We start from the raw sequence: 57,377 nt of genomic DNA on the forward strand, positions 1-57,377 counted from the left end.
CGACGAGCTGAGGGCAAACAACATTCAGTGAGCAAAAGCGACGCAAGCAAGCCAAGACCAGCAGAATTTATTCTGCGCCAGTCTTGGTTGGCGCAGAGTACCGGGCGACATGGACGTCGCCCGGTACTCGGTAGGTAAAAAGCAGTGCTCGCTCGTTTTTATCGACGCTTTCACAAAACAGGACGTTTTTGTGAAAGCAGTTGCTAAAGAATCGGCTAAACTTCACAGCGAGAGTTAAAACTTTGCCCTAAGATTCGGTTTTTAAAAGGTAAACAGGGTGAATTTATATTCCAAGCAGGTATCATTAGGGGTTGCTGTTAGATGTATGCCCGCCGTAAAGTGGTGCAATTTCAGCCAGAGGTGGCAGACGCAGGCTTATTTGACGTCGCCCCAAACAACCTCAAATAGGCTGTAGGCCACGTAGAATTGGCGTTTGGGGCTCGCCAGCTCACCTATGCAGTACTTGAGTAACGCCTTCCCTAACCGGCTCGATCCGCTCGTAGCCAAACACCTGGATTAGGTCGATGCTGCCGCCGTCTGGGATAAAGACTGGGGTTACTTCACAAAATGACAAGGAAAAGTTCCAACGCGTGACAGGGTAGACAAGTTGTCGCCGAACCAAACGTAAATTTTTTTATCAGAATCCTGCCTTTTTAACCGCAGGATTCAGCAGGAAGCCGCGAAGACGTTTCATGAATCAACCTTCGAATACAGCCAGCTTTTCAGCCAAAGCACAAAAGTGGTTTAACACGCCGCAGAATATTGTGCTGGTACGCAACACTCTTGTAGTGCTCCTGCTACTGTGGGCGTGCTTTACGCTGGCGCGCCTGTTCTGGGTACTTATGCCCTCCGCAACCCTGCCCGAGGTTCCCACCGCCACACCCTATAACGCCGTACTAGAAGGCAAGCCCTCCGCCAAATTAAACGTCGATGTAGAGCCATTATTAGCGGCGGAGCTGTTCGGTCCACTGGATGCAAACGCCCCAGAGCCAGAGCAGCTGCCACAGCAGCAACAGCTTACAGTGGCCGGCGAAACCAGCCTTAATTTAACCCTGCGTGGCGTAATTAAAAGTAGCGTGCCGGAAAACTCCGAAGCCATCATCGCCAATGGCCGCGAAGAACACGTCTACCGCGTGGGCGACAAACTCCCAGTGGGCAACCGCGTGCGGTTGGTGCAAGTAGAGGCCGACCGTGTCATCTTAGAGAACAATGGCCGCAACGAAGCGCTCAGCCTGTTCGACGAAAACGCCGCCAGCGTTGGCAGTTCAAACACCTACTCTGGCCGCTCTGGCGCCAACAGCGCGCCCATTCGCTCCAGCGCCGCGCCGCGCATCGAAAACAGCATTGATGAAGATGACGACGACGCGCCCAACCGCAGCGATAGCCGCACCCTGCAGCAAATGCCTAAATCCTTGGCCGATGTTATTAAATTCAGTGTTGCCCGCGATGGCGGCGACATCATCGGCTACAAAATTCGCCCCGGCCGCAACCGGGATGCTTTTAACTCACTTGGGTTAAAAGCCAATGACATCGTAACCGACATCAACGGCATCGCCTTGACCAGCTCTGGCAGCGTAACGCAGGTTTACCGCGAAATGCGTACCGCCACCAGCGCCAGTGTAACCTTGTTACGCGAGGGTCAATCCATGCAAATGAATGTCGATCTAGCATCGAACCAGTGAGGAAAATCGTGCGCGCACTACTCCTAGCCGCCCTGATACTCGGCACGTCCCCAGTCTTCGCCCAAAATGACCGCGAGACACTGACACTCAACTTTAACGATGCCGATGTGGTGGAAGTTATTCGCTACGTGGGGGCTCAAACGGGCAAAACCATCGTTATTGACCCGCGGGTAAAAGGCCAAGTGCAGGTTTTTACCAACGGTGAAGTCACCCGCGATGAAGCCTACTCCCTGCTGCTTTCCATCCTAGAGATTCACGGCTTTACCGCCTACGAAAGTAACGGCGTGGTGCGCGTGGTGCCAAACAAAGATGTGCGCTCCTCACCCATCCCAGTGACCAAATCCAGCAGTGCCGCCGCCGGCGACCAATACGTTACCGAGGTCATCGCCCTGCGCAACGTATCCGCGGCCAAAGTTTTGCCCGTATTGCGTCCCTTAGTAGCACAGCATGCCCACATGGCCGCCTACGATCCCAGCAACTCCATCGTTATTTCGGACACCGCCGCCAACATCGCCCGGGTTAAGCAGGTGATTGCGCAGATCGACGGCGCCGCCATGGATCACACCGAGGTGATTGAGCTGCAACACGCGCCGGTAGACGACGCTGTAAAAATGCTCGAAACCCTAATGGGCAGCGAAGGTGGCAGCGGCGCCGGTAGCCTTAAAATGGTACCCGATGCCCGCACCAACTCTATTTTGGTCAGCGGCGATGAGCTGCAGCGCTCGCGCATTCGCGGCTTGGTAGATCGGCTAGACCGTCCCCAAGCACAAACTGGCAACGTTCGCGTAATCTACTTGGAATACGCTAACGCGACCGAGGTCGCGCAAACGCTCTCCAAGCTGGTGCAAAATATTGAAAAGAACGGCGAAAAAGCCGGCCAGCGTAAAGCCTCGGTGGAAGCCGATGAAGCCACCAACGCATTGTTGATCACCGCCGAGGGCGACACCTTAGATTCTCTGCTGCAAGTAGTTGAGCGGCTAGACATCCGTCGCGCCCAGGTATTGGTAGAAGCCGTTATTGCCGAAATGACCGACACCGATGGCAAAGAATTGGGTATTGAGTGGTTGTTCGCCGACCAAGATGGCGGCTTTGGCGCCAACAACAACGGCACCATAGGCGCAGCGGCAAATTCCATCTTTAGTGACGACAGCGACGTGCTGGCGGATCTCGCCGGCGACCTTAGCAGCGTAACCGGCACCCTGCTGGGTGTAGCCGATTTCGATACTGACAAAGGCTTTGTTGGCCTGGTAACCGCGTTACAACAACGCGATAACGCCAATATCCTATCAACGCCCAGTATCTTAACCACCGATAACCACGAAGCCGAAATCCTCGTGGGCCAAGAGATTCCTGTGGCCACCGGTTCCTACAATAACACCGAGGGTGTGGTTTCCGCCGCCTTTAACACCTACGAGCGCCAACCAGTGGGTGTGACACTGCGCGTAACGCCGAGCATCAACGAAGGCGACCGTATCATTTTGGATATCGAGCAGGAAGTATCCAGCTTGAGTGGTCAGAACAACAACGGTGAGTACATCACCAACGAGCGCTCACTGAATACCCAGGTGCTGGCAAATGACGGCCAGGTGGTGATTTTGGGCGGTTTGATGCGCGATGATGTACAAACCTCCATGACTAAAATCCCGCTACTGGGCAGCATCCCCTTGTTGGGCCGTCTGTTCCGTTCCACCGATGACTCCGTCACCAAAACCAACTTGATGGTTTTCATCCGCGCCTCGGTTATCCGCGATGACGAAACCCTCACCGGCACCACCGCCGAGAAATACAAATTCCTGCGCGAGAAACAATTAGAGCGCCGCAACGCCAAGGGCGTTACTATCAACCGCAAACTGCTGCCGGTGGTACCACAGTGGCCCATCGCCAAATCCGATGATCTATCCGGTTACAGCGAGTACCTGCGCAACCTAGAAGAAAAACGCGCTAAGAAAAACGGCAAAAAAACCGATGAGGTAATGGAAGAAATCCGCGCTATCAATAACGAGGCCGAAGCCAAAGCCGAGGCCCGAGAAGACGCGGCAACCTCCGGCGTGGAAGACTCCGGCGTTATTGACCTCACCGAAACCCAGCAGTAAGTCACCTAGGGGGTAAGCATGGCCGAAGATCCGCTAGCCAATGAATTCGCACAGTTCGAGTCCGCACCAATCCCGCAGGACATCGACCAAACCGTGCAAATTACGCCGCCCAGAGGCACCGTACTGCCGTTCAGTTACGCCAGCAACCATGGCGTAATCTTCAAAGATGGCCAGCTGATGTACCGCGGCCAACTGCGCCTGTCGCTGCTGCTGGAAATGCAACGCTTCATCAAAGAGCGCTTCACCACTCAACAGATCAGCGATGCCGACTTCCAAAAGCTGCTTAAAGACATGTACCACGGCGCCAGCGGCTCGGCCCAACAAGCCGCCGATGAGGTCGCCGATGACCTAGGCACTGACATCGACCTAGACTCCCTTGCCGAAGAACTGTCGGACGACAAAGAACTGCTTTCGGGCAACGACGACGCCCCGGTAATCCGCTTAATTAACGCGATCTTGTCCCAAGCCGTGCGCGAAAAAGCCTCGGATATCCACATCGAGCCCTACGAAGACCGCGTTGCCGTGCGCTTCAGGGTGGATGGCGTGCTTACCGAAATGCTCTCCCCCAAAGCCGTGCTAGCACCTTTGCTGGTGTCACGCTTAAAAGTAATGGCCAAGCTGGATATCGCCGAAAAACGTCTGCCCCAGGATGGCCGTATCACGGTCAAATTGGCCGGCCACGGCTTGGACATTCGTTTGTCCACCATTCCCTCAGCCCACGGCGAACGTGTGGTACTGCGATTGTTAGATACCACCGCCGGCCAGCTGTCGCTGTCGCAAATTCGTATGCCAGAGCAAGTCAATAGCGGCTTTGCGGGCGCCCTGGCCAAACCCCACGGCATTATTTTGGTTACCGGCCCCACCGGCTCGGGTAAAACCACAACACTTTACGCCGGCCTTAGCCACATTAACGACCGCAGTCGTAACATCCTAACCATTGAAGACCCTGTGGAATACCTGTTGCCCGGCATTGGCCAAACTCAGGTTAATAGCAAAATCGATATGAGCTTTGCGCGAGGCCTGCGCGCTATTTTGCGTCAGGACCCGGACGTCGTAATGATTGGTGAGATCCGCGACCAAGAAACCGCCGCCATTGCCGTGCAAGCCAGTTTAACCGGCCACTTGGTGTTATCTACCCTGCACACCAACACCGCCATTGGTGCGGTAACACGTTTGCAAGACATGGGCATTGAGCCCTTCCTGTTATCGTCCTCGCTCACCGCGGTGATGTCCCAGCGCTTGGTGCGCTTACTGTGCGATAACTGCAAAAACCCCGACACCCCATTACCCTCAGAGTGCGAGCACCTGAATTTGCAGTCCACCACCACCATCTACCGCCCTGGCGGCTGTGAAGACTGCCATCACCAGGGCTACCGTGGCCGAAGCGCCATTTACGAGTGGGTGGATATCGACAACAACATGCGCCAACTCATCCACGAAGACGTGGGCGAGCAAACCTTGGAAGAGGCCGCGCGTAAACAATCTCCATCGATCAGCCAGCACGGCCGCGACCGCGTCCTAGCCGGCGAAACCAGCATCGAAGAAGTCATGCGGGTGACCACAGCGGTATAAAGCATGGCAGCGTTCAGTTACACAGCGATCAACTCGTCCGGTAAAACCATCAAGGGCGTTATCGAAGGCGATAGCGAACGGCAGGTGCGCGCGCAATTGCGCGGCCAGCAGTTAAAACCCTTAAGCGTTAGCACCTCGGCGCGGGAAGCAAAGGCCAAAATAGGCCCCAAAGCAGCCAAGGGCAAAGCCGACGGCGGCGCAGGATTTGGTGGTTTATTCACCCCCAAACTCAACACCAAAGAACGCGCCCTGGTGACCCGGCAATTGGCCTCGTTGCTGCAATCCGGCCTGCCCTTGGATGAATCCCTAAACACCGCCGCCAAGCAGGCGTTGCGGCCAGCGGTGCAATCCATTTTGCTGAGCATTCGCAGCCGAGTGCTAGAAGGCCACTCACTGGCCCAGGCGTTTTCCGAGCACCCCAAAAGCTTCGACACCATGTACCGCTCTATGGTGCGCGCCGGAGAATCCTCCGGTTATTTAGGCCAGGTACTAGAGCAGTTGGCGGAGTACATTGAGCGCAACCAATACACCGCCAACAAGCTCAAAATGGCGATGATTTACCCCATGGTATTGCTGACCGTCAGCGTCAGCGTGGTGGGGATTCTGATGGTGTTCGTGGTGCCCGATCTCGTGGAAGTGTTCCAACAAAACGAACGCACCCTACCTCTGCTTACCCGTGGCCTAATTGCCGTGAGTGATTTACTCAGCAATTGGGGCTGGCTCATCTTGCTGGTGATTGCCGCCAGTGTAGTGGGCTTCCAATATTTACTGCGCCACCCCAACCGTCGCCGAGGTTGGCACCGCTTTTTGTTGCGCGTGCCCATGGTAAAAGACGTCATATTACTGGCTGACAGCTCCCGTTTTGCCGGCACCCTTAGCCTGCTGGTTGAATCCGGCGTGCCCCTGCTGCAAGCCCTGCGCATTGCCACCCAGGTGCTGGGCAACAACGAGCTGCAAAACGCCTGTTCCGATGTCACCCGCGTGGTGCAAGAGGGCGGCGCGCTCAATAAAGCACTGCGCCAGGCCGGCTGGTTTCCGCCGCTGCTGGTGCAAATGACCGCCAGTGGTGAAGCCAACGGCACCCTGGATAAACAGCTCAAGCACTGCGCCACCAACCAAGAGCGCGAGCTAGAAATGAAACTCACCACCACCATGGGCATTTTTGAACCCGCCATTGTGGTATTAATGGGTGGTTCTATTGCACTAATTATGATGGCGATTCTGCTACCGATCTTTGAAATGAACCAAATGGTTTAATTGCGGCCAATAGCGCATTATCGTCCCACACAATATTGTCACCTTAGATAGATTTGGAATTCACTATGAAACTGCAAGCTCGCCAAACCGGCTTCTCACTGATTGAAATCATGGTGGTGCTCGTCATCATGGGTCTGCTGGTGGGGATCGTTGCCCCCAACGTCATCGGCAACCTGAAAAAAGCCAACACCCAGCGCGTGTTCGCCGATTTCAAAAATATCGAATCCGCACTGCAAATGTACCGTCTGGATAATTATGTGTACCCCAACAGCGAGCAGGGTTTAGTATCCCTGGTAGAGAAGCCCAGCCTAGACCCAGTACCCCGCAAATACCGCGATGGCGGCTACGTATCCAAGACTCCAATAGACCCATGGGGCCGCGAATACCTTTACCTAAGCCCCGGTGAAAGCCACGAATACGACATATTCACCTACGGCGCTGATGGCGTACCCGGCGGTGAAGGCGAAAACGCCGACATCAACAACTGGACCAACCCAGAAGAGCTGTAAACCATGCCCAGCCAGCACCTGCCATCACATCAGCGACAGCGGGGCTTTAGCCTGCTGGAACTTATGGTGGTGCTGTTTATGATTGGCATGCTGATTGGCTTGGTATCGGTGATTAACATTCGCTTTGATGCTGCCAGTGAACTGCAAGACTACGCCGAAGACTTGTACGAACAACTGCGCTTTGGCGCCGATGAAGCGCTCTTTGGCGGTGAGCACATCGGCCTAGTGCCCCAGGTGGACATCGGCGAAGACGACAAAGAGCACTGGCAACTGGCCTGGCACCGCTTCCGCGATGCCGAGTGGCAAAGCCTGGATACCCTGCCACCCATTAAAACGCCAGAATTCGTTGAGATAACCATTGAAATCGACAACGAACCAGTGGATTTATATCGCTGGTTAGAGTTTGAAAAACCCGTGCCGGTGCTCACGTTTTACGGCGGTGGCGAAGCCCTGGCAGGCACCATTATTTTATCCCTGGATGAACAATCCGCCCGGGAAGTAGACGACTTCGAAAGCCGCTACGTGCACATGGACATCAGCGAAATTGGCCGCGTGCGCTGGCGCGAACGAGCAGACCAGGCCGAGCTGCTGGCCGAGGGGCGCTAAATGCACAGGGCCAAACATCAACGCGGCTTTACCCTAATTGAGGTAATGGTGGCACTGGGCATTATCGCCTTTGCCCTGCCGGCGCTGATTGCCATGATGAGCACCCAAGCCAACAACGTGATTCACATTCGCGAGCAAACCATCGCCGATTGGGTGGCCGTGAATCAGCTCAACGCCCAGCGCTTAAATTACCGCCTTACCGGCCGCGTGCTGAACGGGCGAGAAACCGGCACCCAAGAAATGGCCGGCTTTGAATGGCATTTTTTAGTGGACAGTAAAGTAACCGATGTCGACGAACTGCGTCGCATCACCGTTAAGGTGTCGCGCAACCAAGAGCAGGTCGACGACAACCCAACCGCCGAGTTATCGGGGTTTGTGTATGAACCAAAACCGCAGACTCAGCAGCAACAGCAGTAGCCAGGGCGGGTTTACCCTGCTCGAGGTACTGGTGGCCTTTGCCATCGGTATGCTGCTGGTATTTTTGGCCTACCAAACGCTTTCGGTGGCCATTACTGGTACCGAAACCAGCCAGGAGAACATGGCCGAGGTAGACGACCTCAGCCGCTCCATGTACTTATTGGAAGCCGATTTTCGCAACCTGATCAACCGCGACACTCGGCTTTACAACGTGGTGGTGCCCGGTGGCTTTAGCACCGAGGCCGACGACGACTACAACTTAAAATTTATCCGCGCCGGGCGGCCCAACCCCGGTGGGTTAATACGCAGTGCGCTGCTGCAAGTGGGCTATCGCTGGGACCCAGACACCAAAACCCTGTTTCGGGATTCTTGGCCAGAGACCATCGACGCCCGTATTGAAGACGCGCAACAACTGCCATTAATGGAAGAGGTTGAGGATTTCTCAATGCGCTTTCTGCCCGCCGATGCCCCCAACGCCGACGGCCCCTGGCTGGAGCGCTGGCCGGATGAGGGCAAATCCGGCGTGCCGGCCGCGGTGGAGGTCAATATAGAGACCGCCCGTTTTGGCAAAATTACGCGGCTTATTGTGTTGGAGAACGGCTAGTGGGCAGGCTGAAGCACAGCAATATTCAGCGGCAAAGCGGGGCGGTGATGATCGCCGCGCTGATGATATTTGTGCTGGTGGTGAGCTTGTCCGTGGGCATGGGCGCACACCACCAACGCAGCCTTATGCGGGCCGAAAGCCGCTTCCACGGCAACCAAGCTCGGGAATACCTATTCGGCGCCGAGCAAATGGGTATGTTCGCCCTGGATCAAGACTACAAAAGCGACCAAGAAAACGGCGCCATGGTCGATAGCCTAGATGAGTTCTGGGCCCAGCCGCAAACCTTCCCGCTGGACGAAGGCGTGATGGAAGGCGAAATTATCGACGCCCAAAGCCGGTTGGACGTAAACCGCCTAGGCGTACTGGCCGATGCCGAAGACGAAGCCGGGCCCACCAGCCCGAAACGTTTCACCGCGGACCAACGGCGGTTTATTCGGCTACTGCAATTGCTCAACGAAGAGCAACCCATGGACGTTAGCGCGGCCATCGAAATACTCGAGGCCATCGTCGATTGGATCGACGCCGACGACCAAGAATTCGGCTTTGGCGGCGCCGAGTCACTGTACTACCAGCGGCAGGACCCACCGGTAACCCCGGCCAACCGGCTGCTCACCAGCGTCACCGAACTGCGCTGGGTAAAAGGTATGACACCCGAACTGTTCGCCGCCCTGCAGCCCTACATAACGGCGCTGCCCGCCGGCGCCGGGTTAAACATTAATACGGTGGATCGCACCTTGTTGCGCACCATTAATGTCAGCACCACACTGGCGCCCCTACCGGCGGTGGATGGCGAGGCATTAGAACTGGAACGCGGCGCCGTGGGCTACGGCGACGTGGCCGAATTCTTAGCCGGCAGTGTACCGTCGAGCTTGGCTTCCCAGGGGGATCTGTCCTCCGAAGGGTTAGTCGTCGCCAGCGATTTTTTCTTCCTAACCGCTAAGGTTCAGGTGGGCCGCCAGCGCCGCTCCATGCTCAGTATTTTGCAGCGGCAAAACGGCGTAGCCAAAGTAATTAGACACAACGATTTTGTGTTGTAGTGAATTTGTTTAGTAGCAAAGACAACAACACAGCCATTAAATAACGCACTTTATATCGAACAATAGCACTATGAACCGATTAGTAGTGATCTACGACAGCCATATTCCTGGCCAAAATCCCAGTGAGCCCGGCCTCACTTGGCGGCTGATGGAAGACGGCAATTGGATGGGCCAGGCCGAAGCAGGCACCTTAGAAAGCCTCAAAGAGGCCCAAGAGGCCAGCCACGCCGAGGTATGGTTGGCCGTGGCCAGCGACGAGATCGTCATGCAGCAGGCCCACTTTGATGCCAGCCAGCGCCGCCACCTAGCCAAGCTGATGCCCTATGAGCTAGAAGAACTCATCATTGGCAATGTCGACGATTTTCACTTTGCCTACGGCAGCCTCCACGCAGATAAAGTCGCCGTGGCCTACACCCCCATGGATTGGCTTTCTGCCTTACTGGAACAGTTCGATCTGGCCGACATCGAAGTGGCGGTGTGCACCCCATTACCGCTGCTGTTGCCCTGGGCCGAAGGCACCTGGAGTCTACGCTGGTTGGGCGGTGAAGCCCCGGTAGAAGTGCGCTACGCCCACGATCTGGCCTTCACCGTGCCCCTGGCCATATTGGCCGACAGCCTACTGTCCCTGGTGGGCAGCAGTGAAGAAGACGACATCCCCGATCAAATCAAATTGCTGGGGCAAAACTTCGAAGACCTGCAAACCCTGCAAGAGCAACTGCCCGAGCGCCTGCAAGAGCGCGCCACCAGTGCCCAGTGGGATCAATGGCTCAGCCTCTCGCTGGACCTACTGCCCGCTCTCAACCTACGCCAACAAGAGCTCAGCCGCACCCTGCCCATCGCACGCTGGTGGCAAACCTGGAAGCCCGCCGCCATCGTCGCCGGCGTCGCCCTGGGCATTTATTTGGTGAGCAACTGGGTAACCCTGGCGCAACTGAAAGGCGAGCAACGCGAATACCTGGCCGCCAGCGAGCAGGCCTACCGCTCGGTGGTGCCCCAGGGCTCCCTGGTAGAACCGGAGCGGCAATTGGCCTCGCAGCTATCGCGCTATAAAAGCAGCAGCAGCGATGACAGCGACGGCGCCGTGGCCTTATTAGCCACCGTTGGCCCTGTCTTGAACATCAACAAAGATCTCACCATCCGCAACCTGCACTACGTGGATGGTGACATGCGCCTTAACATTGAATCGCCGGATTTCCAACAAATCGACCAACTGCGATCCACCTTAGAAAACCAACGCCTGCAAGCCGAACTACTGGGCACCTCCAGTGTTGACGACGGCGTGCAGGCCCGCCTTCGCATAAGGAGCGCACCGTGAATTCCCTAAGCAACTATTGGAATACGCTGTCCCGCCGGGACCAAACCGCGCTGTTAATTTGCGTCGTTGCTGTGGCACTGGCGCTGATTTGGTGGGCCCTGGTGCAACCCTCCACCAAAGCCGTAGAGCAGCAAATTGTTTCTACCCGCGCCTCCGCCGAGAGCCTAAGCCGGGTGCGCAACATGGCCCAGGAGCTAAAACAGTACCGCATGACCGCCGACCCAAGCGACGCCGCCGAGGTCCAACTTAGTGAGTTGATCGACAGCAGCCTGCGCGCCGGTGGCATGAACATGAGCAGCTTCCAGCCAGTACGCGACGGCGAGGTGCGCCTGCGACTGGACGACGTAGCCTACAACAGTTTTATAACCTGGCTGGTGGATATGGAAGCCAACCACAGCTTGGTAACGCGCGAGCTTACCATCACCCCCACCCGAGCCAGCGGCCGGGTTTCGGTGAGCATGCGTTTAGCGCGATAGGACATCCCATGAACAAAAACATCCTTTCCAATTTTTGGCTGTGGTTGACGTTGCTGGTACTGCTGGTGGTGTTAATCATCGTTAAAATACCCGCCAATTTGGCCGCCTTTGTGTTTACCAAGGCCGTACCGGGCCTGTCCCTGGCAGAAATCCAAGGCACCTTCTGGCGCGGCACCGCCGGCACCGCCTTGCTCAACGTCAACGGCGATTTATACAGCCTGGGCAAATTCGATTGGCGCCTAAAACCGCTGTCGCTGATCACCATGAAGCCCTGCTCCCACGTCTCGTTTATCTACCAAAACCAAACCGCCACCGGCGACGTTTGCGGCCGTGATCAACGGGTAGACCTAACCGATTTCAGCGTTAACTTACCGGCCACGGTATTGGATATGTGGGTGCCCGCCAGCCTCAGCGGCGAGCTGTCCATGATGATCGAAGAAGGCACACTCATCGGCAACCAAGTGCGCCAAATGACCGGTAATCTGTCCTGGCGCAACGGCGCCTACCACGACGGCGCCAACTGGATAAACCTGGGCAGCTTTGGTGGCAACTTAGTGGAAGACCAGCGCGGCGGCGTTAACCTAAAGTTGATTGACCTCGGCGGCCCACTGATTGCCGACCTTGACATCAACTACAATCCAGGCCTGCGCCCCAACGATGAGTACGGCGTGGCCCTGGCCGGCGAAATTGGCGTGCGCGATTCCGCCCACCGAGATTTGCAGCAAATTGTGCCCACCGTACTGGGCACCATTGGCGAGCGCAGCCAACGCGGTTACAGCTTTGAATGGCAGCAATAGGCACCGAGCGTAGGCCGTTTATTGGCCGCTTTTGGCCGGGTAAATGGAAGGCTGTATGGCTAACGCTCTGGCTATTGTTGGCCACAAGCCCCAGCCACGCCCAGTGGCACGAGCAAAACTGGTCCATCATGGGCACCACCGTGGGTGCCCGCATTTGGTGGCCCAACGCGAAAGAGGCTGAACACCTGCTAGGCCTGGTGCGGCAAGAAATGGAACGCATCAACGCCACCTACAGCCCCTACCTAGAAACCAGCGAGCTGTCCCAAATTAATCGCCTGGCGGCGCAACAACCGCAAACCCTCAGCGCAGAATTTGCCGAACTCATCGACAAAGCCCTGTGGGTTAACACCATCAGCCAAGGCGCCTTCGACATCACCTACGCGTCCGTGGGCCACCTCTACGACTACCGCACCGGCAGCGCACCCAACAACCAAACCCTAAAGCAAAACCTCAGCGCCGTGGGTAAGCTACAGTGGCAACCCAAAACCCAACAACTGAGCTTTAACCACGCCAACGTAAAGATTGATTTGGGCGGCCTGGCCAAAGGCTTTGCGGTAGAAAAAGCCGTGGCACTGTTACACCAACACGGCGTGCAACACGGCAGCGTTAACGCCGGCGGCGACACCCGGTTACTGGGCGATAATCTGGGCAAGCCCTGGTTAATCGGCATTAAAAACCCGCGCCCACAATCCGCTGATGAACAGTGGCAAAGCGTAATAAAACTGCCGCTCACCAACGAGGCCATTTCCACCTCCGGCGATTACGAACGCTATTTTATCGACAGCCACAGCGGCCAGCGCATCCACCACATTCTTAACCCTAAAACCGGTAAATCCAGCAAGGGCATCATCAGTGCCACCGTCATCGGCCCCAGCGGCAGCAATACCGACCCGCTGTCCACCGCCGTGTTTGTGATGGGGGTAGACGCCGGCCTTGCCATGATCAACCAAGTGCCCGGTTACGAGGCCATCGTCATCACCAGCGAAGGCCAAGTGCATTACTCGGCTGGTTTAACGCCGCCGTAACTGGTGTTAGGTAAAACGACTTTTACAATGGCTTTTGCATGGGCTTAGGCAATAGCCGTTACAATGGCTAGGCCAAAATTGGGTAGGCTGAGCAGTTTTAAAGTGCCCTGTAAAGCAACGTTAAACGCGCTTTTTGCAGTGCTAATTGTCTGTCTGGACGGCTCCAGTAAATCAGAGCTTATTTATACATTTGTGATTAGAATACAATTGTGCGCTGCACCACGAGTTTTTCGTCACCCTTTAGGCCGCATTCAGAGAAGGGTGACCAGAATCACAAAAGCTTTGTCTGACCAAAATTTTTTAGCACAGAAGGGCGTCAGTGTGCGTTTATAGGCACCCAAGGTTTAACACCTTAATTTATACTTAAGCACTTATACTTACGCCTTTGCCCACAGTGCCTGGGTGCAACCGCACCACCACTAGGAAGACCTGCCACCGCCAACGCTGGCAGAACATTTAGGAGAAACCGGTTTCATGTTCGCACTTTTTTCCCACTGCACACGCACCCCAAGCGCCCGCCGAGGCCTAGCAATGGGTGCGCTGCTGGCGCTATTCGCGAGCCTAAGCCACGCCCAAACCGACACGCAAACGGTTGCCCAAGACCCACTGCCACAAGAGGGCATCGAGCTTGAGGTGGAAATCGCCCCAGAGGCACAAATTCAAGCCGAAGAACCCGAGCCGGAGCCAGAGCCAGAACCCGCACCGGTGGCCGACGAAATCGAAACCCTAAAGCAACAGCTGCTCACCCTTAACCGTGACCTTCTCATCCTAGAAGAAGAACTGCTGTACCCAGCCAACAACCAAATTGCGCTGTATTTATCGGTGGACGTAGGCGAGTACTTCCAACTGGATTCCGTCAAAGTGCACATCGATGATCAGCTCATCGCCAGCGAGTTGTACACCGAGCATCAAATCGATGCCCTGCTGCGCGGTGGCGTGCAGCGTTTGTACGTAGGCAACCTAAAAACCGGCGAGCACAACCTCACCGCGTTTTTTATTGGCATTGGCCCAGAGGGGCGCGAGTACAAGCGCGCGGCCGAAGTCATCATAGACAAACAAACCAGCGGCAAGGTGTACGAGCTTAAAATCATCGACTCTACCTCCAAACAACAGCCGGAATTCAGTATTAAAGAATGGCAGTTGTAATGTTAAAACCGCTGTTAGCCGCCATAAAACGCAGCGCGGTGGTGTGGAGCACCGCGTGCACTGCCGTGGCCTTTACTGGCTTGGCATTTAATAGCCATGCGGCCATCCCCGCCGGCGGCGAAGACCCGGTAAAACCCCTCACCGAAGTGGCCGACCTACGCTACGGCGTTGCCCTGTATCACTACTACCAAAAAGATTACTTCAACGCCCTCACCGAGCTGCAAATGGCCGAATACCAAGGCGGTATTCAGGGCCACGGCGTTAACCCCAAAATTATTGAGGGCGGCATCAGCCTGGCGTTTGGTATGCAAACCACCGCCGGGCACATTTTTAATACGTTGCTCGACAGCGAGCAATCTGCCCAAGCTCACAACACCGCCTGGTTTTATTTGGCCAAGCTGGCCTACATGCGCGGCTACTGGAGCGATGCCCAAAGTTACCTGGACAAACTCGACCCAGAAACCATGGGCCAGGCCATGCGCGATGAAGCCGAATCCATCGCCATTAATTTGCTGATTCGCACCGAAAACTACAGCGAGGCCATTGAGCGGGTAGATCAACTGCCAAAAGAATTCCCCAACTGGGGCTTTTTGCATTACAACCTGGCCTCGGCCTACGGCCGGCAACAGCGCTACGAAGACGCCATTCTGTATTACGAGCCGGTGTACGATAAACCCGTAACCACCGCCAGCGCCGACCCAAACGTGGCCCTGGCCCTGCAAGACCGCGCCCGCACCGCCGCCGGTTATTCACTGCTGGCCACCGGCAATTATTTTCGCGCTTACAACACCTTTAACCAAGTTCGGTTAGAGGGCGGCCAAGCCAACCAAGCGCTGTTGGGCAGCGGCTGGGCGGCTTTCAACCAAAACAAACTCAACCAAGCCTTGGCCCCATGGCAAGAGTTACTGCGCCGGGACAGCGTATCCCCCGAGGTGCAAGAGGCTCAACTGGCCATTCCCTACGCCTACGAAAAACTTGGCGCCATTGGCGAAGCACTGCTGGCCTACAGCAACGCCGAAACCGCCTACGAGCAAGAGCTCGGCCGTATAAGTGAAGCCCGCGAACAACTCAACAGCGCTAACCTGCTGGAAATTCTAGGCCTCACCGCCTCGGGTAATAGCAGCTGGCTTGAGGGCGTAGAGCCAGACACCGCCGGGGTTATCAATTACCTGCACAAATTGATCGCGCAAAACCAGTTCCAAACCCAAACCCAGCGCCTGCGCGACCTACAAGGCATGAAAGACCGGCTCGACAGCTGGCAACAGAAACTCGATAACTACGAAGAGCTAACCCAGGCACGGGTGGCTTTTCGCATTGCCCAACGAGAAAACATCGAACAGCTCGACTACCCCGCCATTATGAAGGCCCTGTACGAGCAACAGTGGCAACTGCAAAACGAGATCGACCGCATTAGCACGCAAAAAGACTACCTAGCCTTTACCGAGCAAGCGCAAAAAGCCCTCACCGAGCGGGCCGAAAACGCCCTGGCCCTAAGCCAAGAGCTGGCCGAAGACATCCCCGCCGAGCAGGCCGAAAAAGCCCAATTGCTGTACGGCCTGCTGTACTGGCAGCAGGCGCAAAATTACCACGCCAACCTGTACCAAGCGCAGGGCAACCTGGCCACGGTAAACGCCGAGATCAAACAAATGGGCGAAGCCTACGACCGCGTGCGCGGCCTGGTGGATAACGCCGATGACCTTGCCCCCATGGCCGGCCGCTTGGCCGCCATGCAAAGCCGAGTGGCCGGTGAGCAAGCCCAGCTAGACGGCACCATGAGCAAACTCAGCGACGAGCTAACCGCCACCTTACTAACTGAATTAAACGGCCAGCAAGCGCGGGTGAATTTCTTTTTAGCCGAGGCCCGCCTGGCTGTCGCTCGCTTATACGATGGCCGCGCCCTAAGCCCCGAAGACGCCCCCATTTCCGATGGCATAAGCGGGGAGGGCGAGCAATGAACACTCTGCAACGCCTAGCCCTGGCCTCAGCCATCAGCACCCTGGCCGCCTGCAGCAGCTTCGATGGCCAACGCACGGTAAAAACCGGCCCTACGCTGGCGGATATACAACCCGCCGTTATGCCAGACCCAACCAAACCGGTGCCCAAAATTGAGCTGGCCGAGATCGAAAAGCGCTACCAACAAGCGCTCACCACCGCCAACCAACCGGAAACCCGGCGCAAGATTTTAATTCGCCTAGCCGGCCTGGAAATGGCCCGTAGCGAAACCGATTTGGTAGAATCGGAAGTGGCCGATGCCTCCTATTTTGGCAACGCCATTACCATGTACCAGGAGCTCATCGACCTGCAGCGCATGCAGCCTGCCGCCGTGGGCAAGGGCACCAGCGTGGACGAGTTGTTGTACCAGTTATCCAAGGCCTACGCGCTGGACGGCCAAAACGACAAGGCCGACGCCACCCTAGAGCAAATCGCCAAAGAATTCCCCAACTCGCCCTACCTAGCCGAGGCTTTCTTCCGCCAGGCCGAACGCAGCTTTAGCGACGAAGACTACCGAGAATCCACCGCCCGCTACGAAGCCGTAGTGGCCGCCGGGCCAAAATCCGAATTCTACGAAAACGCCCTGTATATGCTGGGCTGGAGCCAATTTAAGCGCGGCGTTTACGAAGATGCCCTGGGCACTTTTACCAAACTATTGGACGTTTACCTCAGCGATGGCTCCGAGCTGGCCGGCTTAACCGGCTCCGCCCGCACCCTGTGCGAAGACACCCTGCGGGTAATGAGCCTGTCGTTCTCGTACCTGGATGGCTCTACCACCATCCAACAAACCTACGCCCGCCTGGGCCGGCGCGACTACGAACACCTGCTCTATGCTGGCTTGGCCGACTTATACCTTTCTAAGCAGCGCTTCACCGACAGCGCCAGCACCTACCAAACCTTTGTTAACCAGCACGAGCTGGATAAGCGCGCGCCGGAATTCAGCCTGGCGCGAGTCAAAGTGTTTGAGGCCGGTGGCTTCCCCGAAAAAGTCGTCACCGCCAAGCGCGATTACATCATGCGTTACGGCATCACCAGCCAATACTGGGCGGCCAAAACCGAAGCCGAGCGCGAACCACTGTTGCCTTCGTTGCACGAATTCTTAACCGAATTGGCCCAGTTCCGCCACGCCCGCGCTCAGCAGTGGGATGAAACACTCGCGGCCAACCCCAAGCAGCAATTTAAGGCCGAAGACAAACCGGTAACCCCGGCGCGCATCAACGAAGAATTTTTGCTGGCGGCCCAGTGGTACCGAGAGTTTTTGGCCACCTTCCCAGATGACGACGCCACCGCCACCATGAACTACCTGCTGGCCGAGGCACTGTATGCCGCCGGCCAAACCGAGCCCGCCTATGTGGAGTTCCACAAGGTGGCTTACTTCCTGGATGAATTGCTCACCGATATGGAAATGGGCGCAAACGCCGGCTACAACGCCTTTTTGTTCGCCCAGGAGCTGCAAAAAGCCGCCACTGCCGCCGATGTTCAAATTTATTGGGAAGAGCAAATCGTCTACAACGGCCTGTTATTCTCCGACCTCTACCAGGCCGACCCACGCGCGCTTAGCGTACTGGTTACCTCGGCCCAGGGCTTACTCAATAACGGCGACAACCTAAAAGCGGTGGAGGCCGGCATGCGTGCCGTGCAATGGGAGCCCGCGCCGGAAGGCGAACTGCTGATCACCGCGTGGCTGATTGTGGCCCAGGCGCAATTTAACGCCGAGGACTACAACAACGCCGAAGTGGCCTACAACGAAGTGCTGGAGCTACTGCCAGAAGGCGACAGCCGCCGCGCCTCCATCAACGAACGCCTAGCCGCCAGCCTGTACAAACGCGCCGAGCAATCCGTGGCCAAGGGCGATTTGGGCAGCGCCGTAGACCAGCTGCTGCAAGTGAAGGCGCGCCTGCCGGATTCCGACATCGCCCGCACCGCCCACTACGATGCCGCCAACTACCTGGTGGATTTGGGCCGCAACGACGAAGCCCGCAGCCTGCTGCTGGAATACCGCAGCAAATACCCGCAAGACCCACTCACCGAAAACATCGCCGCCAAGCTGGTGGTGGTGTACCAAGCGCTGGAGAACTGGTCCGCCGCCGCCGACGAGCTGCGCACGGTGATGAAAACCGACGCCGACCCAGAGTTTCAGCGGCAATCCACCTATTTGGTGGCCGAACTGTACGAAAAAGCCAAAGACTACCCCAGCGCCATTGAGTTTTACCGCAGCTATGCCCACACCTACCCGGCGCCGTTTGCGGATAACATCGAGGCCCAGTACAAGCTCACCGAGCTGTACCAAACCACCGGCGATGGCACCAAGCGCAATTTTTGGCTGCAAAAGCTGATCTCCGCCCACGATGCAGCCAAGACCGCCACTCCGCGCAGCTTGTACCTGGCGGCGTGGTCTGCCAACGATTTGGCCGACCAACATTTCAACAGCTTTAACCGCATTAAATTAACCTTGCCGTTAAAAACCAGCCTCAACCGCAAAAAGAAAGCGCTAGAGGTGGCCCTAAAAGGCTATGAAAAAACCCTCAGCTACGGCGTGGAAGAATTCACCACCAAATCCAACTACCGCATTGGCGAAATCTACGCCTCGCTGAGTGAAGATTTAATGGATTCCGAACGGCCCAAGGGCCTCTCCGCCCTGGAGCTGGAACAGTACGAAATCCTATTGGAAGAACAAGCGCTGCCGTTTGGCGACCGGGCCATTCAAATTCACACCGCCAACAGCCAGCGCAGTTGGTCGGGCATTTACGATCAATGGGTAAAAGACAGCTTTGAATCCCTGCGCAAGCTACTGCCGGGCCGCTTCAACAAGCCCGAAAAAGGCATCGAGGTCAGTGATGAAATTTACTAATCTGGCTGCGCTTGCCAGCGCCACCGCGTTGTTATCCGCCTGCGCCGGGTTTACCTCGCCGCCGCCGCTATCCGTGCCGCAAACCGAATCCGCACCCGCCAGCGCCGGCACCACCTTAGAGGTAGAAGCCCTACCACCGGGTGAAGAGGGCATACCGGTAAGCATCGACCTGGCCAGCCCAACCCCCGCCGCCAGCGTGGACGAAAACGGCGTGCCCAGCGTGCCGGCCGCCATGCCCAACCCCTATTTGGCCAACGCCCAGCCGGTATCCGAAAGCGTGCAAAAGTTATTTGACCGCGCCTTGGAATTCCACCGCGACAAAAACTGGCCAGAGGCCGAGCTCGCCTGGCAAGAGCTGGCCCTGGCAGCACCGCGTTTATCCGGCCCGCTGCTGAATTTAGGCATTGTGTACGAGGCCACCGAACGGCCTGAACTGGCCGAAAACAGCTATAAAAAAGCCATCCAAACCAACAGCCTAAACGTGAACGCCTACAACCAGTTGGCGATACTCAAGCGCAAACAGGGTAAGTTTGCCGAGGCTGAAACCCTCTACACACAGGCCCTGCGGGTATGGCCAGACCACCCCGAGAGCCACCGCAACATCGCCATTTTGTACGACCTATACATGGGCAAACTCGAACAAGCCCTGGCCCACTACCAACGCTACAGCCAGTTAGAAGAAGAACCCGAGCGCGCCCTAAAAGGCTGGATACGGGATTTACAACGTCGACTGGATATCAATTCTTAACAGGGGCAACCGCAGATGGCGCCAATTAAACTATGGTTAAACAGTGTAAGACGGTGGCAAGCAGCGCTATTATTAGCCGCAGCCACCGCCGGCACCGCCCATGCCCAACAAGGTGCGGTGATTAATATCGACGAAACGGTAACCGGCAACCAAGAGCAACCCAAGGTGCTCTACATAGTGCCCTGGAAAACCGCCGCCGAGGGCTTCGACTTTGAACAAAGCCTTAGCCAACAAACCACCAGCGGCGTGTTTCAACATCTGGAAAGGGACGAACTAAAGCGCCAATTGGACTACCTACAGGCGCAATCCAAAACGCAAACAACCGAATAAAAAACCACAGCCAGTTTTACAGCGGATAACCGTAAAGCCGGGCTGTGTGGGTTGAGTGTTTTATCGTCACAGTAAACCATTAAGCAGTAAACAACTAAGCAGCAAACGAACAAATGCACAAAATAGGCACCTAGCCGCAGCTAACACAGGCTAGGCGCCAAAGTACAAGCCACCTCAAACCGGGTGGCAAGCAACACAAGGCACCGCCTACGCGGAGCCAAACCAACGTAAACCGCGCAGCCCCGGCTGCGGCAAACAACAGATTCATCAAAGCACATTGTAGGAACCACTATGAACTTTTTTAACAACGTGATTCGCTTCTTCCAAGACGGCGGCTCTTTTATGCTACCCATTGCCGTGGTACTGGTCATTGGTATTGCCATCGCCATCGAGCGCTGGATTTACCTCTCCTACGCCACGCAAACCAACCGCAAGGCGTTTAACCAAATTTTGCCGCTGCTGAAAAAGAAAGACTACTCAGCCATCGTAAAAATGGGCCAAAGCAACGGCGCCCCGGTTAGCCGCATGGTCGCCGCTGGTGTTATCCGCATGAGCGAAAGCCCACGCCGAGACGACATTGAACTGGCCATGGAAGAGGGCGTACTAGAAACCATGCCCATGCTAGAAAAACGCACCGGCTACCTGGCCACCCTGGCCAACATCGCCACCCTATTGGGCCTGCTGGGTACCATTATCGGCTTAATCGCCGCCTTTACCGCCGTGGCCAACGCCGACCCAGCGGAAAAAGCCTCCTTGCTGTCTTCCAGTATTTCTGTGGCGATGAACACCACCGCTTTCGGTTTGATCTCCGCCATTCCTTTGCTGCTGGCCCACGCCCTGCTGCAAACCAAAACCACCGAAATTACCGATAGCCTAGAAATGGCCGGCGTAAAATGCTTAAACGTATTGGCCGGTGGCGGTAGCGCCAAAACCCGTGCAGGCGACCCAGGCAGCCGAGTAAACCTGTAATTCGCACCTCGCTACCTAAACAGTCACCCAGGACGTAAGCATGTTTCAATTTAGGCGCAAACACGCCCAAGAAGCGGAACTGGATATCACCTCCTTCATGAACCTGATGATCATTCTGGTTCCTGTGCTTTTGATGAGTATGGTGTTTTCCCACATAACCGTATTGGACTTAACCCTGCCAGACGCAGGGCCAGGCGCTGCCGAAGACGACGACCAACCCAAAATTTTAGAAGTGGTGTTGGCCGACGACTATTTGGATATCAACTATCCCGCCGGCATTCGCGTAAAACGCATCGATAAAATCGCCAGCGAAGACGACCCAGCAACCCTGCTGCACGACTACGCAACGCTGAGCGTGTATCTGCAAGAAATCAAACGCCAGCTCAAAGAAAAGGGCATCGAAAAGCGCGACATCCTCGTGCTATCGCAACCCGATACCGACTACCAAACCATCATCTCCACCATGGACACCGTGCGTTCCTACAAAGCCGTGGTGGTAACCGATGTGGTGGATGCCGAGCTGTTCCCGTTAATCTCCCTGGGTGATGCCCCGGTGGCCGAAGCCGACACCCCGGCGGAGGTAACACCATGAAGCAATCCCTACGCGCCAAGCGCATGGCCAAGCACCACAAACGCCTGGGCAGCGGCAGCAAGTTAAACTTGGTGTCGTTGATGGATATCTTCACCATTTTGGTGTTCTTCTTGTTGATCAACTCCGACGACGTAGAAGTACTGCAAAATAACGAAGCCATCGACCTGCCCAAATCCGTGGCCGAGCAAAAGCCCGATAACACCCTCACAATTATGGTCAGCGCCAGCGATATTTTGGTAAACGGCCAGCAAGTGGCCAGAATTGCCGACGTGCTGCAAGCCGAAGAAACCGACATCAAAGGCCTGGCGGTGGAATTAAACTACCGCGCCCAACGCGCCGGTGAACTTACCGAGCTACAGCAACAAAAAGGCCGCGCCGTTACCATCATGGGCGACGCCACCATCCCTTACCAATTGCTGAAGAAAATCATGGCCACCTGCGCCAGCACCGACTACCGCGATATGTCGTTTGCGGTATCGCAAATTGCCGCCAAAACCGACGACACCGGCGTAACCACCGAGCCGGTAGATTTACTGCCACAAAACATCGACGGGGAGGGCTAAGATGGCGACCATAAACACCGCCATGCTCAACCTGCAATTGCCGTGGCAATCGGGTGAGCAGGCCAACAAACGTTACTTTATTATTCTGGGTATAAGCCTGGTAATCATGCTGCTGCTAAGCGTTGCCGTAGCCCTGATACCCGTGCCCGAACTCACCCGCGAAGAAAAAGAAACGCTACCACCGGAACTGGCCCGGGTAATTTTAGAAAAACAAGAATTACCCAAACCAGAACCCAAGCCTGAGCCAGAGCCGAAACCTGAGCCCGAGCCAAAACCGGAAGAAAAACCACCGGAGCCCGAGCCCAAGCCGGAACCCAAACCCGAGCCTAAGCCCGAGCCCGTAGCAGAACCCGTACCGGATTTACAAAAGGCTCGCGAAAAAGCCGCCACCAGTGGTTTATTGCAGTTCCAAGATGACCTGGCCGACATGCGCGACGCTCTGGACACCTCAAGCCTAAGCAACCAAAGTTTAACGCGAGGCCAGGCCACCGCCGCCCAAACCGACCGCAGTGTTATCGCCAACCGCGCAGCCACCAGCAGTGGCGGCATTAACGTGGCAGAACTCAGCCGAGACACCGGCGGCGTAGCGCTATCGGGTAAAGAAACCACCACCGTAGAAAGCGACCTAGCCAGCGCCCAAGGCAAAAGCGCCGAAGCCACCGCCGCGCCCCCAGGGCAAAGCAAAGGCACCCGCGCCGACCGCCAAGTACGCTCGGTTATGGACCAAAACAAAGGCGCCATCTTCGCCATCTACAACCGCGAACTGCGACAAGACCCAAGCCTAGAGGGCAAGGTGGTTGTGCGCTTAGTGATCGAGCCGGATGGTTCTGTGTCTAGCGCCAGTATTGTGAGCAGCGAGTTGGATAACCCTACGTTGGAGCGTAAATTGTTGGCTCGGATACGGTTGATTAACTTTGGTAGTAATGACGTGGTGCAGACTACGGTTAATTATACTTTGAACTTTTTTCCGGCTTAGTTGATGGAAAGAGTGATTGGAAGTGATTTGGACCCGGCCTTTGTGCCGGGTTTTTTGTTTGTGGGGTTGGGGGATTGATACGTCAAATTTATACAAATATCGATTTCCCTGGCCCCTCCCATATTAGTGTGAAATTATTTAAAACCATTCGACCCACCGTTCCATCCAATTGGGCAATGCACTCTCATAATCTAACGACATCCGATAATTTGTCCTGTATGTTTTTGAGAAGATTGCCTACCTGTAATGAATGCAGAGATTCGGTCGTTAGTTTCTGGCAGGATCGGAAAGCATGTTCGAATATTGATTATGATCTAGTTGCTACAGCGGACTACTGGTGCTGTGTACGAAATCAGGGAACCCTGGTTACCCAAGGAGCACGTCGAAATGGATAATGCGACACGACATAGATACTAAAATGTTACGCGCAGAGAATTTACAATGAAATGGTTTTCAAAATCCAAGCACTTTCAGAAGTCCACAAAAAATATAGCAGTTCCTGAAGGTAACACTGGCCCGAAGCGAAGCGGCTGGAAAAGTCTATTCCTAAAAAGTGCTAAACATCCGATATCGAATACTACACCTCATCCTGAAAAGCCAACACTCACCCCTAAAACTTTAGACAATCCAATCAGGAAGCCAGACCTTTCGACTACTTTAGACCATGTATCGTTAGCGACCAAAAAGCCAGAAATATTGAAAGCGATTGTCGAGAATAGACTTACCTATCTTCAGGCGCACACTGTCTGGGAAAAAAAAGCAGCGTACTTTTTCACTACGGAGGAGATATCAATTCTTGAAAATTACAAGAACAAAAAGAAGCCCTACGCGGTAGTGAGAGCTTGTATACAGTGCGGCATGGTTGGCAATAACTGTACATGCAACAGGAGCTGGTTCTAATTCGTGCGCCTCGTTACATATTTAACTCGTAGACGGCAAGAGAGCAAATGATAATTAATGTAGTTATCTAAGAATCGCTAGAACAAAAGGATTTTAGTATATGACGGACCGAGTAATAGAGGGCCTTAGAGCCAACAGCATTAATAAAGGAAACATATCCTTTGACCTCATACGCAATTTTGCTGGGATCGATTTAAATCTATGGGACAGGTTGGGTCGTGGAAGAGCAATCCTTAACTCGGAAGAAGAACTTGATCAATATTTATATACATACGGCCCAATGATTTCATCACAGTGGCGGATTATACTTTATGAACTTGGAAATCTAAATTTACCAAGGACGGATATCGAAATCTCTGATTACGCCTGCGGACAGGGCTTGGCCTGCCTTCTACTGCATGATGTATTGCCTGACTCAGCCTTGGGCAATATCACCAAAGTCAACCTAATAGAGCCATCTTCAGTGGCACTGACTAGAGCTGTAGGCATCACTGAATGTTGTTTTCCAAACGCTAGTATAAACCCAATCAAAAAACATTTAGACTGCCTTGACCGAGACGACCTAAATCTGTCTGAAGGACCTTTTAAAATACATTTATTTTCGAATATTTTGGATATGGAAGGCTTTAATCAATATTTACTATTAGAAAAGATTTTGAAAACTCCAGGCACGCACTTGATAATGGTTGCAAGCCACGATAGAAATCACAATGGTGGAAGCCAGAGAATCCGAGAAACTTACCAAACCATGATAGATAAAACATACGCTGAGTGGTACGAAGTAACAGGCAATAGTATATCGTATTTCAATTGCTACAATCGCCAACCTGCCATCTTCTTCCACGTTGAGCTAAAAATTTAAAATGTACTTGTTTACTGACATAGAAAATCCAGCCCTCCCATTCACACTGCCTGACGAAATCGATTTCCTGTGTCGCTGGGACGAGACTCTAAGAGCTTTCTGCATATCTGTCCCTGGTGGTGAACTTATCTACGCAGAGCAGTTTTTTGATAGGAAGATCAGTGATCGAAGCGTAGAGTATTTCCAAGAAAACGAAAACTTTGACTGGAAAGAAATATGCTGGTCAGATATCAATGAAAGTGATTTAAAAAAAATTAATTTCAAAAACATCAAATGGAAGCAAGACAAAATAAAACTATATGGAAAAACGATTCCACTGCCCCGCCTAACTTGCTGGCACGGCGATCAAGGAACTCCCTACACCTATTCGGGAATCACATCTCAACCAAACGAATGGAACAAAGGGCTATTATACATTAAGAACAAAGTAGAAAAGATTGCACACAGGAAATTTAATAGCGTTCTACTAAATTGGTATAGAGATGGAGAAGACCACCTTAGCTGGCACGCAGACGACGAAAAAGAGCTTGGCTCAAGCCCTGTCATAGCTTCGGTAAACTTTGGTGAAACTAGAGATTTTATACTGCGGAGAAATTCTAATAAGACGCAAAAAATTACCATACCCCTGAAACACGGCACACTACTGATAATGGCCGGAGCACTTCAACACAATTGGCAACATTCAGTGCCTAAGAGAAAGAGAATAAAGAACTCTAGATTTAACTTAACATTCAGAAATATTTCATAGAGCATACTACCTTACAAGTCAACTTAGACACACAAAGTTATTAAATGGAACTGCAAAACCAAGTCATGATAGATATCATAAGATCTCCAAACATAAAGAAATCCGTAAACATCAAGCCAGGTGCAACCGTCAGAGAGATATTGGCTGAAGCCAACATAGAAGTAGCTACTTATGAGTCCGTAATGGTTGACGGCGTCAAAGTACCGGAAACAGATTTCGATAAAACTAGGGTAGAAACCGGAAAATTTATATCGCATCTAGCGTTAAAGGACAAGCTCCTACACCAAAGTTTAAGGATGTAGTCAATTTTCTACTGTCGATTGGGTACACGAGAACAAGCGCGGGAAAAGGGGATCATGAGAAGTTCATATGCAAATCTAAATCCGTAATTATTTTAAACAAAGATAATAGCGACAAAAAGCATATTTGTCTTGGTTCCGCAAAATCGCTCAGCAAAGCGTTAGATATATCTTTCCAAGAGCTACATACTTTTATCAAAGAAAATAGCTAGTATCGTAGCGGACAACCAACCCGCCTTAGCACAATCAAAACAGCGAATAAAGCAAATATGAGCAGTCTAAAAATAACGGCGTTGGCTATTTCCTTTCTTCTGATTTCCATAGGGATTTCGGTATTGACCGCCCAACATTCCGAAGGGGAGATAGCACAGTGGCAAGCCCCACTCATGCTAATTGGTGCAGGATCTATAACCGTGATAGGCATTTTGTTCTCGTTAATATTTACAAAAAAAATTAAATCGCATGAAATAAACAGACATGAAAGGTCAAGGAGAAAAAGCAATCGTCACGCAACAGAAAAAACAGAATCAAACAAAGAGCAGCAAATTAAAGAGCAAAAAGAGCGTAAACGATTACTAGAATTAGATTTCCATATACCCTTTGATCTAAAGCCATACTTGACGGAAGATGAGCTTCAAAATATTGAAATTTATGGCCAATGGCTATCTGCTTTAGAACATGGCCGCATTGAAGCAACAACACCAGAAGAAATGCATTTTTTAAAAGTCATTTCCGGAGAAGAATCACCTATTAACCCAATAGAGTCAGCTTGGATGACATGGAAGCAAGTAAAGTTAACGAAAATACCATGCAAGTTATGCGCTGGTAAAGGCCATTACACCCCTCCAAACTCGATAGCCCGTGTAACCTGCGAAAGATGTCATGGCTTTGGCGTAGTAGGCGTCGCTGGCTACAGATCAGGAGTCGAAGGTACGTACTAAACGTCTTAGCCAGACACCTTTCTATTAAGACACCCATGAAATTAGCTTGACACCCACATTTAGAGGGACTCTTTAGTCTTTGGGAGACACCCACGCATAGTGAATTGACTCCTAGCAAGACACCCACATTTACAAACACTCACTCAAAAATGGGTATTCAGATAGAAAAAGAATCTTAGCTAGACACCCACATTTAGGATATTAAGCGAAAAGCCTAAATTCACAAATACTCACTCAAATATGGGTGCTCAGATAGTAAATTATGAGAAAAAGAGCGATTGCACGCGTAGCATCTATTTGGATGTTTTTTATTGTCGTTGTTTTTTTTGCGTATGAGACCTTTGGTCTGTGGGCGGCAGTTGCAGGCGGTTTGTCATGGAGCTTAGCCTGGGCGATATATGTTAATTGGATCAACAAGAAACATAGAATAGCAGTAGAGGAATACATCAAAGATTATTCAATTGTTGAAAAACCATTGTATGAGTACCATGGCATGACGGATTTTTATTTCAGAAAAAAACTGTGTCGTGGACAAATTAAACTGGATGATAAGGGGATCCATCTAAGCCTCAATTCTGCTTATAGAATTGCCTGGGATTGTGTCAAAGGAATTACATTGATCGAAGGGTCTGATTCGATATTAGCTAGATTATTCCTTCGACGCGATCCTGACGCCAAGTTAGTAGAGGATGGTCTTAGCGAGACACCCACGCATAGAATCTTGGCTAAACACCGTCTTAGCTAGACACCCACGAAAAGCGATAGGACTTTTACCGGATTCATAACGATGTTAGCGAGACACCCACGCTTAGTGAGTAGAATATTCGAGATGGGCAGCACCGGCTCTCTGAGGTTTGGAAAAAGCAGAATTAAAGAAAAAAATCTTAGCTGGACCTTATCAAGACACCCACCTTACAAATTAACTAGACACCCACACTTAGAGAAATCTTAGCTAGACACCCACACCTAGGATAGCATTCTTAGCTAGACACCCACGTTTATCTTTGGTTGTACCCCAAAAATGCAAAGAAACCAATAAAAATGAAATAGGCTACTCGCGGTGACATTTATAGCCATTAGTGTCAAAAAACTTAATGCTGTCAAGAATAATTGATTAGCATCACTTCTACACTCAGAGTACTATGGTGGTTATGCATAAGGTCGAGTTGAATTCTCTTTTTTAGCAAAACGCTACAAATTAACTAGACACCCACACTTAGAGAAATCTTAGCTAGACACCCACACCTAGGATAGCATTCTTAGCTAGACACCCACGTTTATCTTTGGTTGTACCCCAAAAATGCAAAGAAACCAATAAAAATGAAATAGGCTACTCGCGGTGACATTTATAGCCATTAGTGTCAAAAAACTTAATGCTGTCAAGAATAATTGATTAGCATCACTTCTACACTCAGAGTACTATGGTGGTTATGCATAAGGTCGAGTTGAATTCTCTTTTTTAGCAAAACGCCGCACCCAAAATCGCAAAAATATATGATGGGCTTCGCATATTGTTAATTTTTCTATTGTTTTTTCTGCAGCGTTGAACCACCATTCCAAGATAAGCGATATCGGAATTTTGCCAAGATGGAAATATGGACTTACCTGAGAGGCGCCAACTGAAAAAGTCTGTTCCTACATTTTCCATAACGCTAACGAGTCTACTTCATTAAGGCAGCTATAATGCTCCACCGCCAAACCAATTTTTAAAAGCATTCGGATAATTCAAAATACGCTTAAAGATAATCGCTACTAACTTATTAACTAGCTGTGACTACAAATTCACCTTAAGTAGATATAAAGCTATCGGCTCGGTGGCACCCAGAAAAACCAGAGTAGGCTAATCAATAAAACCAGGACGCAGTCGATGCAACAGGAATTTTCAGCGGAAGATCTTCCCTATGTCACTCTCAGCAAAAACACACCTGAGCAGCTCAGATTGCTAGCCGACATACTTGGTATTCCCACAGCTTTAGTCGCCAAAGGTGGTGAAGCTGAACTTACAGCCATGGTGGCCACTATACTCTACCGCCATCTCGATCAAGTCGACCGTCGTCAAGCAATGGAAGCTATACGCAATGTGCCCAATCGGGCGCTAGAAGGAAGATTGGTTACTCTGGCACTGGATACAACGTTTATTAATCCGCAGTGGGGCATGTGGTCTTTATCGAATAAAGAGTTGCTTCAGGATGAGCAGTTTCATAAGCGGCTGGATAACATCGCTGGCAACTTGGGCTTCGCTGCTTCAGGATTAGGAATTTGGGAACTCATACAAAAATTAAAAAAGCGAGGAAAGCCAGGACCTCAAATAGGAGCTACTCTAGTAATTTGGGGCGCTGTATTCATTAACAGTTCTGAATTGCAGCAAACTCAAAGTGAACTAAAGCAAAGAACTGAATCATCATTAAGATCCTCCCGCCACTATAATTAGTTATGCACCCATTAAAAAAGAAAAAGGTAATCGTTTTTATCAAAATTTCGGCTTTTTTTGCCGTATTAGTTTTTTTCGGCATCAGTTACTGGAATACGATGACAGAAGCACGTAAAGATCAAGCATTTTACTTCTACTACATTTTTTCTTTGTTATTGATCGGTTACATGAGTTATCGCAGCGATACCCCTGAGGAAAAGCCAGAACCGTCGAATACTACAGAGAACAATCTTAGCTAGTGTCAAAGTCCTTAGCTAGACACCCAGATTATGAAATGTCCAATACCGCCAAATATTGGAGCAAGAAGCCAAACAAACACAAATTTTTAGCTTACTAGATGGCAAAAAATGGAATTTTGGATGTAAAGCGGACGTTTTGCGGAGTTACAGACGAGGCCAGCCCTTCGAGATCTGGTCGACTTGCCGTTTTAGTTGAATTGGGAATGTCTTAGCCGAAGTAACGCCTGTTCTGCGATATAGCCGGCACTCTTTGATAGCCCAAAATCTGCGCTGCCAATTTTGTCACCTCGTGGCAGCCAGCCAGGTTCGACGTTTTGTCTTCAAACGATTGCGCTAGCTCTAGCCAACAATCACTGCTCATGGCTAACCGCTGGAGTATGGGCGGCAGGCTTTGTAGGATAAAACCACGTTTATCAGCCCGCATCATCCTACCTGTCCAGTCGACGAGCTCTAGGTAGTCGCCCAATTCAAAAGGAATACCGCTGTGCTCATCTTGCGGCAGGGAGCCAATGAACGGTGCCAAGGACTCTGGTTGCACTTTGTCTTTCTTTAAGGAGTTAATACGCTGTCGAATGGAAGTGTGGTCCGAGCTTTCCGGCTTATCAGCCATTTTAGCTCTAATAGGGTTTAAGTCGACGTAGGCCATGCATGCCAGCAGAGCCTTTTCATCCAGCAAAGCCTGTGATGTAAACCGGCCTTCCCAGAACCTACCCTTACACCCGTCCTCGGCATTGGCACGGCGGGCGATGGGCTCGTTTAAAGCACGCATAAACCAGCTGATGCTTTGCAGTTGGCTACGCCAGTTATCCAGCTTATCGCTCACTGCATCCATCTGTGCTCGGTTTAAGGCCTCACCGTTTAAGTACCGCTGCGTAAGCAGCGTGCCTTTATACAGCTGGTGCCAGCGCTCACACACCTGCCTATCACTAAGGGATTCCCCCAGCTGTGTATCTACGTGTAGCACCACATGCAAGTGATTACTCATCACCGAATAGGCGCAGATATCTATCGTAAACACGCTCGCAAGCTCCAATAGCCTATCCTCAACCCACTGGCGGCGATGCTCATAAGACTCACCCGTATAGGCATCCTCACCACAAAGAAACGCTCTGCGAACGCAGCGAGACGTACAGTGATAATAAGGGGTTACTTCCAGAGATACCTGTCTGTTCCTAGCCCGAGCCATCGTTCACCTCCATGTGATTGGATACTGGTTATTTATCCACCTTTTCGGCGGCTAGTCAACTGCGTTCTTGTATTTTGAGTTGGGTGTCATGATTGGGCGCATTACCAGAAGTGCCAATTCTTAACAGGGTCTAGCTTTGGAGCTCCTTCTGTCTGGGTGCGGGAGGAACCTTACTGCATCCAGGGCGCACATAGGGTAAACAGCGAGCTTGTAGAGTGGGCAGGCCAGGAAGCGCGCGCTGGAAAAGATGTCAGCGTAGATGAGTTTAAAAATAAGATTGCCGAGCTAAACCAGCCTAAAGCGCGCTCTACGGTATCTCGAGCGCCGGGGGAGTAGCGTCCCGACAAAAACATCAGAAGCTTCAGAAGCTATCAAGACACCCACGCCTTAGTGGGCGTCTTGGCAAGAACCTGTGGCAAGAACCTAGGCGCAGATATCTATTGTGAACACGCTCGCAAGCTCCAATAGCCTATCCTCAACCCGCTGGCGGCGATGCTCATAAGACTCACCCGTATCCACAAAGAAATGCTCTGCGAACGCAGCGAGACGTACAGTGATAATAAGGGGTTACTTCCAGAGATACTTGCCTATTCCTAGCCCGAGCCATTGTTCACCTCCATGTGATTAGATACTGGTTATTTATCCACCCTTTCGGCGGCAAGTCAACTGCGTTAGTGTTATTTGTGTTGGCTGTAATGATTGGCGTTGTGTGGTAGTGGAGGCGTAAGTTCGTCTAGGTTAAGTTTTCAATACTATCCAATGTTGTCAATTAACTGTTCACTGAGAGTCAACCCTGCACGCCTAGTCGATGACTTTCTAGCCTGAAATATCTGGCGTAGCATCCAACGCGCTCAAACCAAAATATCCTATTTTATTTCTTTTGACAATACATTCTACCTAGTGTAAATAATAATGAATAAATAATTTACCACGAAAATACGATTCACCAAAAGCAATATAAATTTAAGCGTCAAACAAAAACTACGCAATTTATTAGTCTGGGGAAATGTATGAATATCGAATTGAAAGTCGCAGTAATCGGAGCAGTGGCATTAGTGTTAGCCGCACTTATTGCATCGCTCGGTAATAGTGAGGACTCGCAATCAGCCGACATAGCGATTCACCAAAGTAGTAATAGCCAGAATACAATTCAGGCTCAGGTTATCGAGGGACCAATAACAATAACCTCTAACAACGACAAAGATATCAACGGTGATTAACCTAAAAGGATTTTATCTCGTATTTCTGTACGTAGCTATTCCAGCGCAAGCAGAAAAACAGGACACAGCCAACCACGATCAAAGTTGCGAAGGAGAAACTTGCATTGTTGCTGATAAGGTACAAGGCAGCATCAATAACATAACGTTTAATACTGAGAGTGGTTTAGCTGATCATGTAGAATATCTGCATTCCCTGCTGAAAGAAAAAGAAGCACAGATTGAAGAAATACGAAAGTCAAAACTAGACGACGCAGTAATTAAAGAGCGATTAGAGGCTAAAGAAACAGAGATAGATTATTTAAAGGATAGAATTTCGTACGTTAGCCAATCCTACGAAGAATATATTTCAAGCCTGGAGGGCAGGCTAGCCTCACTTGAGCGTGTTCAAGCTAGTAATTCAGATAGCATATTAGATGAGGCACGAGTTGCCCTGGCTGACGGCAATACCTTGAAGGCCAAAGAATTATTTCAGAAACTTTTAGATACTGAACGGAATAGAAAGGCGATATCATCCTCTGCAGAAGCTCGATTTCAACTTGGCTTAATCGCTGAAGAAGAGATCGATTGGACGAGAGCTCTAGAAAATTATAAAAGGGCCTATGAATTAAATCCAGACCACTATGGCTATTGGGCTCAGGCTGGCCGAATGCATGTATATTTAGGCAACCCTCAACGGGGACTTAGCCTAGCCAATAAGGCATTAGCTATGGCTGTAGACAAATACGGTAAATACGATTTGTACGTAGCTGCATGTATGAATAATGTCGGCATTGCGCTTCTACAATTAGACAAATTTGATCAAGCAATAGATAGCTTTGAATCTGCGCTAGATATATATGTCAGAGCACGCGGAGAAAGCAGCACTGATACTGCCACAGGAAGAAATAATCTCGGCTTAATCTACCTAAACATAGGGGAATACGATGAAGCTCTTATATATTTTCAAACAGCGCTGAACGACGCAACTATTATCCAAACATCTGACACTGCGCTCATCGCTACTATAGAAAGCAATATCAGTCTGGCATATTTGTACCTAAACGAACCAATGCTAGCTAAATCGTACGTCGAGTCTGCATTAGAACGCGACTTGCACGTGTTTGGTCGCCGGCACCCCAGTATTGCCAGAGACTATACAAATTTAGGGAAAGTCTACTTTCATTTGAAAGAATTTGATCTAGCGCTTAGAAGCTTTAAGAATGCTCTCGATTTATATACTGAATTTTTAGGCGAAGAGCATCCCTATGCATTGTTAAACAAGCGAAACGTCGAACACGTCGAACACGTCGAACACGTCGAACACGTCGAACAAATATTGCAGCTACCGACAAGCCCATATCAAAGCATTCGCACGTGAAGTCACTTTGGCAGCGGTAAACAAGATCGCCATACCTATTAACCCGGTGAGTGTATATATCTGATATAATGCTCGGATGAACAGTAAACCAGACACTCGCACTCTATCATTCGACGCAATAGAAGAAAAACGACGTACGGCGCAAAAGTTGCGCAAGACAGGAATGACTCGAGCAGAAATTTCTGAAATCGTTGGAGCTCACCCCGATACCGTTGGGAGGTGGCTGAAAATTCCTCCCAACAAATTAAAAATCAATAAGCGCGGACCTAAAAAAGGCGAAGGAACACTTCTGTCCAAGGAGCAGAGCGACAGAATTAAAAGCCTGATAACAAATAGGACGCCAGATCAACTGCGGTTGGACTATGCATTGTGGACTCGCCAATCAGTACAGCAGCTAATTCTTCAAGAGTATGGAGTTGAGCTAGCGGTAAGAACGGTTGGCGATTACTTGAAACGCTGGGGAATGACGCCACAAAAGCCTCAGAAGCGCGCTTATGAGCAACGAGCACCAGAAGTAAAGAAGTGGCTTAAAGAAGAATATCCAGACATCAAAGCGCGCGCGAAGTCTGAAAATGCCGAGATATATTGGGGTGACGAAACAGGCTTGCGTAACAATTGCCAGCACGAACGAGGTTACGCCCCGAAGGGAAAGACGCCGGTAATCAAGCTAAACGCAAATTCTGAGTCGATCAACATGATATCTGCAGTCACGAATCAGGGCAAAGTTCGGTTTCGGTTTTTCGAAGGAACCATGAACGGCGACATACTTATCGATTTTATGATGCGCTTAGTTAATTCAGCTGACCGCAAGGTATTTTTAATTTTGGATAACTTACGAGTGCATCATTGCAAGCCGGTCAAAGAATGGCTAGAGGATCACAAAGAGATGATTGAGGTGTTTTATCTACCTGCGTATTCTCCAGAGCTTAATCCTGACGAGTATTTAAACTGTGATCTAAAGAAAGGTGTTCACAGTGGTAAGCCGGCTAGAAATAAAAAGCAATTAAAGTCTAAGGCACAATCTCACATGGCGATGCTGCAAAGAAAGCCAAGTCGGGTCAGGAAATATTTTAACAATGAATATATCAGCTATGCCGCCTAGCAGACGTATATTTCCACCGGGTTAATAGGTTTATGGATTTCTCCGTCCAGAGGTTTACTATTCTTAGCTAGACACCCACATCTATCTTTGGATGTACCCCAAGCGATCTTAGGTAGACGGGACTAGCAAGACACACATAAGTTGATGAAGTTATAGATTATTAATCCAAATTGAACGTAAGCGCTCAGTAATCCCCACCTTGCAAACTTACATTCCAAGGTAGCAGTGCTTCCACATCCTCAATGCAATTCGACTTAGGTAACTCTTCGAACACCTTTCTAAGATAGGCGTACGGTTCTAGTTGGTTGGCCTTGGCTGTTTCGATCAGGCTGTACAGATTGGCGCTGGATTTAGCGCCTTCCACTGTCGCGCTGAACAACCAGTTTTTACGGCCAACAACGAACGGTCGGATCGCATTCTCCGCTGGATTATTATCGATATTGAGTTGGCCATCCTGTGTGTACACTGTAAGCTTCTGCCAGTTTTTGCTTAGGTAATTTAGGGCTTTGCCTAAAGCACCTCCAGGCACTGTTTTCGATAGGCTTTTATCCAACCATTCTCTTAACTTTTCGAGCAATGGTAAACTCTTTTGCTGTCGTATTAGGTAGCGTTCTTCGTCCGATAGCGTCTTAATCTCTGTTTCAATGGCGTACAGTTTTGCGATATGGCTGATGGCCACATCCGCTTTGCCGGCTTTATTTATAGGATTGACCTTTTGAGCTTCAATAAATTTACGGCGTGCGTGAGCCCAGCATCCTAACTGGGTGATGCCGTTTTCAGCAGCCACAGCGTTATAGCCGGCATAATCATCGGTTTGCAGATATCCGCTAAAGCCTGCTAGTAGTTCGCTAACAACATCGCCTTTTCGGCTGTCGGCGTAATGAAACAGGCGTATCGGATGCGTGGGCGGTCCGCCGACCCTCACCCACATATAGGATTTTGATTCGGGTTTTTTACCCGGTTCGTTCAGAACCTGTACCGTCGTCTCATCACAGTGAAGCACCGGGTGGCTGAGTTGTTGTTCACTCAGCAGATTAATTAGCGGCTGGATAAGTTCGCCCGCTTTGATCATCCAGTTGGCTAATGTGCTGCGGGGGATATCGATACCACTTCGAGACAAGATCATTTCCTGTCGGTAGAGAGGTAAGGCATCTTGGTATTTTTGCGTAGCGATGTGCGATAGTAAGCCTGGGCTGGCATTACTTTTGGGGATGGGTTGCGCCGGTAGTTTTGCAGTTTGCACACCCTCTTCGCAACTGGGGCAGGCGTATTTTTTGCGCGCATGCACCAGCACCTGGATTTTGGCGGGGATGATATCCAGCTGCTCGCTACAATCTTCACCAATGACTTGGCGCTGACAACCACATGAACAGATCTTATCAGCCTCATCGAGGTCGTGTTCGATACGAACACGAGGCAGCCCTTTGGGAAGTGGTTTACGGCCTTTCTTTTGATTGGCGGGGCGGGATGGCGTTGCAGCCTCACTGGCAGGCTCATCGTCGGTCGATAATTGAGTTGCCATGTCAACCAGCTCAGCTTCGTTAAACATATCGTGCTGGTCTGCTGACTTTTCTGACGACGAACCGTACTTCTTGAGTCTCTCAAGACGCACGATCTCCTCCAGTATGGCAATGCGTTGTGCCTGCTGAAGGATAATCGCCTTAAGTTTGTCTGTCTCGCTAGGGAGAATGTCTTTTGCCGCGCTCATAGCGCGGATTACACCCGATTTACTTAACCGACTGACTCATAGAAGAGTGCTTCGTGGGGTTTATTGTTGAAGACATCTAGGCCATCCAGTAACAGATTCAGCTCATAGCCTGTAATTGACGCCGATAGCTCATTGCTAGACGCCTTCAACCATTTAAACCGTTGCTTCTCTAAGCGTTTGTACCAAAGCACAAAGCCATTACGCTCCCAATACAGCATTTTGATCTTATCCCGGCCGCGATTGCAAAACACAAACAGCGCTGGCAGCATGGGGTTCAACTCCATCGAGCCCTCAACCAGCAAAGCTAATCCATCAATGGATTTACGCATATCCACCACTCCGGTATACAGATACACTTGGGCAGACCGTGACCTTTCCCCGAAAAATAGAACCATGACGTTGATGAGATTTCCAGTTAATCTACTCCCAAGGGGATCTCATTACTATGAAGAAACGATACACCGAAGAGCAAATCATCAAAGCGATCAAACAGCATGAAGCGGGTACCAAAGTGCCTGATATTTGTCGCGAGCTGGGAATATCTGAAGGTACTTTCTACAACTGGCGGTCAAAGTATGCTGGCATGGAAGTCAATGAAGCTAAGCGCATGAAGGATATGGAGGCGGAGAACGCCAAGTTGAAGAAGCTTCTTGCAGAAAAGCTACTTGAAGTGGAGGCCATGAAGGATGTCTTGTCAAAAAAGTGGTAAAGCCGGCTGAACGTAAGCCTGTCGCCAGTTATCTGGTCGAAACGTTTGGCTTGAGCGAGCGCCGTGCTTGCTGGCTTTCTGGTATTAGCCGAACAGGCTATCGCTATCGGGCTAAGGGCTACGACGACGATGTTCTTCGGAAGCGACTGAAAGAGCTAGCAGCACAATACAGTCGGTATGGCTACCTCTTGCTACACGGGTTACTGAAAGCCGAAGGGTTGGTGACTAACAAGAAGCGAACCTACCGTGTTTACACAGAGGAAGGACTGCAGGTTCGTACAAAAAAGCGTAAAAAGCTCACGCGCCCTGTGCCTGTGATGGACTTACCTAAGCAAATCAACGAGCGCTGGTCTATGGATTTTGTATCAGATCAACTGAGTAATGGTAGACGTTTCCGAATACTAAATGTAGTTGATGACTACAGTCGCGAACTGGTCGGACAGCTGGCAGAGTTTTCTATTAGTGGAAATCGCGTAGCCCGTTTCTTAGATCAACTAATCGAGACCCGTGGTAAGCCTGAAAGTATCACTTGTGACAACGGTACTGAATACACCAGCAAAGCCATGTTCTTCTGGAGTAAAGAAAATCAGGTCAAACTCAACTTTATTCAGCCTGGCAAGCCAACGCAAAACGCCTTCGTCGAAAGCCTAAATGGCAAGTTTAGAGACACCTGTCTGAATCAGCACTGGTTCCGAACAATAGAGGAAGCCCGCTACGAAATAGATCAATGGCGTGCGCACTATAACCATGAGCGGCCGCACAGCTCATTAAATTACATGACGCCAGTAGCCTACGCGGCACAGGCAGCATAAGGCAAATATCTCATCGAGGGAGTGGTATTAACTTAGGGGAAAGGTCAACCGTTCAGGCCGAAGCATTTAATAGCCCTTTGCGCTGCAAGATTAGCAAGGTCTCAGGGAGTTGCTGTATCGTCAGCCGGATTGCGGCCAACCCGAAGCGTAGTTCAATAAAGTCAGGTTCCGAGATGCTTCTGATGGGTAAAAAAGCTGGCTCATCGGAAACTGAATTATCGGTGCGGAATTTTTTAATCCAGTAATGCAAAGTGGCAACTTTGATATCCTCCTTAGCACAGAACTGTTTTTGAGTGAGGCCGGATGCCTTCCATTGCTCAATGACGGCTTGCCAGTGTTCTGATTTGTTCATGGTAACTCCTTCTGGTGAATTGATTTTGAAGGAGAGGATAGCGGTTAGGGATTAATAGCGTTAGATGGGGTTTGTTGAGCGCTTACTAAGAAAATCCAAGAAAGTCCGTTTCATAAATTTGGTTAAGTAGCTACACGGTCGCCTGTTGGACGACCTTGTCTCGTACACATTGAATACTGAGTGGCCTAGTCGTTCCGTCAGCTTTAGGTATGTAAGCCCTACGGCTGGGAGACGGCTTATATTGGCCACTCTGGATTTCTATAAACAATTGTTCGATATTGCTACTTAAATTTTCTTGAAAGGCTCGCCAGGAGACACCATCAACACCTTGCGCTGACGATCTTTTAAGCCGGTAACGCTAGAAATGAGTAGCTCTGGTGACAAATGATGGAGTAACGCTGTGAATACCTGCGATTTATCCTGTTTAGCAGCCTCACGCACACGCACACGTGGCGACATCGCCTAAGTCCCTGCTCTGTGTCCGGTAGCGGAGTCACTCATACGTGTTCCTCTTGGTCGACACCCTTTCCTCCAACCACTCCGCCATGCATGTCGCATTTTGTTCGTGGTTTTCAACGGTACTACGATGTCGTCCGACTTCCCAGATCGTTACTAATTTGCCTTGGTCAATATCATTCACAAATTATTCTCGTTAAAAAAATGCCCGAGACCTTTCTGGGATCTCCCAGGTTCCAGCCATTGAACGTCTCCGCATGCATAAGGTCTCCGACCCCGCCGGGTAGCGCAGTAGTCTCACCATAAGCGACTACTGTCCTGTTGCTTTCCGCATCGCTTAACTGCGCGAGCACCCGAGTGAACATTTAGTTCGTGGCTCAATACTTAGCCTGCGGACTCCTCTACTAACACTTCACGATTGCAGTTGCCCACAACCGCGCACAGCTCGAGGCCAGGGCGAGTGGTTAGCTCTTACCCCACAGGGACTTTCACCCTTTACTCAACGCCAGCTTAGCCTGGCATACTAAGCGCCAATCCAAGTCCGTACTAGCCTAGGATCATTTTCCATGGTAACAATGCTTTTATATCTTCAATATTGCGTGCATTTAGTAGATCTGTGAACACGCGGGTTAGATAATCGTACACCTCATTGGCCTTAGCAGTTTCAATTAAGCTGTAAAGATTGGCGCTGGCGCTGGCACTAGCCCCTGCTTGGCTTTTACTAAAAATCCAATTTTTTTTGCCAATGGTGAACGGGCGTATTGCACACTCAGCCGGGTTCATGACTTCCGGCTTGAAATCCAGTCGCAGAACTACTGAGACATAAGAGGGGGGCGGTGTTACATTGGCATTGACACCTACCTTAGAAATTGACTAACTCCCTCTCTGAAAAACGCCTAAAAACGTTACCCGTAATCTATAGACATTTTTCTGTAAGCAATGCCGTGTTTATAAAAACAATTACCACATTCTTTCATGGAGAAGTTACGATAGAAAGAGAGTGCATCTTCTCTGGCATTACACCAGATATTAGAAACTTTAAGAATAAGCAATTGGTTGAAGATATGACTCATTAGCTGGGTCCCAATCCCCTGGCATTGAAACTGTTGCAGTGTCGCAAATTTTCTAAGTTGAGCAGAGTTGTTTTCTATAAAGATAGAACAAACACAAACCAATTGATCACCCAAAAACCCGCCAAAATGTAAAGCTTCACGATCTCCCTCCAGCACAACAAAAGATGGTGGACTATTAGGCCAAAGTACTTCTCTGCGTATGGGGTAAGTTTCTGTGTGTAAAATATTACGGATAATTAAATTAGTACTGTTCATCGAAGTGACCGAACGATAATAAAATTTAGTGAGACACCAGCAACAGGATGCTTAATTTGGTCCCCGGCAGATTAAATCGAGAAAACTAAAAATACTCTTTTTAGATTCCAAGTCTATCGACCAAATAAATGTTTCTCAAAGGTTGAGTCAGGAATATATCTAATGACTTGGGATAGTGCTATCGTAACTAATAACGCAAACACTATTCTACCCCATAAAATGCCATTTATGTCTGCACCAATCCAAAGCAGAATCAGTGTATCTTCTATTAACGCATGGAGCATACAAAGCATAACAATAGAAGAGAATACATCTTTTGAAGAAATGTTGCCTTTTTTTGATTCATTTATCAACATCCCACCTCCATAAGCAAGACCAAGTGTTACACCTATTATGGTAAGGGTAGTTGCTTGTCGGCCAATACCCACCAACCTTAGTATTGGAGATAACATTAATGTAAGAATTCTCTCTATGCCAATTGCTTTCAATATTTTTAATGCGAATAAAAGAATAATAATTACACCTTGGATAATTAGAATATTCTTGAGCTGGTCTAGCGCCCAACTTTTTATGTTAAAGCTTGAATCGTTATTTGCTAGAAGAGGAAGTTCTACTATCACATCGTAGCTTTCAAAGTTCTGATAGACTAACGATACGATAAAACCAAAAACAATCCCTCCAACTATTCGTACCGTAAGTACTACGGGCCAACTAACACCAGCTTTTCTTGCTATCATTCCTTCAACGGGAATATTATGAGCCAAAAGCATCATACTACTTAACACGGTTATCTCCGCGACAGTAAGAGAACTCGAAGCGTCAAGACTAGCCAGCACAACTATTCCAGAATAAATATTACTCAGAATTGTTGTTGCCCATACTATTCCCATCTCCTCGGGGAGGGCCACTAAGTTCATTATTGGAGAGAGTATAAGACCTAGATATTCAGTGGCTCCAAGAAGCTCTAAAATTTTCACAATTATAATTACCGGAATCATTATCTTGAATAAGGAATAAGAAACATTAAAGATTTCCACTCCAAGTTCGGTAAAAAAATTGACTACGCCCTTAGTGTGCATAATATATCCAGTATAAATTCCAATCAAAAACGAGGTTTATATATACAGCAAAATCGTATCGACGACACCAATTATGATTTTGCTGTAAAGAGGTTAATATTCTTATTAATTGTGCAAGTTGGGATGTACGGAAGAGCTAACTGACACAATACATTTACACAATATCTCACTAGCTAATTTGGCGTCTTCTACAGTCAACGATGATGGAGCAATTCGTATGTTTCTGTCTTCAGCGTCATAACCATATGGAAATGTAGCTCCTGCAGGAGTTAACGTTAATCCGAACGTCTTAGCAAGATCGACAACTTTTTTTGCACATCCGGGCAACAAGTTAACCGAGATAAAATAACCTCCATCCGGACGACGCCAACTAGCTAAATTTCCGCTGGACAAATATTGATCAAACACATCAAGAATCACGTCGAACTTTTTCCTCAATATGTTAGCGTGCAGGTTAGCATGAGTCATCAAACCATCAATATCTTGGAAAAAATTAACGTGACGGAGTTGATTAATTTTGTCTGGACCAATAGTTTGGAAGCCTAACTGCTTTCTAAAATAGGAAATGTTTTTCTCACTGGCAGCTACCATTGCAACTCCAGCACCGGGAAATGTCAATTTAGAGGTGGAACCAAATAGGTAGGCTCTTTCGGGATTGCTTGCTAATTTACAAGCCTCGAGTAAGTTTGCAATCTGGGTACCCTTGTTACCCAGATGATGCACCGCGTATGCGTTGTCACAGAATATTCGAAAATCTCCTGCGGCAGTATCCATGAATGCGAGGCGATTGATAGTCTCGTCACTGTAGCAAATCCCTGTAGGGTTGCTGTATTTAGGGACACACCATATACCCTTTATCAAATGATCGCTTTTTACGAGGTTTTCCACTATATCCATATCCGGACCGTCTTCATTGAGCGGAACAGCAATCATTTGTATACCTAAACTTTCACACAATGAAAAATGCCTATCGTACCCTGGGGTAGGGCATAGGAACTTAATAGCCCCTTGACTTAGCCAGCCTGGCCCATTGGTCGTACCTTGAATTAAAGCTAGTGCAAGGGCGTTATACATTAAATTAAGACTAGAATTACCGGCCACAATTATTTCAGTAACATTAACATCCATGTATTTAGAGAATAAATCCTTTGCTTCATTTATTCCGTCGATACCACCATAATTCCTGACATCTACCCCATCACGAGTAATACAGTTCATTTTGTTGACACACGTTAATAGTTCGTTAGATAAATCTAGCTGCTCTTGACAGGGGTTTCCTCTAGCCATATTAAGTTGCTGGTTTTGTATCGTATTTTTCTGGCAAAAATCTTTTAATTGAGTATCTATCATGTTCATTAGAATGCTCCGTATCGGAATGGTCTGGTAAATTATTAAATGATCGATAGTGTCGTTGAATTTACATTGGATATGCTGGATATTCCCAGCTGTGCACAGGCGTCCTCTAGTTCACATTTAAGTATGTTGTAAATTTCTTCAACTCCACGCTGACCTTGGACTGACAGCCCGTATATATAAGGCCTACCTACTAACACGGCTTTTGCACCTAACGCTAGAGCTTTTATTACATCTATTCCATTCGTAATGCCTCCATCCATAAATATTTCTACGTCCCTTCCAATAGCTAGAGAAATATCCTGCAGACAGTCGATTGGCGCGGGCATTTGATCTAACTGCCTACCGCCGTGATTCGACACTACAATACCATCTACGCCCAAATCAGCAGCTTTAATAGCATCGTCCTTGTGCATAATACCTTTCAGTATTACTGGGATTCTGGATTGTTCTTTTATCCAGGTTATATCTTGCCAAGTCAAAGCATGTCTAATTGGGCTTCCATCGCCCCTCCTAGGTAAACCATCTAACATAGGCTGCGTTAAATTGCCCATTTTTACGTCACCCGGAAGCTTGAAGTGGTTCCGCATCATACGTTCACGTCTAGGCGGGAAGAAAGCGTCAACTGTGACAACCAGAGCGTTATAGTTTGCGTTCTGTGCTCTATCTATTAAAGATTCTGCATTTTCTTTACACCCATAACAGTAGAGCTGAAACCATAGGTTGTTATCTGACATTTGGGATAAATGCTCTAGGTCGAAATGTGAATCTGTACTGCATATTGCTACTGTATTAACTCGACTTGAAACCTTAACAACCGCAACTTCGGCATCTTCATGAAATAACTTCAAAGGACTTGTAGGAGCAAAAATAATCGGCGCGGATATCTTCCTCCCGAAGATTATTGTTTCTACATTTATGCCTTCTACATTATTAAGTATCCTTGGCATAACTTTATATTTATCGAACGCATTTCTGTTGTTTTCAACGGACCAGTCTCTACCGGCCCCGCCTTCAACATAATCCCAAACTTCACTCGAAAGTTTATTTTTTGAGGCTTTAGCGTAATCTGCTACGTTAACTAGACTTGTGTACATAACATTCCCGGTTTTCATTAGCTAAGGATGAATTGTTAGATAGAGAAATAGTTTGCAAATCAACTACTCTATTTGTATTCTGATTTAAATTTCCGTAACAACGCTGCAGCCATCGGTCACCCAATATAGGGCCTCTCGCATGCAAGCATCTTAAGTTATTAAATATAATCATGTCTCCCGGGCGCCACTCAATCTCAACGTACGTTTCCCGAGCTCTCTCTTTTAGCTCCTCAAGTGCAATTTTCGCCTCTATTGTAAGCGGCTCTACATTGTGCAGCGATACCGCTATCTCCAACTGATCTCCTTTTCTACACAGTATGGGGGCGCGAATTTTTCCATTGTCGTTAAAGGTTTCAGGCGGGTGGTGGAGATAATTTTTCTTCATGAGCTCAAATAGAGTATTGTCTGATAACTTTTCCACAACCTCACTTAAAAGGGCAAGTTTTGTAGGCGTATTATGTTCGTCCCTGAGACAAAGCAGAGAGAGAATGTGTGGTCTAATTTGACGCTCAAGATAGGCTCCGTCGGTATGGAATTCAAAGTCGACAATACCATTACTTGAAATCGAATCCTTCAGGCTTAGAATAGGAGCTACTTCATGCACCAGAACTCCGTTTTTCTCTTGTAGGAAGGAATATGGAATGTAACCTAGTGCGGACACGACTCCTAGTAACACAGCCTCACTTATGTGGCGCTTAGATTCTGGTCTAATACCGTCAGAAGGGGTAATCGGTAACGTGCTGTCTATGGGTAAGTTTTTAAAAACAACCACCCCATTTCTATGCAGTATTTCTGTTCTATAACCTTCCAGCTTATCTTTGAGGTATCTCTCTGCAATAATCTTGGATAGGCGTATAAATGACTCTGCTTCATGCAAGGTGTTTTGTAGCGAATATAAGTCAGCTAAATAATTTATTCTATCTTCATCGCTTAAATAGATATCTATGATGTCCATTGATTCAACTCTCTTGGTTTTCTTTAATACTTGTCAGTCGTATTGATTCAAGTATTAAAACTTGGTGTTGATTAAATATTCTTAAAAGCCAATCAAATTTCTGGGGTATATCTTCGGGTTACATTGCTCGTCAAATCTATCTATTTCATGTGTCAGGTACATTACATTTTGAATGGCAATGTAAAATATTTTCTTGTTAAGAAATCGGAATAATATTGACCCTTTGCATTGTTTTTAATCATTCAATTCACTTACCGCTTTAAAGCAAGCCATCTAAGTTAATTTGGCGTAGTAATTATTTTTGATGAGAGCAATAACGCATGGGTAAAAAGGCTATTGAACTTAATATATTAAGAATCTAAGTTGCCAAAAGTTCGGCATATTTGTACATTTTTTTGTCATTTTGTACAGAGGTCTAATAGTACCAAACACATTAATAAGGGAGAATGTCAGGAGTCCGTTTAGGTGCAAATGCTTTTATTTCACCGGGGCTGGCATCTATTTTCTCTTTTGGCGATACCTTTCCAATTTTGGAGACAATCATGCTTGCCAAACTCTATTTAAGTATTAGCTAGACACCCATAGTCTTTGGGAGACACCCACGCATAGTGAATAGAACGTTAGCAAGACATGCATAAGTTGATGAAGTTATAGATTATGGCCAACGCGCTCCTATTGCTCGGTTTCGCTTCATTATTCATTATCCCATTCGTATTCTTAGTAAGCATGGCTCAGATTTTTATATGCTTCCGATCCAAGAGCTTTTTCAACTTTAAAGTCCTAGCTAGCGCGATTTATTTGTCATTGATCTACTTTTGTATCAAAAACGTGGTTGATTGGGTGGTCTTGAATGATTCTAATCTTAGCTAGACACCCACATTTAGAATATTAAGCGAAATCATCAATTCACAAATACTCACTCAAACATGGGTGATCAGATAGAAGATTATGAGAAAAAGAGCGATAGCAAACGTAGCATCTATTTGGATAGTTTTTATTCTCGTTGTTTTTTCTGCGCATGAGGCCTTTGGTCTGTGGGCGGCAGTTGCAGGCGGTTTGTCGTGGAGCTTAGCTTGGGCGATATATGTTAATTGGATCAACAAGAAACATAGAATAGCGGTAGAGGAATACATCAAAGATTATTCAATTGTTGAAAAACCATTGTATGAGTACCATGGCATGACCGATTTTTATTTCAGCAGAAAGCTGTGTCGTGGACAAATTAAACTGGATGATCAGGGGATTCATCTAAGCCTCAATTCTGCTTATAGAATTGCCTGGGATTGTATCAAAGGAGTTACGTTGATCGAAGGGTCTGATTCGATATTAGCTAGATTATTCCTTCGACGCGATCCTAACTCCAAGGTATTAACCCGGTGGAAATATACGTCTGCTAGGCGGCATAGCTGATATATTCATTGTTAAAATATTTCCTGACCCGACTTGGCTTTCTTTGCAGCATCGCCATGTGAGATTGTGCCTTAGACTTTAATTGCTTTTTATTTCTAGCCGGCTTACCACTGTGAACACCTTTCTTTAGATCACAGTTTAAATACTCGTCAGGATTAAGCTCTGGAGAATACGCAGGTAGATAAAACACCTCAATCATCTCTTTGTGATCCTCTAGCCATTCTTTGACCGGCTTGCAATGATGCACTCGTAAGTTATCCAAAATTAAAAATACCTTGCGGTCAGCTGAATTAACTAAGCGCATCATAAAATCGATAAGTATGTCGCCGTTCATGGTTCCTTCGAAAAACCGAAACCGAACTTTGCCCTGATTCGTGACTGCAGATATCATGTTGATCGACTCAGAATTTGCGTTTAGCTTGATTACCGGCGTCTTTCCCTTCGGGGCGTAACCTCGTTCGTGCTGGCAATTGTTACGCAAGCCTGTTTCGTCACCCCAATATATCTCGGCATTTTCAGACTTCGCGCGCGCTTTGATGTCTGGATATTCTTCTTTAAGCCACTTCTTTACTTCTGGTGCTCGTTGCTCATAAGCGCGCTTCTGAGGCTTTTGTGGCGTCATTCCCCAGCGTTTCAAGTAATCGCCAACCGTTCTTACCGCTAGCTCAACTCCATACTCTTGAAGAATTAGCTGCTGTACTGATTGGCGAGTCCACAATGCATAGTCCAACCGCAGTTGATCTGGCGTCCTATTTGTTATCAGGCTTTTAATTCTGTCGCTCTGCTCCTTGGACAGAAGTGTTCCTTCGCCTTTTTTAGGTCCGCGCTTATTGATTTTTAATTTGTTGGGAGGAATTTTCAGCCACCTCCCAACGGTATCGGGGTGAGCTCCAACGATTTCAGAAATTTCTGCTCGAGTCATTCCTGTCTTGCGCAACTTTTGCGCCGTACGTCGTTTTTCTTCTATTGCGTCGAATGATAGAGTGCGAGTGTCTGGTTTACTGTTCATCCGAGCATTATATCAGATATATACACTCACCGGGTTAATAGTAGAGGATAAATTGTTTGTTATTTGGGATGATAGTTTTAACGAGATTATTCCAGATACCGTCTATTTTATTGACTCTAGGAATCGGGACTAGCAAGATACACATAAGTCGATGAAGTTTTAGATTATTGAATCGTAGCTAGACACCCAAGAATCTTAGTTAGACACCCACATTATAAAATGTCCAATATCGCCAAATTTTGGCGCGCGCAGCCAAACAAACACAAATTTTTAGCTTGCTAGATGGCAAAAAATGGAATTTTGGAGATGCAGTGGATGATTTGCGGAGTTACAGATGAGGCCGGCCCGTCGAGATCTGGTCGACTTGCCGTTGTAGTTGGATTGGGAATGTCTTAGCCGAAGTAACGTCGGTTCTGCGCTATGGCCGGAACTCTTTGATAACCCAGAATCTGCGCTGCCAACTTTGTTACTTGGTGGCAGCCAGCTAGATTCGACGTTTTGTCTTCAAACGATTGCGCTAGCTCTAGCCAACGATCATTGCTCATGGATAACCGCTGGAGTATGGGCGGCAGGCTTTGTTCGACATATCCACGTTTATCGGCCCGCATTACCCTACCTGTCCAGTCGACAAGCTCTAGGTAGTCGCCCAATTCAAAAGGAATGCCGCTGTGCTCATCTTGCGGCAGGGAGCCAATGAACGGTGCCAACGGCTCTGGTTGCGCTTTGTTTTTCTTTAAGGAGTTAATACGCCGCTGAATGGAAGTGTGGTCCGAGTTTTCCGGCTTATCAGCCATTTTAGCTCTAATAGGGTTCAAGTCGACGTAGGCCATGCATGCCAGCAGAGCCTTTTCATCCAGCAAAGCCTGTGATGTGAACCGGCCTTCCCAGAACCTACCTTTACACCCGTCCTCGGCGTTGGCACGGCGGGCGATAGGCTCATTTAACGCCCGCATAAACCAGCTGATGCTCTGCAGCTGGCTACGCCAGTCATCCAGCTTATCGCTCACTGCATCCATCTGAGCTCGGTTTAAGGCCTCACCGTTTAAGTACCGCTGCGTAAGCAGCGTGCCTTTATACAGCTGGTGCCAGCGCTCACACACCTCCCTATCGCTAAGGGATTCCCCCAGCTGCGTATCCACGTGCAGCACCACATGCAAGTGATTACTCATCACCGCATAGGCGCAGATATCTATCGTGAACACGCTCGCAAGCTCCAATAGCCTATCCTCAACCCACTGGCGGCGATGCTCATAAGACTCACCCGTATAGGCATCCTCACCACAAAGAAACGCTCTGCGAACGCAGCGAGACGTACAGTGATAATAAGGGGTTACTTCCAGAGATACCTGCCTATTCCTAGCCCGAGCCATCGTTCACCTCCATGTGATTGGATACTGGTTATTTATCCACCCTTTCGGTGGCAAGTCAACCGCGTTCTTCAATTTTGAGATGGGTGTCTTACTTAGAAGGAGTTTTACTTACAAAGGCATGGCATCGTAATATTTGAAGTTGACGATTGGACTGACGTAACCGGGCATGCGACCATTTGGAACGGCGTTGATTGTTCTGATAAATGTTATTTTTCAAACGTTAGGAAAGCTCTTATATGGGAATTAGCCTAATGCGCAATTACTTAACAGTCCTGGTATCATCAACTTCTTTATTGGCTTGCGCCTCTTCATCGAGCTCTAACTCATTCAGCGAATGGGAGCTGTTCAAGTCTTACAGCCTTTCATCTTGTATTGCCACCCATTATGAAGAAAGCAATATCTATCAAGATGCCATAGATGCACTTAATGGGTATAGAGAGTTCGGGAGTCTACCATTAGAGGCGTACCATGAGGTAAGCGCCGTCATTAACAGTTACAGCCCGGAACAGTACCGGTCTAAAGCCGGGAATATTTCAGAGTTGGCAATGTGTGTAGTCATTCAAAACTCTAAGGATATCAAAGATATTTACGCCAAATACGCAAGGTAAATTCGTTTCGGCAGCCGCCAGACACCCACTCATAGTAGCACTCGCTCTAGTAGTATTAATTCCTGGCTGCACTAGCCCAAACTTTCAGTCACAAAACGATTCAATTCTACCCTCAGATGAGCTCATGGATTTCGCTAAGGCAAGTTGTTTTTCTTGGTATTTTAAAAAGAAGGGTTATGAGCTTGATGATATCAAATCAATAAGCGGCGGCATCGTGGAGCTCGGGTCGCATTCTGCCAAGAAGTTTCGGGATGTGGCTTTCTTGGTAAAAGACTATAACCCCAAGGTTACATCCAAAAATAATATCGATATTGATTTGCAAAAATGCTTTCTGCTGGACAAAGATCCAAAGTTCATAAGCGCTGTTGATGCAATTAAAAACCTATAGCTTAAAAAGTTTACTTCGTTGTGGTTGGCTAACTATTGACCCAATGAAGCCAGACATCTGCTATTTGGAATGGATCTCTAGATTCGGAAGCCATTCGGAAGCCATAGAATTGCTCCATTCATCTTACCAACGGGCATACAGCGATGCCCGGATTTTTGCTAGGGCGATTACGGTGGTGAGAAGAGATTGACGCTGGGTAAATGGGAGCGGAGACGTTAACAAGTAAGATCTATTTCTGATCTCTTTGCTTTAAAATTTGAGTTTTAAAATCCTTGTTTTTTCGCATTCTTTCGCGTGCCCAGGCCATCATTTTAGCGCGATGGAATGTGAAGACGAAAAAATACTTTGAGTGGGATAGTAAAATACTGGTTAAGCCAAAACCCAAAAGTCCAACTGCAAGCAGGTTAAAATGACTCTGTACGACTAAAGATACTACACCGGCCATAGTCAGGGCATAGGCTATGACCTTAACAAGAGTAGTTCCTGTAGTTCGGTAACCCTGGGCTATTACAAAGTTGGAAAAACAAAGGAATAATAATGCCACCAACCCAAAGCCTAGCGCTTTGGGGATCGGTACCGAGTGCTGCTCCTGTAGAAGCACTATCAATGTCGCTATTCCGGCGATAGAGACGATAATATTGGCAAGCCATATTGAAACCCAAGGGGAGATCAGCGCGAAGTCTTTTGGTAAGTCATCCAGAACTTCTCTAGTCAGTTGGGTTTGTTCCTCCTTTGTTAATCTCATTGAGTTTCTTCGTATATGCCTATAACAAAATTTCGGATGGTACCTGAGCTGGCGCTACCAGCAAAGCTAAGAGCCGCCCCGACGGAATCTTTCAAATGTAACATAAGAGCTGAATTGATACTATTTTTAGAATATCGCTTGGGGTACACGCCACCTCGAATCATTTGCTTCAATTTTTTGTTAGAGACTCCAGGGTAATTGATCCTAATAATTTCTTCTGTCATACGTTTTCTTTCAGACCGTGACATTCCTTTTAAAATATCTAGGAGACTTCGAGAGCTAACGCTTCGTACCGCTTGGTAAGCTTTGAAACTAGCTAACGAGGCACTACCGGCTCCTGCTAAAGATATGATGTCCAGGGAGGTGATGGCCGTCTGATACCACTCCTGCGAGTCCAAATAGTCGTTAATATCTCCACTACCGAGCTCAGAGCCCGTGCGGATAAATCCGTTGGCGCATTGTAGCGAACTCGCCACAGCTGCTCCCCACGCTAGAACTGACACTGTTGTTGATGTTCCTCCTGAAATCGGCGCTGCAACACCACCACCGATAACAACTAACCAGCCGAGTACGGCTGCTCCGCAACTCAATACTGTACCCACAGATTCGCCAACCAATTTTGACTCTCTGCTATTTTGCACAAGCTTAGTTGCGTATGTGTCACTTCTTTCACTTTCTGGAATTTCATGGATAACCACATGAATTGGTCGAATTCGACAAATCGCTTGAAACTCTCTCAACCGTATTGCATTCAAATCTTTGGTGATATAAACAACACCTGCCCCCACCAATACGTGGTCTGCATCCAGTTTTGTGAATAGTTTTTGGATATTGGGCTGTGACAATAATTGTAGTTTTAGTTGATCGCTATCCGTTTCAGTGAAATAGCTGGGAAGCGATGTGGCCATAAATTACTCCGTTAACTTATGATTGATAGGGTTTAGTAGAATATCTAAGAGATTAGATCTAGTTCACCGTTCTGTAAGCCTACGGAATCTAACAGAATATGCCTTGTATTTTTGTGAGCTTTGTCTCACCAACCTTGCCTATAAACCCATACAAAATGGTAAAAAATCGTAATGTCTAAATCCAATGATAGTCCTTCAAAGCTTGGTATAGCATTACTTGTAACCGTTTTTGTCGGTTTATTGGTTGGCTATTACTTTCGTCTGTTCAAGGAATTATCCGCACTAAAATTGATTAAACTACAGGCTGCAGCTGTCGGTTTGGATTCTGCCGTTATCCCAATGGTAGTTTTTGTGCCGGCAATTTTTGTTTTACTGGCGGGTTTTATCAGGCGACAGCAAGGAAAGTTGTCGGATAAAGAAATTACAAGCGGGTTAAGGTTTATCGTTTGCAGCCTACCTCTGTTTCTATTGGTATGGGGTATTTATGGTTGGCAGCAAAATCGTTGGCTAGATTCGGCACACTACCAGAAGTGCCAATTCTTAACAGGGTCCAGTTTTGGCGCTCCTACCGTCTGGGTGCGGGATGAACCTTACTGCATCCAGGGCGCACATAGGGTAAACAGCGAGCTTGTAGAGTGGGTAGGCGAGGAAGCCCGCGCTGGTAGAGATGTCGGTGTAGATGAGTTTAAAAATAAGATTGCCGAGCTAAACCAGCCTAAAGCGCGCTCTACGGCATCACGAGCGCCGGGGGAATAGCTGCCCAATAAAAACATCCAACCAGCCACCAAGACACCCATAACATAAAGGTCGCTTTACTCTAGCTAACAGTAAGCTCCGCGAGCCACACAAACCGACTCCAAAACCGCACAGCTTCATTAATTTATTATCAATCCCATCATCAGATTTTAATTTCTCGCAGCACATTGAACCCACGCTCAAAACCATTGTCTTTAATCACGCAATTATATAGCGCCTTTTTCACAAGGAAGTACTCTGATGGTTAGCACAAAAATTCAATGCAAAAAATTACTCTCAATAGTTGCCGCTGTATTCTTTGGTTTCAGTCATTTTGTTTCCGCCGAGTCCTGGCAAGAGGGCTGGTATATTGGCTGGGGGCATACCAACGTTCGCACAAAGCTAATATCGCCGGACTATCCCTACAGCAGAAAGGGCGACTATACATCCAACGATCCTATATTCAATTTTGGATATAACTTTACCGAAAACTTTGGCTTGGAAGCCGATGCAGTGCTCGCAGATGAATACCGAGTGTTTGGGCGGTTTTCTTTTCCCATTGCTAATCGCGCGGAGGTGTATCTACGCGCAGGTGGACGCTATGAAGCCGTTCATGGCGGAAGGTCAGACGTGACTCCCATGGTAGGGGCCGGAGTGCGGTATTACTTTAACAAGAATTTTGGGATTAACTTTGGGTGGGATTATGGCAAACAAAGCTACCGCGAAGACTACATTTATCGTGACCCAATCACTAACGGGCCTGTATCTGTAAGCGGCGATGAAGAGGTTAAATTTCAGAATTTTAACGCTACCTTTATGTGGCACTTTTAATTGATCGCTATACACCAGAAGCTATCAAAAGCTATCAAGACACCCACGCCTTAGTGGGTGTCTTGGCAAGAACCGCAAGAACCTCTTGGCAAGAAAAGTCTCGCCTTCAAATCTAATAAACTAAACGAAGCTACCAAGATATATAGAGTGAAGGCTATGTGATCAAATACTAGTGGATCTTAAGCAGTTATTCTTTATTTGTATGCTCGATTAGAAAATCAGCAAAAGCTTTGGTTTTGGCAGGCATAAACGCCCTGGAGGGATAGATTAGCCATACTCCATTGCCAAAGCTTCCGCCAGATACCTCCCACTGCGGTAGCACTGGCACCAAGCTCCCACTTTTTATTTCTTCTTTGATCGCCCAGCTTGGAAGCATTGCCACGCCCATACCGTTGGTTACGCACTCTTTAATAGCCAGTGCTGAGGTAAGAGTTAATATTGGCGCAATGGCAACGGTTTGATCTGCCAGTGGGTTTTTGAAACGCCAAGTTTTATTAAACTCCGCGTAGGTGAATGTAATTACATTGTGACGGTGGATATCATCTGGTTCGGTTAGGGGTGCGGAAGAATTTAAATACTCTGGGCTTGCCACCAGTGCATAATTCACACTCATTAACTTACGCGCAATTAAACTACTGTCAGCCAATTTGCCATGACGAATAGCCAGATCAAACTGATCTGAAATAATATTTACTCGAGTATCGGATAAGGTAATTTCAAGCCGAACCTTGGGATATTGGTGATAAAACGCTTTTAACAAGGGCGCCACAATTATTTGGCCAAAAGAAACTGAAGCAGTAATGCGCAATGTGCCAGACGGCTCTTGGTGTTGACTTATGATTTCTTGTTGCGCTAGGTCAAACTCTTCTATTAGTGCTTCTACTCTATGGTAGAACTGCTCACCAGCTTGGGTGGGTGTAAGGTTACGCGTGGTGCGCTGGAACAGGCGCGCTTTTAAGTCTTCTTCCAACGCAGCTATGGCTCGCGATACCGAGGAGGCTGCTATATCGAGATCTTTGGCGACACCGGCAAAGCTTCCCGCTCGGTATACCGCAACAAACATTCGCATGTGCTCTAGATTCATTAATGCAGTATACGCACGAATGAAATGCATACAACATTATATATGCTTTCTACGCTTAAATATAAGCTCTCCATACGTTAAACAACAACGCATCGGAGACGATATGACAACTTTACTACGATTAGACAGCAGCCCCCGCGTATCAGGTTCGCACTCCCGTGGCATAGCAGACTTGATACAACAGCATATAGTGACGTTAGACGGCACCACCAAGGTGGTTAAACGAGACTTAGCGACCTTAGCTATACCCCATATCAGCAACGAAACCATTACCGGTTTTTATACGCCATCAGATGAACTCAACCCGGATCTAAAGGCGGCTACGGCGCTTTCAGATGAGCTTATCGCCGAGCTCAATAGTGCGGACTATTTGTTAATCAGTGCGCCAATCTACAACTTTGGCGTGCCGTCGTCGTTGAAGGCATGGATCGATCAGATAGTGCGGATTAACGAAACATTTGCTTTTAGCGATGACGGTTTTAGTGGCCTAGTCACCGCTAAGCGAGCTGTGTTGGCATTGGCCTACGGTGCCCAGGGCTATTCTACTAGCGCAGATATGGCGGCTATGAACTTCCTTGAACCCTATTTGGTGTCATTGCTGCGGTTTTTAGGCATTCAGGAAATCGATGTATTTAGCATTGAAGGCACATCGGTACTCTCGGCCGATGAAATTGAAGATCAAAAAGCACAGCAGGTGGCAAGGATGGGCAATGTTTTGGGGGCGTTCTAAGATGTTGCAGCATCTGGATTTTACCGGAAAGTCCGCGCTCATTATGGGTGCCAGCCGAGGTATAGGTTTGGCTACCGCTAAAACCCTTGCAGCTTATGGTGCCTCGGTTACGCTGACCGCACGCTCCTACGAAAGCGTGGCAGCCGCCGCCGGCGATATCACCGCTGGTGGCGGCCGAGCATGGGCGCAGGTTTGCGATGTTAGCCAATATACTTCCGTTCAGTCTGCGGTGGCGGCTTGCTTAGCAACTACGGGCAAAATTGACTTTCTGATAAACAATGCCGGTGTTATTGAGCCGCTTTCGCACCTCATTGAAAGCGACCCAGTCGAATGGACCCAGGCAGCAGATATCAATTTTAAGGGGGTATATTATTGTATGCGGGCAGCGTTACCCCACATGCGAGAAGACGGCGGGGGTATTGTTGTTAATATTAGTTCTGGTGCAGCCAATAGCGCGTTAGTTGGCTGGAGCCATTATTGTTCCACCAAAGCTGCAGCAAAGAAATTAACCGAGGTAGCTCACAAAGAATTGCGTCAACACAATATTCGTGTAGTGGGGTTATCGCCGGGCACTGTAGCTACTGACTTTATGGCAAAGATACGCGACTCAAAGATAAATGCTGTAAGTGATTTAGACTGGTCCAACCATATACCACCACACTGGGCAGCGGAAGCGGTCGCATTTTTGTGCGGTGACGGCGGTGAGGCATTCGCCGGAACCGATTTTTCAATAAAAACAGACGAAGGCCGAAAGCTTGTGGGTTTGCCTATCAATCGGTCGTCTTAGCTAGACACCCACGTCTAGACATGTGCACAAAGCCATCAAGACACCCATATCATAGGTGTCGCCTAACTGTAGCCCACAGTAAGCTCCACAAGCCAAAAAGACCTGCGCCAAAACCGCACACCTTCATTAATTTATTATCAATCCCACCATCAGAATTTAAAATCTCACAGCGCATTGAACCCACGCTCAAAACCATTGTCTTTAAACACGCAATTATATAGCGCCTCTTTCACAAGGAAGTACTCTGATGGTTAGCACAAAAACTCAATGCAAAAAAATACTCTCAATAGTTGCCGGTGTATCCTTTGGTTTCAGTCATTTTGTTTCCGCAGAATCCTGGCAAGAGGGCTGGTATATTGGCTGGGGGCACACCAACGTTCGCACAAAGCTAATATCGCCGGACTATCCCTACAGCAGAAAGGGCGACTATACGTCCAACGATCCTATATTCAATTTTGGATATAACTTTACCGAAAACGTTGGCTTAGAAGCCGATGCGGTGCTCGCAGATGAATACCGAGTGTTTGGACGGTTTTCTTTTCCCATTGCCAATCGCGCGGAAGTGTACCTACGAGCAGGTGGGCGCTATGAGGCCGTTCATGGCGGAAGGTCAGACGTTACTCCTATGGTAGGGGCCGGAGTGCGGTATTACTTTAACAAGCATTTTGGGATTAACCTTGGTTGGGATTATGGCAAACAAAGCTACCGCGAAGACTACATTTATCGTGACCCAATTACTAACGGGCCTGTATCTGTAAGCGGCGATGAAGAGGTAAAATTTCAGAATTTTAACGCTACCTTTATATGGCACTTCAAATAACTTGCGAGATATTAAGAAGCCATTAGAGAAGCCATTAGGACATCCAATTAAGCATCCAATCAAGACACCCACGTTGCAGTGGGTGTCTTACGAGGAAATAATCTAACTCAGTCTAACATTGTATAGCTCAATTTTGTCTAGGTTATTTATTAGGACGATTCACCTTGATCGTCACCACAAACTACTGCTACCAGCGCTCTCCCGTTTCGGCTGATGGTGTTGCACTACGCCATTGACGAGCAAATAGTTTTACCAGTCTAATCGAGCGCAATCTAATATTCCAATCTGCGCCTTGTAGCTCTAATGCTGACGCTAAAAATAATGCTTTATCAGCTTCATTCCGTATAATTTTTCCTATACTCAATCAGGCATATTGCGATGTGGGCTTGCGTGCTTCATTGAATTCAATGGCACTCATTAATTTATTAAAAGGCAGCTTATACAAACTATCGCTAAAGATTGCCTTCCCGTACCGCCATTGTCATTTTGGACAAAGCGCTCTTACTGATTTTGCATATTAAAGGTGGAGAGCTGTCTTGTAGGGCAGATAAATTCTATTAGTCGGTAGATGTATTTATGCAGACCAATACAATCACGGACGGCTTTGAAGCTGTTTTCAGGAATTCCAAGGACGGTTTAGCTATCTTTAAAGACGGAATGTTCGTCGACTGTAACCAATCCATGTTGGAGTTGGTTGGTGTCTCAACGCCGGAGGCCTTCGTTGGCCATACCCCCATCGATTTCTCACCCGAGTATCAACCAGATGGGCAAAAATCGGTGGATAAAAGCCTCGCCCTGATAGAGCTTTGCTATCAAAAGGGCAGCCTCCGATTTGAATGGCTGCACACAAAATCCAATGGCGATGAATTTTGGGTTGAGGTTATTCTTACCAGGATGGTTTTAAATGGTGAAATTGTGCTACACACCAACTGGCGGGATATCTCTGAAAAGAAACGCCTGGAACTAGAAACCGCTGCACAGAAGGAAACGTTCGAAACGCTGTTTAATGAGTCTGTTGATGGCTTGTGCCTGTTAAATGAGAAATCCTACCTGGATTGTAACCAAGCGTTTCTATGGTTACCTGGCTTTAGTAAAAAGGAAGACACCATCGGTTTAACGCCGATCGATATATCGCCAGAGTTCCAAAGCGATGGCCGGACCTCTGTAGATGCGGCGGCGGCCATTATTCAACACGCTTTTACGCAGGGCTCCATCCGCTTTGAATGGATTCACAAAAAGGCGGACGACACTGAGTTTTGGT

General features: G+C 48.7%; 57 protein-coding genes and 3 pseudogenes (1 of these 60 running past the window's edge). 43 read left to right on the forward strand and 17 right to left on the reverse strand.

Annotation, left to right across the window (positions count from 1 at the left end):
* The first annotated feature begins 692 nt into the window (after nt 1-692).
* The 29 genes from gspC to ACGHM3_RS24170 all read left to right on the forward strand — a co-directional run bounded on the left by gspC (nt 693) and on the right by ACGHM3_RS24170 (nt 29,738).
* Nucleotides 693-1,682, forward strand: a complete 990-nt coding sequence (gene gspC / locus ACGHM3_RS24030) for a type II secretion system protein GspC (protein ID WP_345424932.1) — start codon at nt 693-695, stop codon at nt 1,680-1,682.
* Nucleotides 1,683-1,690: 8 nt separating this feature from the next.
* Nucleotides 1,691-3,775, forward strand: a complete 2,085-nt coding sequence (gspD, locus tag ACGHM3_RS24035) for a type II secretion system secretin GspD (protein ID WP_345424935.1) — start codon at nt 1,691-1,693, stop codon at nt 3,773-3,775.
* 18 nt (nt 3,776-3,793) lie between these two features.
* Nucleotides 3,794-5,347: a type II secretion system ATPase GspE gene (gene gspE, locus ACGHM3_RS24040; protein ID WP_345424938.1), complete on the forward strand. Its 1,554-nt coding sequence runs from the start codon at nt 3,794-3,796 to the stop codon at nt 5,345-5,347.
* A 3-nt stretch (nt 5,348-5,350) separates the two neighbouring features.
* Entirely contained in the window at nt 5,351-6,604 is a 1,254-nt protein-coding gene (gene gspF, locus ACGHM3_RS24045) for a type II secretion system inner membrane protein GspF (RefSeq protein ID WP_345424941.1), read from the forward strand.
* Nucleotides 6,605-6,669: 65 nt separating this feature from the next.
* On the forward strand, nt 6,670-7,113 hold the full coding sequence (gene gspG / locus ACGHM3_RS24050; protein WP_345424943.1) for a type II secretion system major pseudopilin GspG: 444 nt from the start codon (nt 6,670-6,672) through the stop codon (nt 7,111-7,113).
* Nucleotides 7,114-7,116: 3 nt separating this feature from the next.
* Entirely contained in the window at nt 7,117-7,719 is a 603-nt protein-coding gene (locus ACGHM3_RS24055) for a prepilin-type N-terminal cleavage/methylation domain-containing protein (RefSeq protein ID WP_345424945.1), read from the forward strand.
* Nucleotides 7,720-8,136, forward strand: a complete 417-nt coding sequence (gspI, locus tag ACGHM3_RS24060; RefSeq protein ID WP_345424948.1) for a type II secretion system minor pseudopilin GspI — start codon at nt 7,720-7,722, stop codon at nt 8,134-8,136.
* Nucleotides 8,099-8,740, forward strand: coding sequence for a type II secretion system minor pseudopilin GspJ (gene gspJ / locus ACGHM3_RS24065; protein ID WP_345424950.1), 642 nt, complete (start codon nt 8,099-8,101; stop codon nt 8,738-8,740). The genes gspI and gspJ overlap by 38 nt, the downstream gene beginning before the upstream one ends.
* A complete protein-coding gene (gspK, locus tag ACGHM3_RS24070; RefSeq protein WP_345424953.1) occupies nt 8,740-9,777 on the forward strand; it encodes a type II secretion system minor pseudopilin GspK in 1,038 nt (345 codons plus the stop codon). The genes gspJ and gspK overlap by 1 nt, the downstream gene beginning before the upstream one ends.
* Nucleotides 9,778-9,847: 70 nt before the next feature.
* A complete protein-coding gene (gene gspL / locus ACGHM3_RS24075) occupies nt 9,848-11,092 on the forward strand; it encodes a type II secretion system protein GspL (RefSeq protein ID WP_345424955.1) in 1,245 nt (414 codons plus the stop codon).
* Entirely contained in the window at nt 11,089-11,568 is a 480-nt protein-coding gene (locus tag ACGHM3_RS24080) for a type II secretion system protein M (protein ID WP_345424957.1), read from the forward strand. Before gspL ends, ACGHM3_RS24080 begins: the two co-directional genes overlap by 4 nt.
* Nucleotides 11,569-11,576: 8 nt before the next feature.
* Nucleotides 11,577-12,365: a type II secretion system protein N gene (locus tag ACGHM3_RS24085; RefSeq protein ID WP_345424960.1), complete on the forward strand. Its 789-nt coding sequence runs from the start codon at nt 11,577-11,579 to the stop codon at nt 12,363-12,365.
* Nucleotides 12,353-13,390 carry an FAD:protein FMN transferase gene (locus ACGHM3_RS24090; RefSeq protein WP_345424962.1) on the forward strand — a complete coding sequence of 346 codons (1,038 nt, stop codon included), beginning with the start codon at nt 12,353-12,355 and terminating at the stop codon, nt 13,388-13,390. Before ACGHM3_RS24085 ends, ACGHM3_RS24090 begins: the two co-directional genes overlap by 13 nt.
* 474 nt (nt 13,391-13,864) lie before the next feature.
* On the forward strand, nt 13,865-14,536 hold the full coding sequence (locus ACGHM3_RS24095) for a hypothetical protein (RefSeq protein WP_345424965.1): 672 nt from the start codon (nt 13,865-13,867) through the stop codon (nt 14,534-14,536).
* Nucleotides 14,524-16,491 carry a hypothetical protein gene (locus ACGHM3_RS24100; protein ID WP_390517714.1) on the forward strand — a complete coding sequence of 656 codons (1,968 nt, stop codon included), beginning with the start codon at nt 14,524-14,526 and terminating at the stop codon, nt 16,489-16,491. The genes ACGHM3_RS24095 and ACGHM3_RS24100 overlap by 13 nt, the downstream gene beginning before the upstream one ends.
* Nucleotides 16,488-19,379, forward strand: a complete 2,892-nt coding sequence (locus ACGHM3_RS24105; RefSeq protein ID WP_345424970.1) for a tetratricopeptide repeat protein — start codon at nt 16,488-16,490, stop codon at nt 19,377-19,379. Before ACGHM3_RS24100 ends, ACGHM3_RS24105 begins: the two co-directional genes overlap by 4 nt.
* Nucleotides 19,366-20,127, forward strand: coding sequence for a tetratricopeptide repeat protein (locus ACGHM3_RS24110; protein ID WP_345424973.1), 762 nt, complete (start codon nt 19,366-19,368; stop codon nt 20,125-20,127). Before ACGHM3_RS24105 ends, ACGHM3_RS24110 begins: the two co-directional genes overlap by 14 nt.
* A 15-nt stretch (nt 20,128-20,142) precedes the next feature.
* Nucleotides 20,143-20,457 (forward strand): hypothetical protein, encoded by a 315-nt coding sequence (locus ACGHM3_RS24115; RefSeq protein ID WP_345424976.1) that lies wholly within the window; start codon nt 20,143-20,145, stop codon nt 20,455-20,457.
* Between the two features lie 291 nt (nt 20,458-20,748).
* Nucleotides 20,749-21,426, forward strand: coding sequence for a MotA/TolQ/ExbB proton channel family protein (locus ACGHM3_RS24120; RefSeq protein WP_345424979.1), 678 nt, complete (start codon nt 20,749-20,751; stop codon nt 21,424-21,426).
* A gap of 40 nt (nt 21,427-21,466) precedes the next feature.
* On the forward strand, nt 21,467-22,018 hold the full coding sequence (locus tag ACGHM3_RS24125) for a biopolymer transporter ExbD (protein ID WP_345424982.1): 552 nt from the start codon (nt 21,467-21,469) through the stop codon (nt 22,016-22,018).
* Nucleotides 22,015-22,581 carry a biopolymer transporter ExbD gene (locus tag ACGHM3_RS24130; RefSeq protein WP_345424985.1) on the forward strand — a complete coding sequence of 189 codons (567 nt, stop codon included), beginning with the start codon at nt 22,015-22,017 and terminating at the stop codon, nt 22,579-22,581. The genes ACGHM3_RS24125 and ACGHM3_RS24130 overlap by 4 nt, the downstream gene beginning before the upstream one ends.
* A gap of 1 nt (nt 22,582) precedes the next feature.
* On the forward strand, nt 22,583-23,557 hold the full coding sequence (locus ACGHM3_RS24135) for an AgmX/PglI C-terminal domain-containing protein (RefSeq protein ID WP_345424988.1): 975 nt from the start codon (nt 22,583-22,585) through the stop codon (nt 23,555-23,557).
* A 441-nt stretch (nt 23,558-23,998) separates the two neighbouring features.
* A complete protein-coding gene (locus ACGHM3_RS24140; RefSeq protein WP_345424991.1) occupies nt 23,999-24,457 on the forward strand; it encodes a hypothetical protein in 459 nt (152 codons plus the stop codon).
* A 100-nt stretch (nt 24,458-24,557) separates the two neighbouring features.
* Nucleotides 24,558-25,319, forward strand: coding sequence for a hypothetical protein (locus ACGHM3_RS24145; protein ID WP_345424994.1), 762 nt, complete (start codon nt 24,558-24,560; stop codon nt 25,317-25,319).
* Between the two features lies 1 nt (nt 25,320).
* Complete coding sequence (locus tag ACGHM3_RS24150; protein ID WP_345424997.1) at nt 25,321-26,067, forward strand: alpha-ketoglutarate-dependent dioxygenase AlkB; 747 nt, start codon at nt 25,321-25,323, stop codon at nt 26,065-26,067.
* A 44-nt stretch (nt 26,068-26,111) separates the two neighbouring features.
* Complete coding sequence (locus ACGHM3_RS24155) at nt 26,112-26,369, forward strand: hypothetical protein (RefSeq protein ID WP_345425000.1); 258 nt, start codon at nt 26,112-26,114, stop codon at nt 26,367-26,369.
* A 266-nt stretch (nt 26,370-26,635) separates the two neighbouring features.
* Nucleotides 26,636-27,307, forward strand: a complete 672-nt coding sequence (gene maoP / locus ACGHM3_RS24160; RefSeq protein ID WP_345425003.1) for a DUF413 domain-containing protein — start codon at nt 26,636-26,638, stop codon at nt 27,305-27,307.
* Between the two features lie 262 nt (nt 27,308-27,569).
* Entirely contained in the window at nt 27,570-28,052 is a 483-nt protein-coding gene (locus tag ACGHM3_RS24165; RefSeq protein ID WP_345425006.1) for a hypothetical protein, read from the forward strand.
* A 1,122-nt stretch (nt 28,053-29,174) separates the two neighbouring features.
* Entirely contained in the window at nt 29,175-29,738 is a 564-nt protein-coding gene (locus tag ACGHM3_RS24170) for a hypothetical protein (RefSeq protein ID WP_345426199.1), read from the forward strand.
* Between the two features lie 447 nt (nt 29,739-30,185).
* Here ACGHM3_RS24170 and ACGHM3_RS24175 read toward each other — a convergent pair whose 3' ends face one another.
* Together ACGHM3_RS24175 and ACGHM3_RS24180 are read right to left on the reverse strand one after the other, a co-directional pair.
* Entirely contained in the window at nt 30,186-31,163 is a 978-nt protein-coding gene (locus tag ACGHM3_RS24175) for a transposase (protein WP_390517715.1), read from the reverse strand.
* 426 nt (nt 31,164-31,589) lie between these two features.
* Nucleotides 31,590-31,770, reverse strand: a pseudogene (locus ACGHM3_RS24180) (transposase); the annotation flags it as partial.
* A gap of 403 nt (nt 31,771-32,173) precedes the next feature.
* Between ACGHM3_RS24180 and ACGHM3_RS24185 the strand changes: the two are divergent.
* From ACGHM3_RS24185 to ACGHM3_RS24195, 3 genes are all read left to right on the forward strand, one after another.
* Nucleotides 32,174-32,383, forward strand: coding sequence for a hypothetical protein (locus ACGHM3_RS24185; protein WP_345420733.1), 210 nt, complete (start codon nt 32,174-32,176; stop codon nt 32,381-32,383).
* Nucleotides 32,376-33,740, forward strand: a complete 1,365-nt coding sequence (locus ACGHM3_RS24190; protein WP_345420730.1) for a tetratricopeptide repeat protein — start codon at nt 32,376-32,378, stop codon at nt 33,738-33,740. Before ACGHM3_RS24185 ends, ACGHM3_RS24190 begins: the two co-directional genes overlap by 8 nt.
* A gap of 76 nt (nt 33,741-33,816) precedes the next feature.
* Nucleotides 33,817-34,842, forward strand: coding sequence for an IS630 family transposase (locus ACGHM3_RS24195; protein ID WP_390517130.1), 1,026 nt, complete (start codon nt 33,817-33,819; stop codon nt 34,840-34,842).
* A 184-nt stretch (nt 34,843-35,026) separates the two neighbouring features.
* Here ACGHM3_RS24195 and tnpC read toward each other — a convergent pair whose 3' ends face one another.
* Both tnpC and tnpB read right to left on the reverse strand, forming a co-directional pair.
* A complete protein-coding gene (gene tnpC, locus ACGHM3_RS24200) occupies nt 35,027-36,550 on the reverse strand; it encodes an IS66 family transposase (protein WP_345426197.1) in 1,524 nt (507 codons plus the stop codon).
* A 23-nt stretch (nt 36,551-36,573) separates the two neighbouring features.
* Nucleotides 36,574-36,945 carry an IS66 family insertion sequence element accessory protein TnpB gene (gene tnpB / locus ACGHM3_RS24205; RefSeq protein WP_345426195.1) on the reverse strand — a complete coding sequence of 124 codons (372 nt, stop codon included), beginning with the start codon at nt 36,943-36,945 and terminating at the stop codon, nt 36,574-36,576.
* A gap of 50 nt (nt 36,946-36,995) precedes the next feature.
* Between tnpB and ACGHM3_RS24210 the strand changes: the two genes are divergently transcribed.
* Nucleotides 36,996-38,071 (forward strand): IS3 family transposase gene (locus tag ACGHM3_RS24210; RefSeq protein ID WP_390517716.1). Its coding sequence is split into 2 segments (ribosomal slippage): nt 36,996-37,245 and nt 37,245-38,071, totalling 1,077 coding nucleotides; the frame shifts between segments, so codons are not numbered across the junction.
* A 52-nt stretch (nt 38,072-38,123) separates the two neighbouring features.
* Here the strand turns inward: ACGHM3_RS24210 and tnpA are convergent.
* The 8 genes and pseudogenes from tnpA to ACGHM3_RS24250 all read right to left on the reverse strand — a co-directional run bounded on the left by tnpA (nt 38,124) and on the right by ACGHM3_RS24250 (nt 44,691).
* Complete coding sequence (gene tnpA / locus ACGHM3_RS24215; RefSeq protein ID WP_345426272.1) at nt 38,124-38,423, reverse strand: IS66 family insertion sequence element accessory protein TnpA; 300 nt, start codon at nt 38,421-38,423, stop codon at nt 38,124-38,126.
* A 285-nt stretch (nt 38,424-38,708) separates the two neighbouring features.
* Nucleotides 38,709-38,882 (reverse strand): hypothetical protein, encoded by a 174-nt coding sequence (locus ACGHM3_RS24220; protein WP_345426270.1) that lies wholly within the window; start codon nt 38,880-38,882, stop codon nt 38,709-38,711.
* 543 nt (nt 38,883-39,425) lie between these two features.
* Nucleotides 39,426-39,659 (reverse strand): annotated as a pseudogene (locus tag ACGHM3_RS24225) (transposase domain-containing protein); the annotation flags it as partial.
* 125 nt (nt 39,660-39,784) lie between these two features.
* Nucleotides 39,785-40,207, reverse strand: a complete 423-nt coding sequence (locus ACGHM3_RS24230) for a GNAT family N-acetyltransferase (protein ID WP_345426268.1) — start codon at nt 40,205-40,207, stop codon at nt 39,785-39,787.
* 113 nt (nt 40,208-40,320) lie between these two features.
* Nucleotides 40,321-41,286 (reverse strand): hypothetical protein, encoded by a 966-nt coding sequence (locus tag ACGHM3_RS24235; protein ID WP_345426266.1) that lies wholly within the window; start codon nt 41,284-41,286, stop codon nt 40,321-40,323.
* Nucleotides 41,287-41,391: 105 nt separating this feature from the next.
* Entirely contained in the window at nt 41,392-42,642 is a 1,251-nt protein-coding gene (locus ACGHM3_RS24240; protein WP_345426264.1) for an aminotransferase class I/II-fold pyridoxal phosphate-dependent enzyme, read from the reverse strand.
* Nucleotides 42,643-42,677: 35 nt separating this feature from the next.
* Complete coding sequence (locus ACGHM3_RS24245; protein ID WP_345426262.1) at nt 42,678-43,736, reverse strand: alpha-hydroxy acid oxidase; 1,059 nt, start codon at nt 43,734-43,736, stop codon at nt 42,678-42,680.
* Nucleotides 43,717-44,691 (reverse strand): TauD/TfdA family dioxygenase, encoded by a 975-nt coding sequence (locus ACGHM3_RS24250; protein ID WP_345426260.1) that lies wholly within the window; start codon nt 44,689-44,691, stop codon nt 43,717-43,719. Before ACGHM3_RS24250 ends, ACGHM3_RS24245 begins: the two co-directional genes overlap by 20 nt.
* A 948-nt stretch (nt 44,692-45,639) precedes the next feature.
* Between ACGHM3_RS24250 and ACGHM3_RS24255 the strand changes: the two genes are divergently transcribed.
* Complete coding sequence (locus ACGHM3_RS24255) at nt 45,640-46,101, forward strand: hypothetical protein (RefSeq protein WP_345426258.1); 462 nt, start codon at nt 45,640-45,642, stop codon at nt 46,099-46,101.
* On the opposite strand, the gene ACGHM3_RS24260 is transcribed toward ACGHM3_RS24255, so the two are convergent.
* Together ACGHM3_RS24260 and ACGHM3_RS24265 are read right to left on the reverse strand one after the other, a co-directional pair.
* Nucleotides 46,085-47,110 (reverse strand): IS630 family transposase, encoded by a 1,026-nt coding sequence (locus ACGHM3_RS24260; protein WP_390517130.1) that lies wholly within the window; start codon nt 47,108-47,110, stop codon nt 46,085-46,087. The two genes, ACGHM3_RS24255 and ACGHM3_RS24260, sit on opposite strands and share 17 nt — an antisense overlap.
* 392 nt (nt 47,111-47,502) lie before the next feature.
* The gene (locus ACGHM3_RS24265; protein WP_345420781.1) at nt 47,503-48,480 is read right to left on the reverse strand and encodes a transposase; all 978 of its coding nucleotides are present in this window, start codon (nt 48,478-48,480) and stop codon (nt 47,503-47,505) included.
* Between the two features lie 111 nt (nt 48,481-48,591).
* Here ACGHM3_RS24265 and ACGHM3_RS24270 point away from each other — a divergent pair.
* From ACGHM3_RS24270 to ACGHM3_RS24280, 3 genes and pseudogenes are all read left to right on the forward strand, one after another.
* Nucleotides 48,592-48,732, forward strand: a pseudogene (locus tag ACGHM3_RS24270) (T6SS effector amidase Tae4 family protein); the annotation flags it as partial.
* The gene (locus ACGHM3_RS24275; protein ID WP_390518274.1) at nt 48,732-49,088 is read left to right on the forward strand and encodes a T6SS amidase immunity protein Tai4 family protein; all 357 of its coding nucleotides are present in this window, start codon (nt 48,732-48,734) and stop codon (nt 49,086-49,088) included. The pseudogene ACGHM3_RS24270 and the gene ACGHM3_RS24275, both read left to right, overlap by 1 nt.
* A gap of 124 nt (nt 49,089-49,212) precedes the next feature.
* Entirely contained in the window at nt 49,213-49,476 is a 264-nt protein-coding gene (locus ACGHM3_RS24280; protein WP_345420775.1) for a hypothetical protein, read from the forward strand.
* Nucleotides 49,477-49,705: 229 nt separating this feature from the next.
* Here the strand turns inward: ACGHM3_RS24280 and ACGHM3_RS24285 are convergent, their stop codons facing one another.
* Nucleotides 49,706-50,221: a hypothetical protein gene (locus ACGHM3_RS24285; RefSeq protein WP_345420772.1), complete on the reverse strand. Its 516-nt coding sequence runs from the start codon at nt 50,219-50,221 to the stop codon at nt 49,706-49,708.
* Nucleotides 50,218-51,129, reverse strand: a complete 912-nt coding sequence (locus tag ACGHM3_RS24290; RefSeq protein ID WP_345420769.1) for a hypothetical protein — start codon at nt 51,127-51,129, stop codon at nt 50,218-50,220. Before ACGHM3_RS24290 ends, ACGHM3_RS24285 begins: the two co-directional genes overlap by 4 nt.
* Nucleotides 51,130-51,300: 171 nt before the next feature.
* Here ACGHM3_RS24290 and ACGHM3_RS24295 point away from each other — a divergent pair, with 171 nt between their 5' ends.
* Nucleotides 51,301-51,885, forward strand: a complete 585-nt coding sequence (locus tag ACGHM3_RS24295; protein ID WP_345420766.1) for a hypothetical protein — start codon at nt 51,301-51,303, stop codon at nt 51,883-51,885.
* A 240-nt stretch (nt 51,886-52,125) separates the two neighbouring features.
* Nucleotides 52,126-52,695: a hypothetical protein gene (locus ACGHM3_RS24300; protein WP_345420763.1), complete on the forward strand. Its 570-nt coding sequence runs from the start codon at nt 52,126-52,128 to the stop codon at nt 52,693-52,695.
* 187 nt (nt 52,696-52,882) lie between these two features.
* Here ACGHM3_RS24300 and ACGHM3_RS24305 read toward each other — a convergent pair whose 3' ends face one another.
* Nucleotides 52,883-53,764 carry a LysR family transcriptional regulator gene (locus ACGHM3_RS24305; protein ID WP_390517717.1) on the reverse strand — a complete coding sequence of 294 codons (882 nt, stop codon included), beginning with the start codon at nt 53,762-53,764 and terminating at the stop codon, nt 52,883-52,885.
* Between the two features lie 118 nt (nt 53,765-53,882).
* Here ACGHM3_RS24305 and ACGHM3_RS24310 point away from each other — a divergent pair, with 118 nt between their 5' ends.
* The 4 genes from ACGHM3_RS24310 to ACGHM3_RS24325 all read left to right on the forward strand — a co-directional run.
* Nucleotides 53,883-54,509, forward strand: coding sequence for an NAD(P)H-dependent oxidoreductase (locus ACGHM3_RS24310; RefSeq protein WP_345420757.1), 627 nt, complete (start codon nt 53,883-53,885; stop codon nt 54,507-54,509).
* 1 nt (nt 54,510) lies between these two features.
* Nucleotides 54,511-55,296, forward strand: a complete 786-nt coding sequence (locus tag ACGHM3_RS24315; RefSeq protein WP_345420755.1) for an SDR family oxidoreductase — start codon at nt 54,511-54,513, stop codon at nt 55,294-55,296.
* A 247-nt stretch (nt 55,297-55,543) separates the two neighbouring features.
* On the forward strand, nt 55,544-56,116 hold the full coding sequence (locus ACGHM3_RS24320) for a hypothetical protein (protein WP_345420752.1): 573 nt from the start codon (nt 55,544-55,546) through the stop codon (nt 56,114-56,116).
* 576 nt (nt 56,117-56,692) lie between these two features.
* Nucleotides 56,693-57,377, forward strand: the 5' end (the start) of a protein-coding gene (locus ACGHM3_RS24325; RefSeq protein ID WP_345420749.1) for a PAS domain-containing protein. 1,703 nt of this gene lie beyond the right edge of the window; only the first 685 of its 2,388 coding nucleotides appear in the window; it begins with the start codon at nt 56,693-56,695; its stop codon lies beyond the right edge, outside the window.

Origin of the sequence: Halioxenophilus aromaticivorans, assembly GCF_042850945.1 — a bacterium.
Taxonomy (GTDB): Bacteria; Pseudomonadota; Gammaproteobacteria; order Pseudomonadales; family Cellvibrionaceae; genus Halioxenophilus; species Halioxenophilus aromaticivorans.

Bases quoted from the DNA above. Each gene is read 5' to 3' on its own strand.
- ACGHM3_RS24220 (WP_345426270.1), bottom strand. From the start codon at position 38,882: ATGTCGCCACGTGTGCGTGTGCGTGAGGCTGCTAAACAGGATAAATCG.
- ACGHM3_RS24150 (WP_345424997.1), top strand. From the start codon at position 25,321: ATGTACTTGTTTACTGACATAGAAAATCCAGCCCTCCCATTCACACTG.
- ACGHM3_RS24310 (WP_345420757.1), top strand. From the start codon at position 53,883: ATGACAACTTTACTACGATTAGACAGCAGCCCCCGCGTATCAGGTTCG.
- ACGHM3_RS24135 (WP_345424988.1), top strand. From the start codon at position 22,583: ATGGCGACCATAAACACCGCCATGCTCAACCTGCAATTGCCGTGGCAA.
- maoP (WP_345425003.1), top strand. From the start codon at position 26,636: ATGAGCAGTCTAAAAATAACGGCGTTGGCTATTTCCTTTCTTCTGATT.
- gspJ (WP_345424950.1), top strand. From the start codon at position 8,099: ATGAACCAAAACCGCAGACTCAGCAGCAACAGCAGTAGCCAGGGCGGG.
- ACGHM3_RS24165 (WP_345425006.1), top strand. From the start codon at position 27,570: ATGAGAAAAAGAGCGATTGCACGCGTAGCATCTATTTGGATGTTTTTT.
- ACGHM3_RS24290 (WP_345420769.1), bottom strand. From the start codon at position 51,129: ATGGCCACATCGCTTCCCAGCTATTTCACTGAAACGGATAGCGATCAA.
- ACGHM3_RS24125 (WP_345424982.1), top strand. From the start codon at position 21,467: ATGTTTCAATTTAGGCGCAAACACGCCCAAGAAGCGGAACTGGATATC.
- ACGHM3_RS24250 (WP_345426260.1), bottom strand. From the start codon at position 44,691: ATGGACATCATAGATATCTATTTAAGCGATGAAGATAGAATAAATTAT.
- ACGHM3_RS24315 (WP_345420755.1), top strand. From the start codon at position 54,511: ATGTTGCAGCATCTGGATTTTACCGGAAAGTCCGCGCTCATTATGGGT.
- ACGHM3_RS24240 (WP_345426264.1), bottom strand. From the start codon at position 42,642: ATGAACATGATAGATACTCAATTAAAAGATTTTTGCCAGAAAAATACG.
- ACGHM3_RS24235 (WP_345426266.1), bottom strand. From the start codon at position 41,286: ATGCACACTAAGGGCGTAGTCAATTTTTTTACCGAACTTGGAGTGGAA.
- ACGHM3_RS24300 (WP_345420763.1), top strand. From the start codon at position 52,126: ATGGTTAGCACAAAAATTCAATGCAAAAAATTACTCTCAATAGTTGCC.
- ACGHM3_RS24110 (WP_345424973.1), top strand. From the start codon at position 19,366: ATGAAATTTACTAATCTGGCTGCGCTTGCCAGCGCCACCGCGTTGTTA.
- ACGHM3_RS24090 (WP_345424962.1), top strand. From the start codon at position 12,353: ATGGCAGCAATAGGCACCGAGCGTAGGCCGTTTATTGGCCGCTTTTGG.
- ACGHM3_RS24245 (WP_345426262.1), bottom strand. From the start codon at position 43,736: ATGTACACAAGTCTAGTTAACGTAGCAGATTACGCTAAAGCCTCAAAA.
- ACGHM3_RS24145 (WP_345424994.1), top strand. From the start codon at position 24,558: ATGACGGACCGAGTAATAGAGGGCCTTAGAGCCAACAGCATTAATAAA.
- ACGHM3_RS24175 (WP_390517715.1), bottom strand. From the start codon at position 31,163: ATGGCTCGGGCTAGGAACAGACAGGTATCTCTGGAAGTAACCCCTTAT.
- gspC (WP_345424932.1), top strand. From the start codon at position 693: ATGAATCAACCTTCGAATACAGCCAGCTTTTCAGCCAAAGCACAAAAG.
- ACGHM3_RS24055 (WP_345424945.1), top strand. From the start codon at position 7,117: ATGCCCAGCCAGCACCTGCCATCACATCAGCGACAGCGGGGCTTTAGC.
- ACGHM3_RS24120 (WP_345424979.1), top strand. From the start codon at position 20,749: ATGAACTTTTTTAACAACGTGATTCGCTTCTTCCAAGACGGCGGCTCT.
- ACGHM3_RS24230 (WP_345426268.1), bottom strand. From the start codon at position 40,207: ATGAACAGTACTAATTTAATTATCCGTAATATTTTACACACAGAAACT.
- ACGHM3_RS24275 (WP_390518274.1), top strand. From the start codon at position 48,732: ATGCGCAATTACTTAACAGTCCTGGTATCATCAACTTCTTTATTGGCT.
- ACGHM3_RS24140 (WP_345424991.1), top strand. From the start codon at position 23,999: ATGAAATGGTTTTCAAAATCCAAGCACTTTCAGAAGTCCACAAAAAAT.
- tnpC (WP_345426197.1), bottom strand. From the start codon at position 36,550: ATGAGCGCGGCAAAAGACATTCTCCCTAGCGAGACAGACAAACTTAAG.
- ACGHM3_RS24265 (WP_345420781.1), bottom strand. From the start codon at position 48,480: ATGGCTCGGGCTAGGAATAGGCAGGTATCTCTGGAAGTAACCCCTTAT.
- gspI (WP_345424948.1), top strand. From the start codon at position 7,720: ATGCACAGGGCCAAACATCAACGCGGCTTTACCCTAATTGAGGTAATG.
- ACGHM3_RS24155 (WP_345425000.1), top strand. From the start codon at position 26,112: ATGGAACTGCAAAACCAAGTCATGATAGATATCATAAGATCTCCAAAC.
- gspG (WP_345424943.1), top strand. From the start codon at position 6,670: ATGAAACTGCAAGCTCGCCAAACCGGCTTCTCACTGATTGAAATCATG.
- ACGHM3_RS24130 (WP_345424985.1), top strand. From the start codon at position 22,015: ATGAAGCAATCCCTACGCGCCAAGCGCATGGCCAAGCACCACAAACGC.
- ACGHM3_RS24295 (WP_345420766.1), top strand. From the start codon at position 51,301: ATGTCTAAATCCAATGATAGTCCTTCAAAGCTTGGTATAGCATTACTT.
- ACGHM3_RS24115 (WP_345424976.1), top strand. From the start codon at position 20,143: ATGGCGCCAATTAAACTATGGTTAAACAGTGTAAGACGGTGGCAAGCA.
- ACGHM3_RS24185 (WP_345420733.1), top strand. From the start codon at position 32,174: ATGAATATCGAATTGAAAGTCGCAGTAATCGGAGCAGTGGCATTAGTG.
- ACGHM3_RS24085 (WP_345424960.1), top strand. From the start codon at position 11,577: ATGAACAAAAACATCCTTTCCAATTTTTGGCTGTGGTTGACGTTGCTG.
- ACGHM3_RS24105 (WP_345424970.1), top strand. From the start codon at position 16,488: ATGAACACTCTGCAACGCCTAGCCCTGGCCTCAGCCATCAGCACCCTG.
- ACGHM3_RS24100 (WP_390517714.1), top strand. From the start codon at position 14,524: ATGGCAGTTGTAATGTTAAAACCGCTGTTAGCCGCCATAAAACGCAGC.
- tnpA (WP_345426272.1), bottom strand. From the start codon at position 38,423: ATGAACAAATCAGAACACTGGCAAGCCGTCATTGAGCAATGGAAGGCA.
- ACGHM3_RS24170 (WP_345426199.1), top strand. From the start codon at position 29,175: ATGCAACAGGAATTTTCAGCGGAAGATCTTCCCTATGTCACTCTCAGC.
- ACGHM3_RS24195 (WP_390517130.1), top strand. From the start codon at position 33,817: ATGAACAGTAAACCAGACACTCGCACTCTATCATTCGACGCAATAGAA.
- ACGHM3_RS24305 (WP_390517717.1), bottom strand. From the start codon at position 53,764: ATGCGAATGTTTGTTGCGGTATACCGAGCGGGAAGCTTTGCCGGTGTC.
- ACGHM3_RS24095 (WP_345424965.1), top strand. From the start codon at position 13,865: ATGTTCGCACTTTTTTCCCACTGCACACGCACCCCAAGCGCCCGCCGA.
- gspE (WP_345424938.1), top strand. From the start codon at position 3,794: ATGGCCGAAGATCCGCTAGCCAATGAATTCGCACAGTTCGAGTCCGCA.
- ACGHM3_RS24280 (WP_345420775.1), top strand. From the start codon at position 49,213: ATGGATTTCGCTAAGGCAAGTTGTTTTTCTTGGTATTTTAAAAAGAAG.
- ACGHM3_RS24320 (WP_345420752.1), top strand. From the start codon at position 55,544: ATGGTTAGCACAAAAACTCAATGCAAAAAAATACTCTCAATAGTTGCC.
- gspF (WP_345424941.1), top strand. From the start codon at position 5,351: ATGGCAGCGTTCAGTTACACAGCGATCAACTCGTCCGGTAAAACCATC.
- ACGHM3_RS24285 (WP_345420772.1), bottom strand. From the start codon at position 50,221: ATGAGATTAACAAAGGAGGAACAAACCCAACTGACTAGAGAAGTTCTG.
- gspL (WP_345424955.1), top strand. From the start codon at position 9,848: ATGAACCGATTAGTAGTGATCTACGACAGCCATATTCCTGGCCAAAAT.
- ACGHM3_RS24260 (WP_390517130.1), bottom strand. From the start codon at position 47,110: ATGAACAGTAAACCAGACACTCGCACTCTATCATTCGACGCAATAGAA.
- ACGHM3_RS24255 (WP_345426258.1), top strand. From the start codon at position 45,640: ATGAGAAAAAGAGCGATAGCAAACGTAGCATCTATTTGGATAGTTTTT.
- tnpB (WP_345426195.1), bottom strand. From the start codon at position 36,945: ATGGTTCTATTTTTCGGGGAAAGGTCACGGTCTGCCCAAGTGTATCTG.